Below are 57,671 nucleotides of genomic sequence, written 5' to 3' on the forward strand. Positions count from 1 at the left end.
GGTATGTTGTTGGGATGGGAGCACTCTTTGCTGAGATCTAGGAAAGAGCGCTGAAGCGCAACTACGTACCTTGGCCCAAGCACGAGCCAATCTTCGATCAATAATTTTGGTAGTTTCAGATTTCTTTTCCCGACAATAAAACCACCCAACTAAGAGGGCGGGCCAGGGGGCACCGCCCCTACAAACTGCTTTCGGAGTCAACAGTCAACAGTCAACAGCCAACTGTCAACTTATTGCCAATTCCCTACTAGCACGAAAGGCGCCCAGAAATAAGGATTTTGATACTCTTCGTTTTGCAGCAGGGTTAATTGAGCGTTGCGGAGGGCTTCAGCTTTGCTGGCTTTAGAACCACCAAGCTGGCGGTAAAACTCAGTCATAAAAATAGCGGTAGATTCGTCGTTTACTTGCCAAAGGGTGGCGACTGTGCTGCGAGCACCCGATCGAATTGCGGCGCCAGCTAAACCCAATGCGGCCCGGTTATCGCCGGAAGCAGTTTCGCAAGCACTCAACACCAAAAGCTCGATCGGCTGTTGTTTCTCCCCAGTGCGCGATCGCAAAAGTCGATCGAACTCCTTAACATTTACTTTTTGATCCCAAGTCACAATAAAAGTATCCGCCGCATTCGAGCTAAACTGACCGTGAGTTGCTAAATGGACGATCGGGTAAGACAAAGCTTTAATGCGATCGTGCAACTGCGTGCTGACAAAATCTTGATTCAGCAGCGCACTCGCCGGCATCTGGGCTGAAATTTGTTCGAGTTCCTCTTTCACCCCCGGCAAAGCCGAGAAGCCTTGACGCGATTCCGACAAGCCACCAGTTAGCACTTTTAACTTTACTTGGCTGAGCGGTTTCGGTGCCAGCAATTGCAGTCCCGGCGCCAAAGCAATACTGTATTTTTCTACCAAAAACTTTTCGCCATCGTGCAGCACTGCGATCGGCAGATTTCGCAAGTAACCATCGAGCACAAATACCAGCGTTTTAATCCCGCTGGCAGTCAAATCGGCTTCTGCGGGGCGGATTAACCAGTCGTAAACCTGTTGAATAGGTGGGAACCTGTCGCGCACAAAAGCAGAAGGCCTGATGGTATTTTTGGCTAGTTTGAAGGCTGTTTCTAACTCGGATTGAGACTTCTTAGTCGTATAGCGGCGCAGAGGCTTGCCGGGAATTGACAAAATTACCTCCAAACGATCGCTCAAAATAATTGGGTAAATCACCGCCGCCGTCGGATCGATTTCCTCGATCGACTTTGGTTTAGCATCAGCACAAGCATCCCGAAAAAAGTTATCCAATTCCGCCAACTGCAAAGATTCCACCGTTTGGCGAGCCTGTTTTAACTTATCTTGAGTGGGGGATTCATCTTGCAACAGCAGCCCGACTAATTCCCGATAAACTGGTTCGGCACTTTCCCGAAACGAAAATTGCACTTCGGGATTAACTGTTACCAAATCGCCGCGCAGAGAAGACAATACATTTACAGCTTGAGTATATTGAACGATCGCCCCTTCTGTATTCCCCTGAGCTTTCCGAATCCGTCCGAGTTGCCACAATAATTGATAGGCAATATCGGGAGATTGAAACGCCGGTGCTAAACTCAAAGCTTCAAGAGTCAAAGTTTCAGCTATAGAATGCTGTTGTTTGAGTTCGTAAACCTTGCCCCTAGCTCCTAAAATATAAGCTTGTATTCGTTTGTCGCCCAAACGGTTTGCCGATTCCCCAGCCAAGGAAAGCATTTGAGCGATATCGCTCAAACCTGGAGTACCGATTGGTAATTTATCCAATTTAATCAAGGTCTGTGCTAGATTAATTTGAGCGTAAAGCCCAGCACGATTGGAAGGGAATTGAGCGACTTGAGGTTCAAGAGAACGCCACAAAATCTGTGCTTCCGAGGCATTTTGGCTATCTGCAAACAGACTCAATTGATTCAACCTCGCCTGCATCCCGATAGTTGATTTCCCCGGCATCGCCTCTGCCGCTAGAGCATAATATTCTAAGGCGGAGCGTTCCAAATCAGTCCGCTTTTCCATACTCAAACCCGGTTTATTGCTTTTAGCCCGGGCTGTGTTTCCCAAATTCAAATAAATTGCAGCCTCTTCTTGTGGGACACCTATTTTTCGGGCTGCTTCCATTCCCGCTGACAGCAAATCCTCCGAGCGTTCCAGTTGTCCCAAAACCCGCAGCACCCTGGCTAAAGCATTAATTGCCCGAATATTTTCTAAGGAAACAGATTGATTTTTCAAACTTACTAAGCCTGCGGGCAAAACTTCACAGGTTTTGTTTTCCAGGTTCAAAGAACCTAACAATATTTTGCAAGCTCTGGGGTAAAGTCCGAGAGTTTCCCAAGCTCGACTTTGATTGATTTGAACTTGCAAAAGTTGATTTTTGCTATCAATTTGCTCAAAAAATTTAGCAGCTTGCGTCCAAATGTCGATCGCATCTTGAGTCTGCCCCCGTTCGAGTTTAATCTGTCCTTGAATGTTGAGAGTTTCCGCCCAAATCCGCTGCTGTTCGGGAGTTTTGGGTTGCGCCCGCACCACCGACAAACTCGAATTCACAGCTTGTTCTGCTTGTTCCCAAAGCGCTAATTGCCCGTAGGTTGCAGCTAAATTGCTCAAAGCCGCAGCGCGATCGAGATTTTGACCTTTTGCCTCAAATTGCGTCGCCGCTTGCTGTAACAGCGGCACAGCTTCGGAAAAACGTTCTGAAGCATACAGAGTTCGAGCTTGTCGGACAAGCTGCACCGCTGGTGGTGACCGCATCTGAGCAACTGCGGGAGGAATCGCCACCGCTAGCAGACAGGATATCAGACATAAGAGAATTGCTTGTCGGAGCGATCGGGTAAATTTCATATTCAAGCACTTGTAGGAAGACGGGGAGAGAGTGGGAGAGGGTGAAATAGGGCATTAAAATACAATAGGCTTGGGTTATAATTGTCATTGCGAGGAACGAAGCAATCCCAGAATCTATTTTTCACATTGCTTTTTCCCCCTGTACCGTCCTAAGTAAACTGTATTGGGTGATAATTGTCATTGCGAGGAACGAAGCAATCGCAGAAGGGAGCATCTCAGTTTTGTAAGAAGCATTTTTTATTTTAGTGCTGTCCCCGCTCGCGTGCTTATACACCAATACGGTTTACTTAATGCTTTTTTGTCATTGCGAACGTCCACGCGCGGCAATCGCAGCGTCTATTTTTCACCTCGTTTTTCCAACGGACTGTCTTAAGTAAACCGTATTGGCTTATACACGCACGCGAGCGGGGACGCACGCGAGCGGGGACGCACGCGAGCGGGGACGCACGCGAGCGGGGACGCTCGCACTATAGCAAAACTGAGATGCTCCCATCGCAGAATTTATTTTTCACATGGCTTTTGCTCTCTTGGCGGTCTGCTCTCAATTGTATTGCATTAAAATAGACAATTTAAATTCAGTACACCACTTACCAATCACCAATTAATCGGGTGCATCTGGTTTTTGAAGCCTGAAGAAGCATGACTGCATATAAGTTATTAGTTATAATCTTATATTCACTGCGGTCATGCTATAGCCCATACAAACATATTTGCTTGCATTGAGATGCACCCAATTAATCCGCGTTTATCCGCCGTAAAAAACATCTTGTCAGCGCGACGGACAAAGAGAATTCGATCGAGGATTGCGAGACTCAGCAGCATTACCTGGATTGTATCCAACCAGCGTCACCTCCCCTTTCTCATTCACCACCCAACCGCGCGCCGGAACTACTTCCCGAGCTTTTTTTTCCCTTTCTTCCTTCGGACTTCTATCCGTTACATCCGTTACATCCCGTACAGCGCTCGTTGCCGAACTTCCTTCTGCTTCCACCCACGGAAACGGCGTTTGTGCGCTACCAAGAAAGTCATTAGGACTCGGTGGCACTCCTCCTTTCCCCGTGACAGTAAACTCGTTATCGGCTCCTTCAACGCAGGGATTAGCAGCAATTAACGCAGCCGGATTCACCACATTTTGTGGCAACTCTACTAAACCTTGAGCGGGATTTACCCCAGAAGCAGTAAATGTTACCGCCCCTTGCAAAGCCGGGCCAGCACTTTGAGAAATCGCGGTGATGTCGCTACTTTGAAGCAGAGATGTGGGACTGACTTGCAAAGCTGCAAATTGCGCGTCACTGAGATTCAACCTGCTTCTGACTTGTTCCCGGCCAACTGCTGCAAAGCCCAAGACATTCGGGACATTAACATTGACGCGGCCGCCACCTGCGGTGCGGGCGTTGGCGGTGATGTCGCTGTTTTCTTGGGGGAGGGCGAGCAAAGTATTGCTATTAATATTGATATTGCCACCTTCAGAAGTACCCGCATCGGTGGTAATTCGACTTCCGCGGCGCAATTGGATGTCTCGTGCTTGCAGGTTAATATTTGCTCCGACACCGGATGCACTTCTACCATCAATGCTACCTTTGTTGTCAAGGCCGATCGCATTTGCGACAATATTGATATTACCAGCGCGCCCGGTTCCCAAAGCTTGCACCGTCACATTGCCTTCATTCCGGACAATCAATCGATCGACATTCAGGTTCACCGAACCTGCATTTGCCGTAGCATTGGGATTATCACCCGTCGCCTTGCCAACAGAAGCATCAATAGAACTGTTAAAACGAGGATTACCTAAACTACCATTTACTTCGACGCGATCGGCATTAATCGTAATATCCCCCACGTTTCCTTTACCCGAAGAATTAGAAGAAATGAAGCCCCCATCCCGCAGAATCAGGTTTCGCGTGTCAATGCGGATATCCCCGGCCCGGCTAGAACTAATTGTTCCAGAGGAAAAAGCACTAGCAACTTGATTCCCATTGCTCAAAACTTCAGAAATACCTGCAATTTCTACTGATTCGCTAGCCCTAACAGTTAAGTTTCCTCCTGGCCCCCCATTCGTAGAGAAGATAACTCCGCCAACCGAAACACCGCTCCCCAAGGTGAACGCGGAGCCCCCAGAAAGACTCAGCCGTTTTGTATCGATAGTGATATCTCCCGCCTTTCCGGTAGAGCCGATGGTAAGCGTGCTGATGCCGCTTGCGACAGCAGTTTGAGAAATGGTGTTCGACAATTGTACCGATTCAGCAGCTTTAATTGTTATATTTCCCGATCGGGCAGCATTGTAGCTAGTGCTGGCGAGAATAGCACCATCCCGCAGGATCAATCTTTGGACATCAACGGTGATATTTCCTGCCGCACCGGTACTCCCTTTCGTTGTTGCGTTGTTGCTCCCAGAACCCTGAATCTCAAAAGTATTCGCACGGATGCTTAAATTTCCACCATTTCCAGCACCAAAAGCTATGCCGCCAAATATTGCACCATCCCGCATCAGCAGGCGTCCAGTATCGATTTTAATGTCTCCGGCTGCTCCAGCGCCAGCAGTAGCATTAAGCAACACAAAGTTCGCAGCTAATGGGTCGATTAGTCCCGATGCCAGATATTTAATTACAATCTGTTGAAAGCCCTCAATTCCCAGCCCGCTGATTTCTATTGCATCAGCAGCACGCAAATTGATATTACCTCCAGCACCATCTCCAAAAGTGAAAGTAGACAATTGCGTCCCGTTTTGCACTTGCAACTTTTGGGTGTTTATATCAATACCTTTTCCATCAATATTCCCGAAGGTGAGCGCATATATTCGTGCAGCATTGATGCCGATATTTCCACCTTTTAGTTCTACTCTACCGCCACCTATTCCACTCGTGTTAATCAGCGTACTATTGGATATTTGAATATTGCCAAAGTTTTGAATGTTGCCATAATTTAAACTTAAACTCCCCTGCTGTGGACTCGATGTCAGTGCCAAATCTACTAAACCGGGACTGGCTACGCTACCGAGTGCAATTTGTCCGCCACTAGCAGTTAAATTGCCACCTGGGATTTGGATGTCGCCACCAATCAGTGCTAAAGTCTGACCCTTGTCTACTGCTAAGCCAACTCGATCTGTAATCGGAATCGCTACGGGAGATGTTGCTGGGAGATTGACTGTTCCTGTAGCTGTGGATTGATTGACAATTGTACCGGGATTGTCTCTAAATCTCAGACCAACTCAATACTCTCAGCAGTTGATGCGACAAATGAACCGCGCAAATCTAACCGAGCGTTGGGGCCGAAAATAAGTCCTCTGGGATTGATTAAAAATAAGTTGGCATTGCCTTGGACTCCGAGGGTTCCTAAAATATTTGAGGGTTGCCCGCCCGTGACGCGGGTGAAGATGTTAGCAATTCCGCTGGGATTTTCAAAATAAGCTCCCTCTCCACTTTTGATGTTAAATTCTCGAAAACTGTGAAATAAATTCACGCCGCGAGTGGCGCCACCAGTGATTCGCTCTGATGGTAAGTTGTTGATATTATCGGGTACAAGGCGCGAACTTTCTGCTCCCAAGCTGCTGTCGGGGACGATTTGGGCGATCGCACTTTCAGTAAACAGACACAGGTAAAAAAATGCAAATAATATCAGGTTCCGTCGATTGACCGCAACAAGTAAAGTTCGTAGTGCGGACTTTAGTCCGCTCTTATTCTGCGGACTAAAGTCCGCACTACGAACCGTTTTTCTTTTCGTAATCGACCGATCGCGATCTAAAAGGTAAATCACTCTTAAAATATAGTATTTGTCTCGGTCTTTGAGTTCATTAATTTGGCAAATCTGCCATAAGTAGAGATATTGGAAAATCATAATCAACCTTTTGTTAGCTAACATTCGGTCATAAAATTTCTAGCATTTGCCCTGTTTGTAGTTATCGAGGCTGACAAACAGAATCAGGACGCCTCGTGCGCTGTGGAAATTGACCGGCAACTTCCGCAGCCACCAGCGTAACTTCCCCTTTCTCATTCATCACCCAGCCTTGAGCAGGAACAACTTCCCGATCGGGAATTTCACCTTCTTCCCTTCTTCCCTTCTTCCTTCTTCCTTCTTCCTTCTTCCTTCTTCCTTCCTCTTCTATTTCTATCCACGGAAACGGTGTTTCTGTGCTACCCAGAGAGTCATTGGGGCTAGGAGGCACTCCCCCCCGACCAGTAACAGTAAACTCGTTATCGGCTCCTTCAATGCAGGGATTTGCCGCAATTAATGCAGCCGGATTCACCACATTTTGTGGCAATTCTACCAAACCTTGAGCGGGATTCACCCCAGAAGAACTAAAAGTAACAGTACCTTGCAAAGCCGGGCCTGCACTTTGAGAAATCGCGGCGATGTCGCTACTCTCAAGCAGAGAAGTAGGACTGACTTGCAAAGCTGCAAATTGCGCGTCACTGAGATTCAACCTGCTTCTGACTTGTTCCCGGCCGACTGCTGCAAAGCCCAAGACATTCGGGACATTAACATTGACGCGGCCGCCACCTGCGGTGCGGGCGTTGGCGGTGATGTCGCTATTTTCTTGGGGGAGGGCGACTAGAATCTGGCTGTTGAGATTGATGTTACCGCCGTCGGAATTACCTGCATCGGTAGTAATCCGGCTGCCGCGTCGCAACTCAATGCTTTTTGCTTGCAGGTTAATATTTGCACCCGTACCGGATACAGTTGTGCCGTCAATGCTGCTTTTGGCGTCAAGGGAAATTGCATCTGCGACAACATTGATATTACCAGCCCGTCCGGTTCCCCTAGCCTGCACCGTGACTGTAGCGCCATCCCGAACGATCAATTGACGGGTATTAAGATTCAATTCGCCAGCATTCGCCGTCGGGTTGGGACTATTAATCGGGAACCGGCTGCCGACAGAAGCATCAATTGAACTGACAGATAAACCGTTACTGCTGATGCCACTGACTTCAATGCGATCGGCATTAATAGTAACATCACCTCCATTTCCAGCACCAAAAGATCTCGTAGAAATTAGCCCCCCATCCCGCACCACCAACCTCGGCGTATCGACGCGGATATTCCCGCCCCGACTAGAACTCAAAGTTGCAGAACTCAGCGCACTATCAGTGCGATTCCCGCTAGTCAAAACAGGAGAAATTCCTGTAATTTCCACTGACTCGCTGGCCCTAACTGTTAAGTTTCCCGCCGCTCCGCCGTTCCTGGAAAACAGAAAGCCCACTAATATACCTGTTCCTAATGTAAAAGCAGAACCGTCAGCAAGACTCAAGCGCTTGGTATCAACCGTAATATCCCCTGCTCTGCCGCTAGAACCGATACTGAGAGTGCTGATTCCAGTTGATATAGCAGTTCTGCTACTGGAGTTGGACAGTTCTACCGATTCAGCAGCTTTTACGGTGATATTTCCCGACGGCCCGTTACTGTAACTCGTACTGCCGAGAAGGGAACCATCGCGCATAATTAACCGCCCAACATCAAGGTTGATGCTTCCTCCGGCACCGCTACTATCTTTAGCTGTGGCGTTGTTGATTCCAGAACTCGCGATTTCAAAAGTGTTGGCGCGGATATTCAGATTGCCGCCATTTCCAGCACCTAAAGTAATGCCGCTACCTACTACCCCATCGCGCATCAGCAGCCGTCCGGTATCGATGTTGACGCTTCCCCCATTTCCGGCGCCAGCAGTACCGTTAAAAAACATAAACTTAGGGTCAAAAGGGTCAACTGTTCCCGATAGGAGATATTTAATTACAATTTGTTGAAAGCTCTCAATTCCCTGCCCGCTCATTTCTACCGAATCAGCACCGCGCAAATTGATATTACCTCCAGCACCATCTCCTAAAGTGAAAGTAGACAATTGCGTGCCATTTTTTACTTGCATTTTTTGGGCGTTTATATCAATACCTTTTCCGCCAGCATTTCCGAAGGTGAACGCATATATTTGTGCAGCGTTGATACCGATATTTCCACCTGTTATTTCTACTCTACCGCCACCTGTTCCACTCGTGTTAATCAGCGTACCATTGGATATTTGAATATTGCCAAAGTTTTGAATGTTGCCATAATTTAAAGTAAGATTACCAGGCCCGGATACACCAGGGGTTAGTGCCAAATCTACTAAACCAGGACTGGCTACGCTACCGAGCAAAATTTGTCCGCCACTAGCAGTTAAATTGCCACCTGGGATTTGGATGTCGCCGCCAATCAGTGCTAAAGTTTGACCCTTGTCTACTGCTAAGCCAACTCTCTCGGTAATTGGAATCGCTACGGGAGATGTTGCTGGGAGATTGACTGTTCCTGTAGCTGTGGATTGATTGACAATTGTACCGGGATTGTCTCTAAATCTCAGACCAACTTAAATACAATACTGTCAGCCGTTGAAGCGACAAATGAACCGCGCAAATCTAATCTTGCATTGGGGCCGAAGACAATTCCTTTCGGGTTGATTAAAAATAAGTTGGCATTGCCTTGGACTCCGAGGGTTCCTAAAATATTTGAGGGTTGCCCGCCCGTGACGCGGGTGAAGATGTTAGAAACTGCGCTGGGATTTTCAAAATAAAGTCCCCGCCCTTCACCGATGTTGAAGGAGCGGAAACTGTGAAAGAGATTAGAGCCGCGAGTTGCGCCTCCTGAAATGCGATCTGAGGGTAAGTTGTTGATTGTATCCGGTACAAGGCGCGAACTTTCGGCACCTAAAGTGCTGTCGGGGATGATTTGGGCGATCGCACTTGCGGGAAATAGCAACAGGAAGGCAAACAGTAGGGAGTAATGTAAGCGAGGCATAAAAAAATTATTTTTAGGATAAAGTCGATCTGTGTAAGCTCATCTCGTTTCTCTAAAGGTTTTGCATTTGGCTGCTAATCACAATTTGCTCTACAGTGATTTCTAGTTCGGGAAAAGTTTTAGAGATAATGCGCTCATTACCTGTAAAACTTTGAACTAAATAGCGGTCATTTTCCAAAGAGTAAACAAAAACTGTGGGAATTTTGGGATTACCTAAATAAGCCCTAGAAGCGATAGCTAAATAGTCCACAATCCAATATTCACAAATACCGAGCCGTTGATACTCATCCAACTTATCAACATAGTCGTCTTCCCAGTTAGTTGAAGTTACTTCTACTGCTAATTGTATAGGTTCGGTAAGGGCTCCGTAGCCGCGGACATTGCTATTCCATACTGATGCCTTGACCACGCCGACATCAGGATTTCTGCCTTGCTCTTGCCCCCTCGCTGTTACAGTTCTGAAAACTATATCTTTGTCAACGATATAGTCAAGTTCCAAGCGCCTGATTTCATCGTTAAAGCCAAATACTAGAAATCGTGCTACATTTTTATGAGCTCTGGTTGCTTCCACTTTGACAATCTCTCCATTTACAAGTTCGTAGATGCCCGATCCGTCGGGGTACTTTTCGATAAACTCTACAAATGTTAGTTTAGTTTTTGTCTGAACCATAAGACAAGCCCTCTTGTGTTAACTAGGTTAGGATTTATATCGTTTCCGGTTCCATTATAATTATATATTTGGATCGTATCAGTGCGATCGCGATCCAAGTAGCGATCGAGACCGCCACTTAATAAAATTTGACTGTCAGCGCTAAAATGTGAGAAATTTATCAAAGGTTTTGAATGTAAGATCGTTGACCGTTGCACGATCGTGATTTAACCACAGAGAACGCAGAGAACACAGAGGGAGATAAGAGAGATGAAAAATTCTGATGCTACGGGATTTGATATAACTCAGAGGAGAAAGAGTCATGAGTTTGAATGAGTTACCGGGAACAGAGCTAATTCTACCTGGTCATGGAGAACGCAATCGTTCATACTAGATGGTAGACACCTTCAATCTTAGGAGCCGTCTATGTTGCTAGAAGAAGTCAAAGAGCAGGTCTTCAAACTGCCACCGAGCGATCGCCTTGCGTTAGTGAGCGCCATCATTGAGTCCTTGCAATATCCGCCAGTTACCAGGGGCGATCGTTCTGGTGCGATTCAGCGGATGCGAGGCTTGCTAAAGACAGACCAACCCGCACCGACAGATGAGGACGTGGCTGCAATGTTGGAAGCGCGACGAGTGGATTTGCTACTATTGGGATATTGAATTTGAAGATGCTTATGACACTGACAATCGTAGCTGAACGGGCTCCTTTAAATGCAAATGAAGATGGTGTGATTCTCGTCGGCAAAACTCGCGTTACATTAGATACTGTAATCGGTGTTTTTCAGCAGGGCGCGACCGCAGAAGAAACTGTTTATCGCTATCCGTCTCTGAATCTAGCTGACGTTTATGCCACGATCGCCTTCTATCTCAAGCACGAATCGGAAGTAGAAGCGTACTTGCAACAGCGACGGCAGCAATCGCAAGAGATTCGCACTATGAATCAAGCAAAATTCGACCCACAAGGCTTGCGCGATCGCCTGCTTGCCCGCAAAACAGCGCAAGAACCATGTTAAAATTTCTTGCTGATGAAAACTTCGACAATACGATCGTTCGAGGGTTATTTCGCCGTAACCTAAAGCTCGACATCGTTCGCGTACAAGATGTTGGGCTGTCAGGGAAAGATGATCCAACCGTCTTAGAGTGGGCAGCGCAGGAAGGGCGTATTCTGCTGACTCACGATGTCGCTACGATTACTCGCTATGCCTACGATCGAGTGAGGCAAAGTCAGCCGATGCCAGGGGTGATCGAAATTAGCACGGATGCTCCGATCGGACGAGTGATTGAGGACATTCTTGTCCTTGTAGAGTGCAGTCAGGAGGGAGAGTTGGAAGGTCAAGTTCAGTACCTCCCGTGGTGAAAGGATTAACTAGGGAAACTCAAATGGCAATTAACACTTCTTTAGAGAAACGGCTTGCAGTAGTGGAAGCAGCGATCGCCCAGTTGCAGAACCAAATTGTAGCTTCTCAACCGACGAATTGGTTGCAGCAAATTATAGGGTCTTTCAAAGATGAACCTGCCTTTGAGGAGCTACTTGCCTATGGACGAGCGATTCGCCAAGGGGATGAGTCTCTCCTCAAAGCTCAAGATGAGCTATGAAATATTTACTGGATACAGATCATCTGAGTATTCTTCAACGTCAACTGGCAAAGATGGATGCTTCGATTATATCCAGTATTGCACCCCAACTGCCATACAATTAGCTCTCTAATTTTTGTGAGTTGGCTAAAAGAGGATATTTACTAGGCTTGCCTTTTCAAAAATCTGTGCTAGATTAGTAGATAGGTTCTGTTGAACCTAATTAATCGTTCTGTTGAACAAAGGAAAAGTGAATTATGAAAGATAAGCAGCAAGTTCAATTCTCTGCCAAATCTGCCTGTCGCGTGTTTCAAGATAGCGACGATAAGCGGCAGCTTTGGTCTTTAACATTAGCAGTTAAAGATTTACCACAAGGTTTTCCTTTCGGACCAAATGCTAGGAATGCTGACCTGACTGCAAAGCCTGCAAAGGCTATGCTAGAAACCTTAAGGTTAGAACCGCAGCAGTTTATCTATAACAACAACGGAATTATGCTGGTTGTTGACTCCCTTCAAGCGAAACGAGTTGAGGGCGGAGACTTTAAAGTCCGAATCATATACAATGAGCCGAACGAAGAAACAGAAGACTTTCTGGGGCACGGTGTTCTTAATGGAGGACACACCTACAAGGCTCTGATGCACGCTCTATATGGGAAGCACAAGCGAGGAGAAAATTATCCAACTATTCACGAAGCTCATGTTCAAGTCACGGTAGCAGTTGGGGTTGATGAAGAGAATGTTGCAAGTATTAGTCGTGCCAGAAATCTATCCAAGGCAGTGCCAGATTATGCACTAAAGAATCTTGAAGGGGACTGGCAGGCAATTGAAAAGCATTTACCTCCAGAATATCGCAAAAATGTGATTTTCAAGCCAAATGAATTTGAGGATAACCCAGATAATGCTCCAAAATACACTGTCGTGGATCTTGTTCAACGACTTGCTTTGCTGAATAATGAGCTGTTTGATTTCAGAAAAGAGAGTCATCCCATAACTGCCTATACGGGCAAGGGTTCTCTTGTAAGTAAATGGAGTAACAAAAATTACGAACATATTCTCCCTTTGTTACCTGAGATTTTGTGGTTGGAGGAAAAAGTTATGGAGACTCATCAAGCTCTGAATGGGCACAGTAGCAATGGCAAAAAGATTGTCATCTCTAAAGTCAGTGGATGCAGTAATCAACCATCTACTTTGATTACAGGGCGAACCTTTAACCTTACTGTTGCACCACCGTTTGTGATGCCTGTTTTAGCAGCTTTCCGTCTTTTGATTAAAGATGGTCAGTGGATCAGTCCTGTGGAAGAATTGTGGGAGAAATATGGAATGATGCTTGTCGATCGCCTTTGGGATACATATAAAGCCGAAGCACGGTCAAGCGCGGCTTCTTTCGGTCGTTCCAAAAGTACTTGGAATACTCTCACAAATATAATTGCCATGAAATTTGTCCAAATCTAATTGAGTCTTCAGTAGAGGGCTAACAAGTCGAAGAGGCAGATGGTCAGAAGATTTTGGTAAACCCACCAAAATCTTCTTCTGTTGCTGAAGTGTTGGGCGAAGCGAAGATTAGGTTTCGATCGCACTCAACGCAACCTACAATATTAAAACGGAAAATAATTGATCCGAAAGTAGAAGCCTTTTTCCTGGAAAGTTCGATCGCCCCCTCCGACATTAATCAAAGGAAAACCATAATCTAATCGCACATTCAGCCGATCGCCCATTTGCCACACCAATCCAACACCCGCACCCAAAAGTTTGTCAGAGTCAGCATTCGCTTTTTCTCCGGAATTGTTCCAGCCTACCCCAAAATCCACAAACGGAGCGACTTGCAACAATCCTTTGACTTTCGGCACGCGCCAAACTGGGATACGCACCTCCGCAGATGCGATCGCACCGCTATCAGTTAACAACAAATCCTGCCGGTATCCGCGCACGCTTTGCACGCCGCCGATCCCGATTTGTTCGAGGGAAAGCAGCGGGCGATCGGCGAACTGAATGTCGGAACGCACTATTAGCAAGGTTTCCGGCGCTAGCAGCCTCACGTACTGCGCTTGTCCGCGCCACGCCAGGAAGCGACTGTCAGGGCCGCTATCGTTCGCAGTAGCACCCAAAAAATTGGTACCGATGGAAAACTGCGATCGCGCTGCGAGCACTTGTCGGGAATTCCGCTGCACGTATTCTTGAAAAAACCGCACCGCCGAAACCCGCGTTTCGCCGCGCTCGTTTGCTCCCGCTGACAGCGCAAATCTTTCTCCCAACAGGAATGTATCGCTTTCTTGGCGCGAAAAAGTTACTCCCACAGCCAAAGTGCGATCGGGCTTTTCGACGATCGGCTGGCGGTAAGTTAACTCGTAAGTTCGCGATTTCCCCTCAATTTCCGCAGCATCAAACGGTTCCTCGATCACGTTAGTGCTCGCAGCACTCGCAGCAAACCGAATCGTGCCGTTGCGCGCGTTGACGGGGACTGTGTAGCTGCCGTTGAATTCGTTGCTGCCGTCGGTGTTAGCGTAGGATAGCTCTAATCCGTCGCCCAAACCGAGCAAATTCGCTTGATTGATGCGCGCGCCGCGCCGAAAACTGCCCACGCTGGGCGATCGATTGTTGTCTAGAAAAACTTCGCCGCTGAAGCTGTCTGCTTCTTTAATCCGCACTTCTAAACGGCTGTTTTCCGGGCGGCTTCCAGCTTGCAATTCTGCCGAAATATTGGCAATTAAGGGGTCGAGTTGCAGCATTTGCAACGCTTCCAGCAGCCGATCGCGATTCAATGGCCGCCTGGTGACACGTTCCAAGCGCGATCGCACGTAATTGGCATTTAAACGCCTGTTTCCACTAATCTGAATTTCATCTAATCCGCCTTCGACAATCCGAATTTTCACCACACCTCCTTCTCTGGGAAATGTTTGGTTGGCGGGAATTACAGCGCCGGAATTGATGTATCCTGCTGCTACGTATTTTTGAGTCACTGCCCCTTCTGCTGCGATCAGTTCGGCAAAGGTGATGTCGCGCCCCGCAAACTGTTGCGTAACTGCTGCGAGTTCGCGATCGCTAAAAGCTGTGTTTCCCTCAAATTCAAACCGCAAAACCCGAATTGTACCCGGAATCCCCGGTCTGGAATCGCCGGGAACTGGTGTTGGGGGAGTTGGTTGGAGGGGAGACGGCGGCGGCGGTTGCGGGGCTATTGGTGCAGGCAATTCCGGCTCTCTGGGTTGAATTGGGTTGGGCAGTTGGCTCAGTTGCGAATCTCGATCGATACCTATATTTTCTTTTAGCTTTTGATCTCGGTTAGAAAGCTGAGTTTCTCGATCGTTCGTGGCGAATGTGCGATCGACAGAATTGGCAGCTTCTGGCTGTAAATCGGGAGTTTCCGCAGGTAGAATTGGTGCCAAAGTCGATCGATCGGACTCAGTGGCCGGCAAGTCTTCCCGGGTGTCAAGATTCGTGTCGTTGGTTCGTAAAGGTCGATCGGCTCCGCTGCGGACTGTTGCCAAATCCTCAACATTTGAAGTCAAAATTTCAACGTTGCTCGCGGATGTTTTCGTCGGTTTTCCCAACCAAACTAAGCCAAAGATTCCAGCAATTAAAAATAATTTTTGCGATCTACAGTTCATATGATATAATTATTATTTCGCTAGATTGGGTGAAAATATTTTAAGGAACCAGCGCACCCTAAACTAACAATTAATCTTAACCGAAAAAAAGGCAACACCGGGCACTGCCAAGAATTTCCCAACGGCTAAAAACCAAAAGGTCGATCGACCTTTTGGTTCCTCCGCCAAAACTTACGCAGCAACCGGATGCAGATCCGCAAAAATATCTTTGACAGTTGACAGTTGACAGTTGACAGTTGACAGTTGACAGCATACAGGTTGACAGTTGACTTGACGAAAGGAGGGAGACCTCTACCGGAAAGGAAGAGGAGTCGAGCAATCAATCGTCTTTTTTTAATTTCTCCCTACAAGGCTTGGGGATTTAAACCAATTTTTCCTGGTAAGGAATGAGAATTAAATAACTTAGGAGCGCGAATTAAATAACTTAGAATTTTAATTATTGTGGGATGGGCGTCCCGCCCGTCCTTTAAAGACGGGCGGGACGCCCATCCCACAAACTACAGGTTTGTAGTGAGGACTTTAGTCCGCAAGAAGAAGGACTGAAGTTCTCACTACAAACCTGTGTGCGTCAAGGTTCGTAGTGAGGACTTTAGTCCGCAAGAAGAAGGACTAAAGTCCTCACTACAAACCTAATTATGCAGGGCGGCTCGCACTAGCAGCACCCATGGGAGCTCCGTCAGTCAATCCCACCAACTTAGCGCTCAACTCCCACATCCGCTCACCTTTCTCATCATCGCGCGCCTGCGGAGAAACCTTCTGCACAAAAGACTTACCATCTTTTTTCTGACGATTTCCCCAACTCCAATAAGCCCCAGATTGCTTGTATTCTGGATCTGCAACCACCATTGCCAGCCTTTCGCCCGCCAACTCCTGCGACACATAACCGCCGGTGATATTCTTCTGAAACAGCGGGAAAAGTTTCTGAAATAAAGGATAGTGATTGCGGAAAAGTGGCGTATCCGCCACGCATCCCGGATACAGCGAAGTGAAATTAATCCCCGTCGATTCGTGAAAGCGGCGGTGCAATTCCCGCATCGTCAGCACGTTGCAAACTTTGCTATCTTTGTAAGCCTTGACAGGTTCAAACTGCTTCCCATCTACCATCGAAACCGGATCTTGGAAACCCGCTTCAAAACCCTCAAACTTGCCCAAATCAGGACGCGGCGGAATCTTTCCACCCAACTCGTCTGGATTGTGAGTCACAGTTCCCAAAATCACGATTCTCGCATCTTGATAATAGGAAGGTTTCATGCTATCCATCATCAGATTGCACAGCAGGAAATGACCGAGGTGATTGGTAGTCATCGTCAACTCGTAACCTTCAGGGCTCCGCAGCGGTTCCTTAATCAAAGGCAGATAGATAGCTGCGTTGCACACCAAAGCGTCTAGAGGCCTGCCGCTTGATTTGAATTCCCGAGCAAATCGGCGCACGCTTTCCAAATCGCCCAAGTCAATGTGCATAATCGTGAAACTACCTTGAGGTATGCCCAACTCTTGAGCGGCGTCTCCGGCTTTTCGCACGTCGCGACAGGCCATGACTACGTGCCATCCTTTGTCTGCAAGGGCTTTGGCGCCGTACAAGCCGACGCCGGAGGATGCGCCGGTGATGATAACCGTTGACTTGTGATTTTGTGCCATTTTCTTAAAAATGCTTGGCTATTGATTATTTTGGGGCATCTCAAAAGCTGAGCTAGCAGCTCGGATGTTTTCAGATGCCCTCAGGTTAATAGGATAGGCCCAAACGTTGTGAATCTCAACTTTCTAGGTTGCCGATCGACACTCCTAGCCCATTTTCGGAGATTCGGGAGATAAGTTCGTAGTGCCGACTTCAGTCGGGAGATAAGTTCGTAGTGCCGACTTCAGTCGGGAGATAAGTTCGTAGTGCCGACTTCAGTCGGAATCGGAGTGCATTTTGCGGACTTAAGTCCGCACTACGAACCGTTTTTGCGGACTTAAGTCCGCACTGCGAACATGATATATATGAGGGAATAACTTGAACGCATTGAAAGGTAAAGGTAGTCGGAAATGGTCTTGTTAAAAGTATTAGGTATGAGCTATTATTGAGAAATAAGTTATCAAGATATGCTCAATTTATGGCTGATGTTTTCATAGCTATTTGCTCAGTAAATCAGCGATCGCCCCAACCAATAGATTTGGCTCCACAGGCTTGGAAATGTGCCTCTGAAAGCCTGCTGCCAGAGCTTGTTGGTGGTTGATTTCTCCAGCATAGGCAGTCAATGCGATCGCCGGGATCAGCCCCCCCCGCTCCGGTGATAGAGAACGCACATATCCGATCAAACTGTAGCCATCGACTTCTGGCATTCCAATATCGCTCACCAAAACATCCGGCACAAACGACTCTAGGGCTACCATAAATTCAGCCGCAGATGCAACTGTCATCACCTCCGCTCCAGCCATAACCAGGAATGCGCCGATTACTTCCCGGCTGTCTGCCTCGTCATCAATTGCCAACACTCGGATGCCTCTGAGATCCTGTTCTGCTTCTAATAACTTGTCCGGATTTTCCCCTGTTTTGACGTTCAGCAGCGGCAGGCTGACTCTAAAAGTGGCTCCTTTTCCTTCCCCAAAACTGTCAGCTTTGATTGTTCCGCCGTGGGCTTCTACCAGTTGATAAACGATCGCCAGTCCCAACCCTAGCCCCCCGTGTTTGCGAGTAACAGAAGCATCTTCTTGACGGAAAGACTCAAAGATGTAGGGCAAAAAGTCTCGATTGATGCCTTTACCCGTATCTGTTACCACAATCTGCGCTTGGTTGTCTGCTGACTCTAGTCGAACGTCTATCCGTCCACCATTGGGAGTGAACTTGACAGCGTTGGAAAGCAAATTCCAGACAATTTGCTGGAGGCGAACCGCATCCCCAGACACTTGCCCGATATTGGATAGCACGTGATGAATCAGAATTGACTTGGCGGTGGCGGCAGTCTGCACTGTTTCGATCGCAGATTCAATGGTAGACAACAAATTGACAGCAGTCACATTCAAACTCAGTTTGCCGCGCAGCACGCGAGCCATATCGAGCAAGTCGTCAATTAATTGAGCCTGTGCCAGGGCATTCCGTTCGATCGTCGCTAACGCTGCTACAGTTTTGGTTTCATTCAGCCTGCCAGTTTGCAGCAACTTCGTCCAGCCTAAGATCCGGTTGAGGGGCGATCGCAACTCGTGAGAAAGCACCGCCAGAAACTCGTCTTTGATGCGGTTAACTCTTTCCGATTCGGCCAGGGCAGCTTGTTTTAATTGCAGAATGCGATCGCGTTCGATTTCCGCTTGTTTGCGATCGGTGATATCCCGCGAAGTCGATAAGATTTGTACAACTTGGCCTGCCACATCCCGGATCGGTGCTAACACGACATCCCACCATTTTGGCGTGCCTTTGGCGGTGGCACAAAAGCCCTGAAATCTAGCCACTTCTCCTGCCTTCGCCGCCGCGATCGCAGCTTCCACCTCTTCCCGAGCTTCATCTTGCCAAAAACAGAGCCATTCCGCGTTCAAATAGGGGGTGAGATCGTCGATCTCCAACAGGCACATCCCTCCTGTATTTATGTATAAAAGTCGTGCATCCAGATCCAGCACTTTGATGCAGTCGCTGCTGCTGTCTAACACCCGTTTTCTAAACTCTTCACTGTGACGCAGTGCTTCCTCGGTGTGCTTGCGATCGGTGATATCCAAATCTACGCCCGACATCCGCATCGCTTGCCCGATCGCATTATAAAACACTTTCCCCAGGCTCAGCGCCCACCTGATTCTGCCGTTGGGATAGATCACGGTTATCCTCCACAATCAAAACAGTGCGCTCAACTTGACTCATAATTGGTCTTCCTCCGGAGACTGAACAGGGAGCATCGTGATTTCAAACCAGTAGCTCAACAACGTCTGAATACTTCGCTTCAACAGCTTAAAATCCATAGGTTTGATGATATAGCTGTTCGCTCCTTGTTCGTAGCAGGCTGCGATGTCTTTGGGATTGTTAGATGTGGTGAAAACAACCACCGGAATCTTTTTCAAATTACGATCCTGTTTTATTTTATATAGTACCTCTCGCCCATCCGTTCCCGGTAAGTTGAGGTCTAGCACAATCAGTCCCGGACGCGGAGCAGTGTTAGGATTGGTGTAGGGTTCGGTGCGGTAGAGAAACGCCAGGGCCCGATCGCCATTAGTGCAGCGATAGACGGGGATTTGCGAAAAAGATGGGTGTAGGTAACGTTGGAACGCTTCAAAGTCTTCGTCGCTGTCTTCAACGATCAGCAAGGGAGGGAGTTGCATAGCACGCATCGCTGAATATCCGGTCATGGTTTGACCGCTGCTGACAATGTGAAGTAAAACGTGCTGCCCTCACCGGGCGTCGATTCTACCCAAATTTTTCCCCCGTGTCGATCGACAATTTTTTGGACGATCGTCAAACCTGCCCCTGTACCGCCACCATATTCGTCTTGTGCGTGGAGTCGCTTGAATATCTGAAAAACTCGCTCCAAATGCTTTTGGGGGATGCCAATGCCGTTATCTCGCACATAAAAGGTATATAAACTCGGGTCTTTACTGCTCGCGGATTCTGATTCGATCAAACCAATTTCCACCCATTTCTCGGTTTTATTATTATATTTAATCGCGTTACTAATCAGGTTGGTGAATAACTCGCTGATTTGAGTGCGATCGCAGGCAATTGTCGGCAACGATTTAGTGCGAAACTCGATCGCTTGCGGAGGCCCGCCGATCTTTAAAATGTCGATCGACTGTCGCACTAAATCGTTGAGATTTGTGGGTTGGCGCGAAAGTTCGGTGCGTCCCAGCCGAGAATAGTGTAGCAGAGAGTTAATCAGATCTTCCATGCGTTGGGTTAGGCGCACCAGCGTTTGCAATTTAGCGATGCCATCCTCGTGCAACACCTCCCCGTAATCTTCTATCAAGAAATTGGAATAGTTATGAATGCCGCGCAGCGGTTCTTTGAGATCGTGGGATGCGACGTAAGCGAAGGCATCTAGTTCAGTGTTACTGCGTTCCAATTCTAGATTAATCTTTGCCATTTCATCTGCCTGACTGAGGATAATCCCGACGATCAGGCTGCACAGTTCGGTGGCGACTTCGATCTCGCAGGACTTCCAAGGTAACGAGCAGCCCTGCACCGTTTGTTGCCAGAGTTCAAAGGATTTGCGAGGAGACAACCGCATCTCGCGATCGATTGTGACTTCGACAGGTTTGTTCGGGTTGCCGCCCCAGTTGACTGTTTGAATCACTTCTGGACGGAACCAGAGTATATAATTTTTGTTGACTTTGGAAATTTCTAATGCTAACAGTCCACTCGCAACGCTCTTAAATGACTCTGCGGTTGGATAAATTTCAGATAGCGATCGGGTTTGAAACAGGTTGTGTTGAATTTGGCTTTTAATCCATTCCCGCAGGGCAGGAATTTCAGCTTCTGGCGGCGTTTCACCAATACAAATAACTTGTTCTCCCGCGCAAACCGCCACTCCCGTCGCACCCACCAGATCTAGCAGGTTCGAGTTGAGTTGAACTAATCCATCCCAGAAGCTTTTTGACTGAGATAGCGATTCTACAAACTTGCTTTGGAGCGACTTCAATGTCATTTTGTAGTCTAAGTCTTCACGATCTTGTTTGTTTGCAAGTTCGATCGACATTACCTGCCCCACAAACTCGCACATGGTTCGCACGCTATAGGGCACATAGTTCGGCGTCGAATGATGGCAAGCAATCAGCCCCCATAGTTTTTGGTCTTGGATCAGTGAAATAGACATGGAGGCTGATACACCCATATTCTTGAGGTATTCCAAGTGTACGGGAGACACGCTCCGCAGCACCGATAAACTCAAATCCGTCGGGCGCGAGTCTAAGGGATTGTGCGCTGGCACTAACGCCACAGGCTCATAGGAGGAGTCTGGAATTAACCGCAGCCAGTTGAGGGTATAAAGCTGTCTCGCTTGCTGGGGAATGTCGCTGGGCGGATAGTGCAAGCCCAGATAAGGCGTTAGCGTTTCTACCCGATCTTCTGCAATCACCCGTCCGGATCCTGCGGCATCAAATTGATATACCATAACGCGATCGAATCCAGTGATTTTTCGCACTTCTTTAACTACAACCTCGCACATTTCCAGCAAGGTTGGAGCCTTTTGAATTTTAGTAATCGTTCCTTTTAATCGCTGGTAAAAATGGAAGAAGTCTGTTTTTTGTCTTTTCTTTTTTGGTTCCAATTCTAAAAAAATTATGGTATTGCAGCGATGAACAATGCCATCAAAATGAAGTAATTTTGTTTGAGCTTTTAGAGAAATATCTAACGGATTCACATACTCAAAGTCTTCGCTTAAGCACTGCCGAATTGCATTAATCTGCTGAGGAGCGAGTAAGTTTAATAGCGGTTTGCCCAACAGATCTTGGGGCTGTTGACCTAGCAAAGCCAACGCGTTATTGCTGACCTGGACAATCTTCAAGTCAGGCTCCTGCAAAACCAACAGCACCCCGTGGGGCTGAATCAGCCCTGGAATTTGAATCGGTTCGCGATCGCAGTTGGTTAAATCGACAGTTTGGCTTAAATCAACAACCTGGTTTATCATAAATAGTCCGCGAAACTCCGGCTAAAAAAAATATTTGTGTTCAGGAAAGCACTTATCTAGTAGCTGTAGGGTGCGTCGCCCTTCAAACTTATAAATCAATACAGTTCACTTAACACTTTTTATACCCCGGAGATCCCCCTAAATCCCCCTTAAGAAGGGGGACTTTGAGAGCATTCTTGTCCCCCCCTTGGTTCGGGGGGTTAGGGGGGATCTCTCTTAAGTGAACCGTATTGACTTATAAATAAAAATCGATCGTCTCACATCGACGCACCTGGTTTCTGCCATGATTATTGTTAACAAACCTAACAATTATGTTGTGCCAATGGTTTTTATAAATAGTATAAAGCACTTCTCTAGGGAGCATCTCAGTTTTGCAAGAAGCATTTTTTATAGTAGTGCGAGCGGGGACGCTCGACTGTAAATGCCAAACTGAGATGCTCCCCTTCTCTAGAAGCTGGCAAAGAGCTGTTGAGAGACTCCCCGCACGTTTACACGCGGGAGTCTCTCGAATCCTTATTTATCCGATCTTAACTTGATTGAGCGCTGGTGGAAAGTTAAACAGTCGAATGCGCCAGCAACTAAAGCAGTTTAATTGTGTACCAGAAAGAATTGGTTTAAAGCCTCTCCTTAAAAGGGATAAATTAAAATCAGACGATTCATTACTTTAATCCTCTTCCTTCTTTTGTTAAGTGCTTTCAATTGTCAACTGTCAACTGTCAACTGAATTCATGCGACCCTTGCATATCTTATACCATTTAGAAAAAGTCGTGCGACCCAATAATTGTTGGGCGGATTGAAACGGAGGGTTGTTTCCACGAGTCCTATGTGTCAGGTGCGTCGCCACTCCCCAAGTCGATAGAATTTAGGGATTAAGAATAGCGACGCACCCTACGAATATTGTTGCATCGAGTCCTAACCGACGAAAGCGGTTGCGAGACTTGGTATCGCCCCAACCGAGCGCCTCAACTAAGAAATAGCTGCTCATTGCCGATAGCTAGCAAAGTCAATATAACTTGTTATTCTACTTTCAGGCGATCGCACTATCGGACTTGCGATCGCCCGCACGATCAAAATGGCGTCGCCACCTGTAAGCTGAGCCTTGAACCCAAATGCGGATGCTCAAAGGAGAGTTCCCGCGCGTGCAAGTGCAGCCGATTCGCAGGGGCGCGACATCCGTAAAGTCGATCGCCCAAAATCGGTATTCCCAACCCTCGAACATCCGCTGCATGAACCCTCAATTGATGCGTGCGCCCCGTCAGCGGCCAAAACTCGACGCGAGTACAATTTCCCTCCTTCGCCATTACCTGAAACCTAGTAATGCTGGGTTTTCCGCACTCCAAATTAACTTGCTGAACCAGGGAATTTTTCGGGTCTTTTTTTACCGGGAGTGCGATCGTCCCCGCCTCTATGTTGACAGTCCCCGAAAGCACTGCTTCATAAACTTTGTGAACCCGCCGTTTCTCAAATTGCAGGCTTAGTTGACTGCTGGTTTCTTTGTCCCGCGCCAGCAACAAAATCCCAGATGTTGCTAAATCTAACCGATGCACCGCCGTCAGTTCTAACCCATCCGGCAACAAGTTTTGCAAGCGACTCAAAACGCTATCTTGATTTTCCAGATAACGACCTGGAACTGACAGCAAGTCTGGGGGTTTGTTGACTGCAATTAACCATTTGTCTTCATAAACAATTGGCAGCATTTCCTGGGGATTGGTGACTGGCAAGATGCTCGTTCCAGCAAATTTTTTGAGATTTGTGGGATGGGCATCTTGCGCGCCCCAAGAGCGATCGGTAACGGGCAAGATGCCCGTTCCACCATGATTGTTTTGATGAGTTGTGGGGAGTAGGGGTTGGGCATCTGGCGCGCCCCTAGGGGTTGGGCATCTGGCGCGCCCCAAGAGCGATCGGTAACGGGCAAGATGCCCGTTCCACCATGATTGTTTTGATGAGTTGTGGGGTGGGCTTCTAGCCCGCCCCTAAAAGTCTGGCTTGTCGGGCGGGCTTCGATGCCACCATTAAAAGACTGATTTACACTTTTTTTTAATGGAGCTTTTGAGAGACTTTTGCTATTAGCTGGCTCTGAAAAAGCTGGGTAAGCTTTCGCCCCCGAAACAATTGGATTCTGTGGCAATCCTGACAGCAAAAAACCCATCAACGGCTGACACCGATCGCTACAAGCACCATAAAACTCTCCCGGAACTTTGTCACCCGATGGCGGCCCCCACCAAAATTCAGCCATTGCTAGCGGTTTCAGATTGTTTGCTGCCGCGCAGTGCAGCAATTTTGGCGCGCAGCAGTCGCCGGTGCCAGTCGGAATAGAATTAGTTGGCATCAATTCCTGGATCGATCGCGATTTTCCCAAAAAATTCACCAGAGTGTAAGCTGCGTGCATCTCGGCCTGAAGTTGGCGGGAAAGTTCTTTTCGCCCTTGTTTGAGCACCCGCATCCGCTCATTGGCAGCTTCAACGATCTTTTTTAGAGGCTGCAATATTGCATCCCGCTGCCGTTTTAATTGCCTGCATTCAATTCCCTCCAAACGGCTTTCTTGATTTAGTTTTTCCAGGGCTATTAAGAGTGTGTCTCCTGCGAGAGTTTGACTGCTTAGCTGACGTTGTTCGTCTCGCTGCTGCTTGCAATTGCGGTGCCGCGCATTCAAAACTTGCAATTGCAATTCAAATTCGCTCAATAAGGCTGCATATTCCTGTCGCTGCGGGAGTTGATTCAGTGCAATCAGTTCCTGTTTCATTGCTTCCAATTGGGCTAGCGTGCGCGCTTCTGTCAAAGCAACTCGCGATCGCCCCGGAATCGGTGGCACCCACCCGTCAACAACGCTAGAACCGTTCAGCAACCCAGAAAATGCTTTGAGAATTCGCTGTTCCCCCCAAGGCATTTCCACCAGCAAGATGCCGTACATCTTCCCCTCGCGATCGTAGGAATCGTCAGCAGCAAGGTACTGCATCAAACCCCTGGCGATTTCTTCAGACATTCGAGTACGTGGCAATCTCAGCAGATCCGCACTTTTAGGGCAATGCCCTTCGTACCAATAACTGGGGCTAGAGTCGATCGACCCTCCCTCTTCGTCGATCGACCTTTCCGTGAAATCTAAAAGCGGGTGTAGAGTTAGCATATTAAATTTGATTTAAAATCTCGATCGCGACATATTGGTTTGTATCCTAACCCTAGGCTGGGAAATACAGTTATACCATTTTTTTAAAGTTATGACAGACTTTGGCAAACAGGGAAAGTCTCTTATAAATCAATACGGTTTACTTAAGATAGTATACCGGGAAAAACGATGTGAAAAACAGACCCTGCGATTGCTCTGAGGCGCGAGCGCTGGGGACAAACAAACCTTGCCAACCCTGTGAAGATTGCCTTTGGCTTGCCCTATGTAAGATATCTGCTTATCCAAACCAAGTTCGCTCCAGATTTGGTTTACATAGCGAACGTTATCCCCCTGGTAGTCAGTGCTAGAACCATTATCTTGTTTTCCAGTCAACGCATGACCAAGCTCGTGAAGTAGGGCACCAAGTAGCGAGTACGGTACTGCTTTGCCAGTATCGTTTATGTAACTCACATCGCTAATATACGAAGGATCTATTATAACAATGCCCCTGCCAATAGCAGCTTGAAAAGTGTCCCGCCGGAATCGTATCTCTATTGTGTTCCCGGCATTAATCCAATTGTCGAACATAGTCTTAGCTGTGGACGAACGGTCGTATGCTGTCTGCAAAAGGGTAAGGATTTGTGCCTCTTCGGCGACAGTAGTAAAACCTGTGAACGTCGTCTTTTGAGAAAAAGTCCAAGCCATAATTTTTTTCCTTAACGAAGAAGGTCGTTAATCCGGTATCGATCGGGGGTGAATAGGTCTTTGAGATCGAGAAGGCTTTCGTAGCGGATCTCAGTCGTTTCTGACGCGAAAAATTGGTCAATCAGAGCCTTGGTAAGATCGGTATATCCGATCGCTGCCTTCCCAACAGCTAATTCAAAAGCACGGGCTACTGACATGTAAAACGGAATCAAGGTGGTTTGCCACGTATTGCGAAACAGCCAAAAGATTTCCGGGGGCAAGCGCTTTGAAATACTGGCTAGGGCGGCAGGCTGGGCTTCTGGAGACGGTGCAAGCAGCACAGAGTCCTTGTAATCTTGTATAAATTGCCTGAAGATGCCGTTATCAATCGGAAGCAGAGGATTGGTGGGTGGGGCGCGTATGCCCGACATCAGTGCCTGATCGAACAGAAACTGTCGTTCGTTCCATAGGAACACGGCACGCACAACGAGCCTGGGCGATCGGCTGAACGTGAGTTTTACCCAAGGACTATCCAAATGCCTGGCATCATTAGATTCTGTACGCTCTAAATTGAACGGTGCTAAGGGCGCAGTCTTGACGAGCCGACGGTAAACGAAAAAAAGCTTGACTTCTGGAGAACTTTTCAAATCTCCGTGGCACTGCGATATTTCGTCAATCTTGGCAGAGATATGTTTGGAAATGGTCGTTACATAGTTCTTGAAATGTGACTCCTGCAAAGTGTCAACGGAGGAGGTGCCAGAAATCTGTCTCCCGCCCGTTTCGTCGATAATCTGAATTGAAGTTTGCACTTTTGGGCAGCTTTGCTGAGAGTACGTGCTTTCGATCGCGAGTACGTTGATTAGTAACGAGACAATAAATATTAGGGCGATCGTCTTGTGAGATCGAATTCTTAAATTGAGTGGCATAATGAAACCCTTCCCTCAACTGTCTTGTCCAAATCAACGTCTGACACCAATTGATTTTGATGTTTGCCAAACCAACTCCTTTTAGCTCTTTGGAAAAAAAAGTGTTGCAATGAAATGAATTGATTGATTTTTATTGCCTAATATTTAGCAGCTACTATTTATTGCCATCCTGAGCAACTCGATATAAAGAACAACATACCTCTTAATTAAACGATGTATGGCCGTTACAATAAAAGTTAACACACTGCCTTTTTGAGGACAGACTCTATTAACTCAGATCTCGCACCGCAGAGATTTGAAGGATTCTGGGAAAATTAATATCGTTTACGAATACAAGTTTCCGACACTCGTAGTGGAGAGATCAAAATTTTAGACTCTGGTTCAAGCTCCCAGATTCATCTGTGGAGTCAATCGAACATCGAAAATCGACTGACCGTATTTTACAGCGGTATACGCAAAGTGGGAGCGGTGCATAATTTTATACATTACAGTTAAGTAAATATAATTTGTGGTAATAGACCTGATATGCTAAATTTGTCTCAAAATAGCAGCGAGTTAAGAAAAGCATAAGTTAATATATAAGACCGCAATCTTGTCAACCCACTAAATTTTATATGTAAGGCGTATGCCAGATATCTCGACTTCTACCACAGAAAACTCCTCAAATCCCGAGTCCGGCCTCCTGCCCCCGATTTTAAGAATTTTTGCAGCATTTCCAGATTATGATCGGGGCAACAGACACTACGCATCGGGAAGGTACGAAGCGGCAATCATTTGCTACGGAAAAGCGGTGCAAATTAAGCCGGATTGGGCCCGCGCGTGGCTGAATCTGGGCAAAGCTTACAAGCAACTGCACTCCTGGGCTGAAACGGTGGCCTGTTGCGATCGAGCGATCGCCATTAATCCCGAAGAATATTGGGCCTGGATGCTGCGCGGGACAGCACTGTTAAGTTTGCAAAATCACCCCGAGGCGATCGCGACTTTTGACAAAGCAATTGAAATCAATCCCGAAAAGCACGAAGCTTGGTATCAGCAGGGCAGAGTTTTAGAAGAATTGCAGGAGTGGGACAAAGCAGCAACCTGTTACAAAAAAGCAACCCAACTTCATCCAAATTTGCCCGCGATGTGGTGCAGGCAAGGCAGCGTGTTGCTGCAAGCCTCGCGCTACGCTGAGGCTGTGGCGGCCTACGAGCGCGCTCTCAAACTCGTCCCGACTAATTGGGAAGCTTGGCTGAACCGAGGTTTGGCTCTGATGAAGGCGGAACGCTACGCTGAAGCTGTAACTTCTTACGATCGCGCCATTCAACTGCAACCACAAAACACTTTGGCTTGGTTCAATCGGGGCATTGCTTCGGCAAAATTGCACAAATACGGAGAAGCAGTCACAGCTTACGATCGCGTCTTGCTACTCCAACCCAATGACTCCGAAGCTTGGCTGTACAAAGGAATGGCCCTGAAACACCAGTGGCGCGATGGGGCAATAGCTTGTTTCGATCGGGCTATTCAAATGAATCCCGCTTATCCCGAAGCATGGATCGGGCGCGGTCAAACACTGTCAGAATCAAGAGATTATGAAGGTGCGATCGATGCTTTCGATCGAGCGATTCAAATTAATCCGAATTTCCCCGAAGCTTGGCTGGGCAGAGGTATGGCCCTAGCAGAATTGGAACGCTACAAAGATGCGATTATCGCTTACAGCAATGCCCTCCAAATTGAAGGAAATTTTCTAGAAGCTTGGAATTTGCGAGGCGAAGCCCTAGAAAAATTGGAGCAATACGAAGAAGCGATCGCCTGTTTTGACAAAGTAATCTCTCTGAGTTCAGAAACAGACATTACATCAAAAGTAGGATTGCAGCAAGGCGCAGCGCTAGAAAAATTGCAGCGTTACGAAGAAGCCGTCGCAGCTTACAACCGCGTCATTCAAAACGTGCCAGACAATTTTGAAGCTTGGTTGAAACGTGGCAACGCCCTGTCAAATTTGGAACAGTACGAACAAAGTCTAGCATCATACGATCGAGCAATTACTATCTGGCCCGACAGCTATCAAGGCTGGGTGCAGCGAGGCCTGGTGCTGGGGAAAATGCAGCGCTATTCCGAATCACTTGTCGCTTTCGATCGAGTGATTCAACTCAAGCCCCACAACTGGGAAGCTTGGGCGCAGCGCGGCGATGTTTTGCAAAAATTGCAGCGGACTCAAGATGCAATTAGTTCTTACGGAGTCGCCCTAGAAATCAAACCAGATTACTACGAAGCTCTAGTCAGCCGAGAAGAATTGAGACTCAAAGATGCAATGTCAGGAAAATGGTAAAACAGTTGACAGTTGACAGTTGACTGTTGACTGTTGACAGTTCACCGAAAGACGAGCGAGAAGCCCCTGGCTGTCTTACATAGTCCGGAACGCGACTGCGACTTTAGTCGCCTACATTTTCCTCTTTAATTAATATCCTTTGATAGCAGGTGAGAAGGTATAATATAAAAAGGAGGTAACAAAAATGTTTGGATGCCAACAAAATTTAATTATCCCGGATAAAAACCTAAAAGCAATTCTCTAATTCCTGTGCAGTGAGTCATCAAAACTGACTAATTGCGGTATTTATTATGCTCGTCAAATGTATTTCAAAACAGGTAAAATACCGGGGAGAGCAGATTTGCATAAAGTGCTAGGTACGGAGAACCGAAATTTGCACTATAAAGCATTCTATTCGGATACCGCACAGCAGATTTTAACTACTGTTGCCGAATCTTTCAAATCCTATATTGGACTATTAAAAGGCATAAAAGAAGGGACAGTAACTCAAAGACCGAGACTACCTAATTATCGACAGGGTGGTCTAGCTTTAGTAACGTATACAGCTCGCTCTGTGAAGCTTAAAGACGGGTTATTAAGATTTCCACTCGGCACCAAAGTTAAAGCTTGGTTCGGACTGGATGCTTTCTATCTACAAGAGCCCACAAACTTAGACCACAAAGCGATCAGAGAATATCGAATCCTGCCTAGAAACGGCTGCTTTTACTTGGAATTAATCTACAAGACTGAGCAGGTTCAAGCAGATGTAGATCCATCTAAAGCTTTGATGATCGACCACGGAATGAACAATTGGCTAACCTGTGTAAGCAATACTGGGACTAGCTTTATCGTAGATGGGTTGCACCTGAAGTCGCTCAATCAAGGATATAATAAGCGCGTTGCGTTTTTGATGTCCGGGAAAGCGAATGGTTATTGGTCAAAACGACTGGAGAGATTGACATAAAATCGCAATCGCACAATGCGAGATGCTGTTAACAAAGCTGCTCGGAAGGTAATTGCTCATTGTTTAGCTAACAATCTAGGTACTGTGATATTCGGTTGGAATGTGGGGATGAGAAATGGTCTCAATCTGGGTTCTCAAACTAACCAAAAGTTTGTTCAAATTCCAACTTGTAGACTCAAGGATAGAATCGCTCAATTATGCGAAAAATACGGGATTCGGTTTGTAGTGACTGAAGAATCATATACTTCTAAAGCTTCATTTGTCGATCGGGACGTGCTACCTAAATTCTGCGAAAAACTTTCGTGGGTGGCAGTCAAGCGGTAAACGAGTTAAGCGCGGATTGTATCGCACCCTTGAAGGTTTGTTAATCAATGCCGACTGCAACGGTGCAGCTAATATCGGTAGAAAAGTAGCGGCAACTTTGGGGCTTTGTCTCAAAGAAGTCAGTAGAGGTGCTTTGTTAACGCCTTTGAAAGTCCCTTTGTGGTCTTAATCAAGAATCCCCCCGATTCATCGGTGGGGAGTATCAATACGCTTATTTCAGTGGCGATATTCCAGCGCTGCGGGCCGCCGATGAGGCGCTCAAAGCTGGGGGATTTGCTTTTGCTTTGATTACCGCTGAGGGAATGCTGCAAAACAAACCGCCGCTGATCCCTTATCCGAGTCACTGGGTGGCGCTGTTGGGAAATGTCGCAATTGATGAGGGAAGCGATCGAAAGGGCGATCGATCTCGCGTTAGTTTTGATGTTTATACTTGGGGTAGAAAAATGCGCGTAGATATTCCTAAGAACTCTTTTGAGAATTATTTTTGGGTCGCCATTACAGGGCGCTAAATTTAATGCGATCGGAGACGGGATATCAGAGATTAGAAATTCAGTCAACACATGAATCCGAGGCTAAAAAGATTGATCTCTGGTGTTACAGGCAGGATATCTATGCAACCCGAAAAGTGCCCGATCTCAATATAACGATCGAGAGCAATATTTTCAATAAAACCCCATCCACCTGCTAACAGCAACGAAAAAAATCAGCCCTCAGCTCGATCGCACAGCAAAAAACCAAGGTGATGAGGCTAACAGTGCAATATGTCAGTTATCAAGAATACTTTCCGCGGGAGATTGCCCGACGGCACCCTAATTTGAAAATTAGGACAGGCAATTGCTGATTCTGCTGGCTTCATGTTATAGTAGTTTTTCAAGAATTAAATTCGGTTGCGTAGTTTGTTGGTGTTTATTTACAAGCCTCTCTCCGAATCTAAGTCTCTGCACCCTAATAGATTCTGGAGATTTTATGTCGATTTACGTGGGTAATCTTTCTTATGAGGTCACATCAGACGACCTCAACGAAGTATTTGCCGAGTACGGAACTGTAAGCCGCGTCCAAGTGCCAGTGGACCGGGAAACAGGCAGAATGAGGGGTTTTGCTTTTGTCGAAATGGCCAGCGAAGCAGAAGAAGCAGCAGCTATTGCAGCCCTCGACGGTGCTGAGTGGATGGGTCGTGACTTGAAAGTCAACAAAGCCAAACCTCGCGAAAACAACAACAAACGCTCCTCGGGTGGCGGTGGCTGGGGCGACAACAATCGCTCTTCACGACGATACTAAGCTTTGAGACTGAAAATTTGAATTTTGGTAGTTGACAGCAAGTGCGAATGCTGCTTTTTTTTCGGGCTGTTGGACTCGCTAAATACAACTGCCAAACCTTTAACTCAGTTTAGCCCCCTCCTTCGAGTGAGGGGGCTTTGTTGTTGGCGAAAAATTCCACGAGGTACGCCCGCCGCGCAGCGGACAGCCTAACTCGCAATTCTGTATCGCGATCAACTGCTTTTTTCAAGAAGCTTTCGGGATTTATGGGCGCAACTCCTGTAAACTATCAAAACTAGAATTAACTCCAAAGAAAAGTTACAATAACGCAAAAGTGATATTGCTCAAAAAAACAAATAATCTTTACTGAAAATTAGCAGATCAAACCAGCCAGACCCGCAAATCAATAGATTTTGCCTGAATAAAGATGCCCAAGATCTACAGCACGGCGGAACTCATTAACATCCTCGCAGAAGAGCGCCAAGCCTGCTTGCACGGGCGACGCCTCAATTTGACTGAAACTCCTGCTACAGGAAACCCCGTGATCGATCGCTTTCTCAAATCTGAGGGCGTTCAAAAGTTCACTGCTTATCAAAATTTTAAGGCAGCCGTGCATGAATACCAGCGGGAACATCAAGTTTCTGGGATTGTCTGGCGGGAAATGACGGTTAAAGGCAATAGTCTGCGCTACCCGGGAGTGGATGACGAATTAATCGCTCTACCGATCGATTTGATGACGCTGAAGGCTGCTAAGACTGCGATGTTGGAATTCTGGGAGCGGGTAACTGCGGGGATGGATTTGTATTTGAGTATTAATAGTGGGAAGGATTTTCGAGCGATCGAGCCGATCGACGTAGAAGCTCTAGCCCAGCGTACAGAATGGGCGAGTCTCTCGAAGTGGGAAAAGTTGGATTTTCTCGAAATTTTGTTGCAGTTGGGCTGGGGGAAGCCCGAGGAAGCCTATTACAAGCGGGGATGGCCGACATCCGGCAGCGAGTACATTCACGCCGTAAAACCCGGACAGCGGCCGATTTGTTAATTAGTCAGTAGTCATTAGTCAGTAGTCAGCAGTCAGTAGTCAGCAGTCATTATATCAAATCCGGCAGCATCGTAATTATAAGAGTGCGAGCGTCTCGCTCGCGATCTATGCCGCGAGCGAGACGCTCGCACTGATATCATCCAAATATATTATTCCGATGCAGCCGGAAATGATATTAGTCATTAGTCAGCAGTCATTAGTCATTATTAGTCAGTAGTCAGTAGTTACTGATTATTGGGAGATATTCAAAAATAACAAATAACAATTGCCAACTGCCAACTGTCAACTGCCAACTGCCAACTGTCAACTGTCAACTGTCAACTGACAAAGCATCAAGCCAAACCACTGATTTGGGTCTGTCCAAACTTGCACCGGCTTTAAACCGCGCTGCGAAAGATCTGCCTTTACAGTATTGAGATTAAACTTGCGCGAAATTTCGCTGCGGATAGTTTCTCCGGCGGCAAATTCAACCGTTAAATCGAGCGCGCGCAAGTTGACTGTTTGCGCTTTCTTACTTTTCAAGTGCATTTCAATTTGACATTGTTCTTGATTGTAAAAAGCCCAATGCTCGAACTGCGCTAAATCAAAATTTCCCTGATACTTCCGATTTAAATGTCGCAGCATATTCAAGTTAAAGGCTGCGGTCACTCCTTGACTGTCATCGTAGGCCGGCTCTAAAATATCCTTAGATTTGTCTAAGTCAATTCCCAGCAAAAAATACTCTCCCGGCTGCAATGCACCGACAACTTGCGAGAAGAATACATCGCATTCTTGATGGTTGAGATTGCCGAGGGTGCTGCCTAGAAAGCAAATCATTCGGGTTGGCAATGGCGACGGGGCAATTTTAGCTAAGGCTAATTCGTAAGTGCTGACAAGTCCGTGAATTTGGAGCGATGGATAATCTGCTAACAGTTGACAAGCGCTGCTTTCTAGGATAGTGGGGCTGATGTCGATCGGCAAATAGTGCAGCGGATATTCCAATTTGCTGTAAGCATCGAGGAGAATCCGGGTTTTGGTGGAACTGCCGCTGCCAAGTTCGACGATTTCGCACGGGCCCGTCAAATGCGCGATCGCCCCTGCACACTCTTGCAAAATTGCCGTCTCAGTGCGCGTTAAGTAGTATTCCGGCAACTGACAAATCAACTCGAAGAGGTTCGAGCCGCGATCGTCGTAGAAATACTTGGGAGGCAGGGTTTTGGGGTTTTGAGTCAACCCGGTAATTGCATCGCTGCCAGCATTGATTTCTGCGGGTGTCGGTGCCACAGCGCTCACCAGCCGCTCTAAGTGCAGCCGGTTTTCTTTGGTTGACGCTGGGTTTGTCTTGTCGGAAAGTCTTGGAGATTTCATAGAGTAAAATTAAGATGCACAAATTGATATAGCACACAGTTGCGTTGCTGAAGATCGCACTCAAGCTAGATTTTTGAGGCCGCTCTCCGTTCTGTATGTTCTCACCCGATGGCGAGTCGCGTCCACAAATTAAAATTCAACAAATATCAACCTAAATTATTAAATCATTTACAAACCTTTTTAACCTAGTATTTTTAAGTGGAAAAAAGTTTTGGTGTTTGACAAACAAATATTGTCTAAAATTAACTGGAAATAAATTTTATTTTTTAAATTTAAATCTTACAGGTTCGTAGTGAGGACTTTAGTCCGCATAAAATTAGAGGACTCGCATTCCTCACTACAAACCTATGTGATTGTAGTTGTGGCGCAGCGAAAACCCGCGATAATTTGCCGCACGCCCGGATAGTACCAATTCCGAAAAGTCGATCGCAGTGCCTGAGGAAAAGTTGCCCAACTCCCGCCTTTCAAAACCCGATGTTCTCCATCAAAATAGAGTTCAGAGTATCCCCGATAAGGATAACTTTCAAATCCTGGATAGGCGTCAAAGGTTGAAGCTGTCCACTCCCAGACATTGCCCAACATATCACAACAGCCTGCTGGACTTGCTCCCGTTGGAAAAGCATCAACGGGGGAAGTATTGGCAAGATGATTGCCGTGATTGCACAGGCTGGCATTTGGCCGTGTTTCTCCCCAAGGATAGGTAAGTTTTGTCTGATTTGTGGGATCCCAACTTGCTGCTTTTTCCCATTCGGCTTCCGATGGTAAGCGCTTCCCGACGAAGTTGCAGTAAGCTTCGGCTTCGTACCAACTGACGCCGCAAACTGGATGGTTGTTGAAAGCAGGGTTTTCTGACCAGTAAAGCGGGCGATCGACTAAATGAACTTTTTGCCATTCCCAGCCCTCAGCAGACCACCAATCGCGGTTCTGATAGCCGCCGGATGTCATAAAATCTCGGTATTGACCGCAAGTGACCGGATAGCGATCGATCGCGTATGCTTCTAGATCGCACAGATGGCGCGATCGCTCGTTATCCAAAGTTTCAGCAGCATCGCTTCCCATATAAAATTCCCCGCCGGGAATCTCAATCTCTGGGGAATCGGTAATGGGTAATGGGTAATTGGTAATGGGTAATTGGGAATTGGTAATCGGGAATTGGGAATTGGGAATTAATCTTCCTTCTTCCTCCTTACTTCTATCCGTTAAATCCGTTACATCTTGTACACTGCTCGTTGCCGAACTTCCCTCTTCCTTCTTCCCTCTTCCTTCTTCCCTCTTCCTTCTTCCTTCTTCCTTCCTTAGCATTTGCAGCACGAAAGCAACTGTTTCGCAGTGCTGACTTTCGTGCTGAATAATAAACCGCCAGAGACGTTCCTGTTGTGCGATCGGCGCAACGTCCAAATAATCTAACACCTTTTTTCGCACCGCATCCAGATACAATTCAACTTCTGGTAGCGCAGGCAAAAAAACTCGTTGTTTTTTCGGCAAAATATCCGCAGCAAACAGTTGGTGATACTCAGGAAAAACTGGCTTGAACCCACCACATTTCTGCAACAGCCACAAATCCTCAGTATAAGCAATGTGACCTAAATGCCAACCAACCGGACTAAAATCTGGATGGGCTTGACGGCAGAAAGTATTGTAATCGATGTCTGCAAATAGTTGAAAAGTGCCGCGGCGACACTGCTGCAAATCCTGATAAATTGCCTCTTTACAAGATTGGATTGATTTCGATCTCACCGTCTACTCCCGTACTGATCGTGCTCTGGACTGGACACTCGTGCCAATTGCCACCAAATAAAGGCTCAGAAGCAATGATGACAGAATTGGGGAAATTTAAATCGTCCCGCAGCCAATACAGGGAAGGAGGGACTTTTGGGAAAGCAAAACGAGATGCAACGAGCTGCTGTCCGTCGCTGATAATAATATTTGCTGAAAATTCAACTTGGTGAGCGTTTGCTAGTTCAGCCAAAGTTTTCAGGCAGTTTTGCAAAGCAGCTTTTAGGCTCAGATTGCTGGCTGTTAATTCATTGACAAATAAGCCGAAGATGTGCTCTGAATCTGTAGTACCGTTAATTGATTGATAAAGGGTATCGTTGAGCCGATCGCGAATTGGTCTGTAAAGACTTTTGCGAAAATTCTGCACAAAGCCGTTGTGTACGAACAACAGGCGATCGTGTTGAAACGGCTGACAGTTGCTCAAATCTAGAGCTTGTCCTGAAGTTGCACTGCGAACATAGGCGATCGCACAGCCGGATTCAACATATCGGCTGATACTCGGCAGATTGATGTCGTTCCAAATTGGCTGTACATTTTTATAAGTAAACGGATCGGTATCGAGGTGCGGGTGATACCAACCGATACCAAAACCGTCAGCATTGAGCAAGCCCGAAGTCATTTCGCGGGGCTGGTAACTCTGCACAATTAGCGAATGTTCCGGCTTGTACAGAATAGAATCGAGTAAAATCGGCTCGCCGAGGTAGCCAAGCAAACGGCACATAAAATTTTGTAAACAAACAGATTAGCATTGTAAATCATTTGCCGACAATTTTCCGGCAAGCGTTTTTTGCAGCATGAGCTTGCCCATCTTTAACAGGCTCGATCGCCCTTTTTTTGCAGTCTGCTGCCAGCATCTCCGTACAAACGGTACAGTAAAGATAGAACCCCAGCAGCACAAGGAGACTCTTGAATGTTCCTCGACGAACTCATCCCAGTGGTCAAAGAATTGATCCAACAGCCGATCGCCTTTGCGGGCGGATTTTTTTCTGGCCTGCTTCGACTCAACCTTCACGAAGATCCCGTTAGAAGCTGGATCGATGAGCAAGCCGGTTCAACTTCCTACACTCCTCCCGCAGCCGAAGCCACCAACGCTAAAAGCACGGGGCCTCAGTCGATCTCGATCGACTAAGCAAAAGGACTAACTATTGCAGTCAGTAGAAAGGGTTTGTCGGTGCGGCAAACCCTTTTAGTTCAAAGGCGATCCTTCAACAGTTGACAGTTGACAGTTGACAGTTGACAGAAGGAGAGCGACCTCTACCCTTAAGTCCGAGTATTGGAGTAATGAATAGTCTGATTTTAATTTCTCCCGATCGGGCGGGCGGGCTTTCAACCAATTCTTTCTGGTCAGTTTTAAGCGAGATGGCATTTGAGAGTCAAATCAATCGGTTATTATGTATAGCACAACAAGTTTAGTTCGATCGACATGACTATCTATATTGGAAATTTGTCCTACCGCGCCACCGAAGAAGACCTGAAATCAGTATTTGCAGAGTACGGCACAGTCAAGCGAGTTGTCTTACCTACCGACAGGGAAACCGGTCGGATGCGCGGCTTTGCATTTGTCGAGATGATGGAAGATGCCCAAGAAGACGCTGCAATTACCGAATTAGACGGTGCAGAGTGGATGGGGCGTCCCTTGCGAGTAAACAAAGCTAAACCGAAAGAAGAGGGAAATCGAGGCCCAGGCATGAATAGGAACAGCGGATATTAGGAATGAAAATTAAATAACTTCCACAAGTTTGTGGGATGGGCGTCCCGCCCGTCCAGAAAGAACGGGCTCTTCTGCCCCATCCCACTTTCAAGAGTGTAAGTTATTAAATTTTCGTTCTTTAAAAAGAGTAAATTCGCCCTTTTTCATCAATATAAACTGACCGATCTTGCCTAGTGCGGCCGTCTGATGTGGTGATGCGAACCGTCACAATGTTTTGCTTGGCATCAACGTTATAGTCGTATTTCAAAGTTGTGGTTCCTCCTTTGACATTAATCGGAATATTGGCAATGTCTCCGGTGCGGTTGCTGATGCGAACCAGGATGTTTTTGCTAGCTCCAACTGGCAAGGATGACAAGCCGACACCTGATTGACCGTATTCTAGGTTTAATCCGGTTTCATTTAACAGTCTCAGGGTAATGTTGCGAGTATAGTCAACCTGTGCTTGAGGTTGCCAAAATCCTGGTTTTGTACCGCCGTCAGTTGCAGGTTGAGATAATGCTGGATGGGGATGCAGACAGCCGAGGGCAGCAAGTATTGCTGCGGTTGCAATAATTTTTGATTTCACAAAAAAGCTCGGTAAGTGGGAAGCTCAGCGTATGAAAGACCTGAGAGGAAAACAACACGGGCGGTTTCAACCGCCTTGAATCTTTCTCTATCCATTTATGCATTACCGCCTTGGAGTTGCTTGATTTGGTGTACTTTTGTAATGTACTTAAGGGCAGGACAGTTACCGCCTCAAACCTTGCAACTCGCGATCGCATAATTTTTGCTCTTGTCGAGCCTCCCTTTCGGGGTAATGTTAGCTTGTCGGTCAATGTTATAAGAGCTTGTTAGGCTGAAAGCACTGCCTCAGTGACCCTAAGACTGTTTAACCTTCAGCGACAGAGCAGGGGACTAGCTTCGTATCCACAGGGTGTCGTGACTCAAATAACGTAGTCAGTTAAGACTTAGGCTGGTCAGCATAGCTTACTCGATCGCTCTTGCAAGCTCAGTCCCTTTAGGGCTGGGTTACTGACTGTTTCTACCTCCGGTTAAAGTGTCGGTGATATTTCTATGCTAGCTTGAAAATCTGATGTTTTTAATTGAGGATTTAGGTTTCCAAATGCGGTATCACTGAACCACTCAAGGATGGAAGGCAATATATCTATGCAGAAACCGGGTTTTTGTAATCATGGTTAAATATTGTTGCTGTTTGCATCGCAATAATAATTTTTGTGCTGGGCTGGCGGGATGCTGGTTAATTTTTAACGATCGCGCGCGCGGCATCTAGCAACAGGCGCTGTTCGGCGCGGGCGATCGCCCTGTAAGTCTGTTCTACAGTATCGACATTCACCGAAATAGACGAAATCCCCCACCGCACCAAGGATTCAACTATCTCGGGATACAAAGCTGGAGCATCGCCGCAGATAGAACAAGGAATCCCCGCAGCCCTGGCTTGTCGGATTAATTGCTCGATCGCCCTCATTACTGCTCGATCGCGTCCGTTGAAACCACCTGCTACCTGTTGGGAGTTGCGGTGAATGCCTAACAGAAACTGAGTTAAATCGTTGGTGCCGATGGAAATTCCTTGAACTCCTGCTTTTACGTAATCTGGCAATAAAAATAATACCGAAGGAACTTCCGCCATAATCCATATTTGAAACTGGTCGGGTCGATTTTTCCAAATAGTTTCTAAGCGCTGGCGGCAGTAGACAAATTCGTCTACGGAGCGCATGAAAGGCAAAATTAAATTGACATTTGTATGACCAGACTCGCAGACTTTTTGAAGTACGGACAACTCCCAATCAAATAACTCCGGTTCAAAGGTATCGCTGAAACTGCCATGAGATCCTGAGTCGCGCAAGTCGAGAGAGCGATAAAATATTGGTCGCGGTGCTACCGCTGCGGCAAATAAACTGAGACAATCTGCCATGCGATCGACAAATTCCGATTGGCGACCATCTTGCAGCCAAATTTTGGGGTTTTGACAGTCCAAAGCTTCCAATGCCATCAATTCCGATCGCAATAATCCGATGCCGTCGATGGGCAGATTTCTGAGGCGATCGATCGAACTTGTTTGGCTGACATTAACCAGCAGTTGAGTTGCCGTTGGCGCGCCCCAAACTGATTCGGGAGATTCTGCCCGTCGAGGTAAGGATGCGGGATTGGACGATCGCTCTGATATTGAAAATTGGTGGTTGGCTATTGACATTTTTGCTGCTGTACTGTATGTATCCGCATTGTTTGGCGTTTCCTGAAGCGGGTTGCTGTCTGCTGTGTCGATCGCCGGATGTGGAGCGAGGGCAAAAACTTCTCCGCTATCGCCATCTACCAATACCGAATCCCCCGAGGCGATCGCGCGAGTCGCCCCGACAACTCCCACAACCGCAGGAATTCCCAATTCTCTCGCTAAAATGGCGCCGTGGCCTGTCATCCCTCCTTGTTCGGCAACTATCCCAGCAGCAACTTTCAACCAAGGCAGCCAATTCGGATCGATTGTGCGGGCTACCAAAATGCCTCCGGCTAAGAAGTCCGCGTTTTCTGGGTGGGAATTAGTCATAACTTGGGCAATTGCTTCGGCTTTTCCTGAGGCGGCGCCCAAACCTTTGAGGATAGCAGGAGTTCGGGTTTTGGCGATCGCTTTTTCCCGGGAGGGCGCCACTTTTTCCCGTTTAAAAAGACGCATTTGAGTAAAATAAAACTGCGGATCGCTACTGTTTGTTGTCTGGTTTAGCGTCCACTCCAAGATTACATTACAGTCAAATTCGGCGATTACTTTTTTGCTCAATTCAATGAGTTTTTGCAATTGCGATTCCTCTAAAACGTATTCAGTTTGCGATTTCTCTCCCAGCGCCAAAAGTTCCACGCAACTGCCAGCAAAATCGGGAATTAACAATGCAGAATTGGTAATGTTTCGGCTTTCCCAATTTCCGCTCTGCGGTTTTTTTTTCGGCTTTCCCTCCCCGGTTTTGAGATTGTATGCTAATGTTTTGTAACCGAGCCGCTGGAAGTTAACCGTCCCTGTTTCGGGCTGGACTTGATAGTAATCGGGGATGGTTTCTCCCCGAGCGAGGGACAGTCCCAAACCGCTGGTGGCTTGAATTTCCCAGGCTGCACCCGCGTTAATTTTCACCTCGCCCGCAGCGATGGCTGGGGCGAGGGGCTGCACCAAAACTACGGGATTGATTTGCTGTATCTTCATGCCGCACCGCTGCCAGTAAAATAGACTTCTGGCTCTGAACAATTCTGCCCAAGCGCGTTTGAGTCCGGCTTCAATGGCTTCTGGTTCGGCACTTACTGCGTGAGATTCCAGGATTCCGGTTGTTTTCGGGTTCCAGGAAGTCAGGGAAGGGCGAAAAATTAAGGCTTGGGAGTTGAGCTGACAAACAGCAGACTCTAGGGTGGAGAGTAGTGCATCTGGCAGTTTGGCGGTGAGGATTTGGTGGCGGATGCTGCGAGCGATCGATTGCAGTTGTCTGGGTTCATCGACATTCAAGTGTAGCGAAGAGTGGGGCCAGTCAGCCAACAGCGGTTCTAGCCAGTCGATCGACTCTAAAAACTGCGAAAATGTTGTAGTCGGCACGACAAAACCCGGTACAGCGGGATGATTTTGGGCGAGTAAACAGCTTAAGTAAAATGCTTTTTCTCCCACTGCATCTCGGTCTGAAGGTTGAATTTTGTCTAGCCAGTAGAGATTTGTCACGCTGGGAGCCTGTCCTTGGAAACTGATTTAATTTTGATAGTTTTTCCCATTAATCACATACCACAATTTTACGATGAACGAGCGAAATTGGACGGGATTAGTCAAATCTTTTCTCAATCTATTTCTTAAGTCTAACTGTCCTCTTTGTCAGCGATCGGCTACCGAGGAGTTTTGTGGGTACTGCTACAAGCAACTTCAGCAATGTCAGCTACCCGATCCCGGTCGATTTTGGGCCTCCCAACAGCGTGTTTTTGTGTGGGGGGAGTACGGCGGGACTCTCAAACGGGCGATCGCAGCTTTAAAATATGAAGGAAATCCACAATTAGCAAAACCTCTCGGTGGCTGGCTGGCAGAATCTTGGCTGAGTTTTCCCGAATTAGCTATTGACAATTTAACAGTTGTACCGATTCCCATGCACAAATCAAAGGTCAAGGAACGGGGTTTCAATCAGGCGGAACTTTTGGCGGAAAGTTTTTGCGAGCTGACTGGTTTGCCTTTGCAGCGGCACGGTTTGGAGCGGGTGAAAAATACTCAGGCTTTATTCGCTCTGACAGCACAGCAGCGGCAAGCGGAAATGAAAGATGCTTTAATTTTGGGGAAAGATTTTCGGCGCCGTCTCCCGCGCAATCCAGTTTTGTTGGTTGATGATATTTACACTAGCGGTACTACTGTCAAGTCGGCAATTAAAACATTGAAAGAGTCGGGAATTGCGGTTTATGGAACTGTGGCACTTGCCAGTCCCCCTCGGCGCGATCGCTAAGCTGTTTTACTTTCAATTTTAAATATAGCCTTTCCAGCTTCCATAGGAGGTACTCATGGCCTCCGCGGTCTCTGCGGGCATACCTCACCACGCTTGAGAACCGCTATAATCTTATGCTGAAATGCTGTAGTGATTGACTGAGTTAACCTTTTATTATACCCTAATCAAGGGTAAAACAGCTTACTCCCTTCGGAAGAGCAAAGTTGCGCTGCTGCATTTCTTACCAGGTGAGGCACACTGAATCATTTGACTGTCAAGCTTTTTAGCTTTCACCACCTACCTTGCCAAACCGATAGCCACTGTATTTCCTTGTACCCAGATAACTAAACGTGAAAAAAAACAATGCTTAGTCCCGGATCTCAGCCCCCGAACCCACTCAATGATTGCCCTGAAAAAACTGTACTTTTCAAGGATAAAGTAATAGTAAAACTATTTAATTTGTTTTTTGAAATAGAGTTTTTCATCAAAGTTGCTATTGCTTGTACCCTGCTCCAGCAGTTAATTTATTGGCTCTCGAACAAAATCCATCTCGACTTTACCGCCGAGGTTTTACTGTACTGGTTGGTTGGGTCGGTTTCATTCTACAGCATCGGTATTGTTATTGAAAAAGTTCTTAAAACCAACGAGACTTGGCGGCAAAGATTCAATGTCAGAGTCAAGAAAGTGAAAGAACAACCGTTCCCTGCATTTACTGCTAAAGGAATCCTGATCGGAGAAATTAAAAGTTTAACAGCAGCAGCAATTATCCTGTACCTAGCTCCCGAAGTTCATCGAGGAAATAGCTGGCTCTTAAATTTTGAATGGTTCTTGATGAGAATAATTGCGGCGGATTTCTGCTTTTACGTTATCCATTGGCTCTTTCATCAAAAGTTCTTGCAGGAAATACATCTCAAACATCACGAATTCCAGGATTCATCCAGTTTTGTAGCCGGTCATAAAAGCCTGCTTGAATATGCTATCGTTACCGTTGCAGACGTTTTGCCGGTTTTTGTATTCGGATACGATATTACTCAATTGTGTGCCTGGACTATTATTGGAAATGCTTACAACCTAGAAGGTCACAGTTCTCTGTCAATATTTTTCATTTCCTCGGATTTTCACGATCTCCACCACTCTCGGTTTAAGGGAAACTACGGCATTCAAGGATTTTGGGACAGGGTATTCAATACGCTAAACCATCCCACAAAAAAGCCCGGAATTATGTTCCCGGTGGCTTCTCTGGAAAAGAGCCTCCTCAAGCCGTCCTATAAGGGCATTGATGGTGGGAATTGAACCTCGACTCGTTCTGGTAGGGCGATCGCCGATCCAAAGCTTTCCTTAAGCTTTGATCGGTTCGGGATCTCGAAGACAAAGAGATGATTGCGCTAGCGATCGGGAAGTTTTTGAAGAATTCTGATACATCAACTACCTCATGATTGAGAACCCACACCTTCAAATATACTTCTAATACGTACTGCCGTTCGCAATTGATAGCGCGATTGAAACGGGATTGGCAGAATTTGATATAGCGGTTCTCAAGCATGGTGAGATATGCACTATGCCCACGGAGGCCACGCAGGCCACGCAGGCCATGAGTACCTCCTATGGGAACTCGAAATATAGGTCAATACCGTTTACTTAAGACCGCCCTGGGGGTAAATCGCTATGAAAAATATATACTGCGATTGCTTCGTTCCTCGCAATGACCATCTTAAGTCAACCGTATTGGGCTATAGGTTTGTAGTGGATGCACTTGCAACCTCAGAAACCGGGTTTCTATGAATATTTCTCGTCACTAAATCCAAAAACTCGTAGAAACCCGGTTTCTCGCCCCCCGCGAGTCGCCTCTGAAAGTGTCCGAAGTGTTGATTGATGATGATTTGCTAGCAAGATTTTTTTGGGGAAACGAACCGCGAAGACGCGAAGTCCGCGAAGGAAGAGAAAGAAGAGAGAGTTTAGGCGCCAAGCGGAAATTGCTGGCTGATGTTCCAGCGGCTGCCGTCGTGAAGCAGTAAGGTTAAGGCAGCGGCGGTAAACTGAAAGTGGAGTTCGCGCGCTGCGAATTCCAGCCAAGCCGTTTGAAAATTCTCCTCAGTTAAATCGCGAAACGCTACAGTCATGTGCGGTACAAATGAGCGAGTCTGAGAAATGCGATCGACAATTCCTAAATTTGCCGCGACATAACTCATCAAATCTGTTTGCATCTCCAGCAATTGGGGCGATTTGACAACATCCGCATAAATGACGCGGGGTGCGAAAGCGGCAAAACCGGATAGCGTAACGGGAATTGGGAGCCGATTTGCAGTAAAGGCCCTGAGACTTTCCTCTAATTGCGCCACATCCGCCGCAGGCCGTTCAAAGGGAGGTTGCAGTGTGATGTGGGGTGGCGAATTCAAAGCACCACGGCTGTTGTAGCGATCGGCAAAATACAGTTTAATCTCGGTAATCTGCTCTTGAATATCGTCTGGCGCCACTAAAGCTATAAAAAATCTTTGTTTTGACAGGTGCATGGGATAGCATCGAATTAAGGAAGGAATGGCCGAGTACGGGCGATCGAGTATTTCCTCAATGCCCCGCACCAAAACACCCATTCCCAATCTACAATCCAAAATCCCAAATCTAAAATCTAAAATTTAAAATGCCTTGGTTTGTCAAAATTGAGCAAGGAATTGTCGAAAAGCCTGTGTTTGACCAGCACGTGCCAGCTCACAGAGCTTATGTCCGAGATTTGATTTCTAAAGGACACCGAGCGAAAACTGGCTACTGGGCGAGGCGGGGCGGCGGTATGTTGATGTTTGAGGCGGCTTCGATGGATGAGGCAAAGGCGATCGTCGCTGAAGACCCGCTGGTGAAGAACGGTTGCGTTATTTATGAAATTTATCACTGGTGTGTGGTTGAAGAATAAATAACTGTGTTATACTCGTAAATGAACTGGATCCACGCGATTCCAACGCCCAAATCTTGTCAGGACCGGAAGGTAGCAGCAACACGGGATGCTTGTAATAGGCGTGGTCTCCGGTTCACCCAGTTTTATGAGGTGTAGTTCCTATGCCTGGTTTCGGAGATATTTTACAAAAAGCAGTTTACCTTGGTGTCGGGCTAGCTTCCTACGCTGGTGAAAAAGCTGGCAGCAAGTTAACTGAATTACGCACTGAAGCCCAAAAGCTGGCAGATGAATTGGTGAAGCGCGGTGAGATGTCAACAGAAGAAGCTCGTCGCTTTGTTGATGATATGGTGCAACAAGCTCAGCAGCAGCAACCACCTGTAGAAGCTGCTGGGGACAAAAAACCCGCTGAACCTCGGCGGATTGAAATTGTTTCTGAGGAAGAAGAAGTTTCTACAAAAGAAACTAAAGAAACCGGCGGCGTAGACAAGCTCCGCGAACAGGTACAGAATTTACAAGACGAATTGCGGCGGCTCAAGCGCGATTAAGCGAAAAAAGCTCGCGCAGCAAAGCATGAAGGGAACTCAGGATAATAATCTTGAGTTCCCTTTTTGAATATCTTCTCTGTCAGATGTGGGTGGATATACCGCAATAGGTAATAGAATTGAGAGTAGGTGCGATCGCTTCCCTGGAGGCAGGCTCCACTTATCTGTTAAAGATTTTGCCATAGTAAGCCGTCAAATTTATGGAAGATTGGTCTAAAGATTTTTTTGAAGTCATGGAAAATGCTGTTTCTGAAGTAGAGCATTTTTTCACCGACATCGGCGAAGAGTTTGTCGAAATGCTGGACGTTTTGGCAAAAATTTCGGAAGAGTTTACAGAACAAGTACAAAATAACCTGATTGTTGAAGTTGATGGTTATTTAAATGAATTTGATGGTTATTTAAATGAATTTCTCGAACCAATAATCGAAATTTGCCGGGACTTTGAGCCTGATTTTGATGAGATAGATTCATCGTTTGTGACTTATGTAGACCCTTCGCCAACGCAGCATCCGGTTTGTCGCGGTTGTATGAACTATCACGGTCAAGTTTACGGCGGAAATTTGTTGGTTTGTGCGATGCACCCTACTGGTGTGGAATCGGATAGTTGTCCTGATTGGGAAACTGACGGCGATGTTAATTTTTAAGAGTTTTTGAGGGTTTAATCGCTTATGCTAACGTCAATTCAGTCTCCGTCCAAGATTTCTCTGGAAGAGTTTTTGGTGCTTCCAGAAACGAAGCCGGCTAGCGAGTATGTTGACGGTCAAATTTATCAAAAAGCTATGCCGCAAGGAAAACACAGCACACTGCAAACCCGTTTTGGGAATAGAATTAATCAGGTGGGAGAACCGCAAAAGTTAGCTTTTGCTTTTCCTGAACTGCGCTGCACTTTTGATGGACGTTCTATTGTTCCAGATATAGCAGTATTCGAGTGGTCTCGGATTCCTCTGAATGCTAATGGAAAAATTGAAAATATCTTTCAAATTGCACCGGATTGGATAATTGAGATTTTATCGCCGGATCAAAGTTCCAGTCGCGTAATTAACAAAATTTTGTTTTGTCTCAAAAATCAGACTAAACTGGGGTGGCTGATTGACCCGGAAGAACAATTAGTAATTGTTTTTCAACCGCAGCAGGAACCTGAAATTAAAGAGAATGAAGATGTTTTACCTGTACTCCATGTGCTGTCGGATTTGCAACTGTCCGCGGCAAATTTGTTCGATCTGTTAAGTTTTAATTAGAAATGAGTTACAGTTGAATCAGGATAAAGTTGCATCTAACGGCATTTAAAGGTGAATCACTTAACAGCCAATAATTCGGAATTTGGGTTCCCGAGGATGCCGCCATCGCTGCAATTGCGACAGTATCAGCAACAGGCGGTGGATAATTGGTTTGCAAATCAGGGACGCGGTACGCTGAAGATGGCGACGGGTAGCGGCAAGACGATTACTGCGCTGGCGATCGCCACTGAATTATACAATAAAATTAACCTTCAAGTCCTGCTCGTAATTTGCCCGTACTGCCATCTGGTGAATCAGTGGGCGCGCGAATCGGAGAAATTTGGTTTAAAACCTATTTTAGCTTTTGATAGCGCCCGCAGTTGGCAAAAAAAGCTGGCTGCTGGTTTGTATGAAGTGCGATCCTCTTCGAGGGCTTCGCTAACGGGCGATCGCGCATTTCTCACAATTATCACAACTAACGCTACATTAATGTTGGATAGTTTGCGATCGCAAATCCAGTATTTCCCCGAAAAAGCCCTAATTATTGGAGACGAAGTACACAACCTAGGCGCGCCTCGTTTAGGAGAAAGTTTACCGCGCAACATTGGGCTCCGCCTCGCCCTTTCTGCCACCCCAGAAAGACACTTCGACGAACAGGGAACTGAAGCTATCTTAGATTATTTCGGCCCTGTTTTGCAGCCCGAACTCACCTTAGCCGACGCCATCCGCCAAAAAGCATTAGTACATTATTTATACTATCCGATTTTAGTCGAATTGACCGAATCCGAAACCCGCAAATATTCCTACTTAACTAAAAAAATTGGTTGGGCGCTGTCGGGGGAGGAAAAAGTAGAAGAAAACGATGCTTTAACAACCTTATTAATGCAGCGGGCTAGGTTGATTGGGGCGGCGGCTAATAAATTAACAGCGTTGCGAGAACTAATGATGCACCGTCTCGACACATCGCATACATTATTTTACTGCGGCGACGGTGCGATCGAAGCAGGTGCGCGCCGCAGCAATCACCGCCAACTCACAGAAACCACAAAATTATTGGGTTCAGAATTAGGCTATCGAGTTAACACTTATACCGCGGCGACTCCCTTAGCAGAAAGAGAAAGATTGCGCCAACAATTTGAGAGTGGAGAATTGCAAGGTTTAGTCGCGATTCGCTGTTTAGATGAAGGCGTTGATATTCCAGCAATTCGCCATGCTGTAATTTTAGCAAGTAGCAGCAATCCGCGCCAGTTTGTTCAGCGCCGAGGACGAATCTTGCGGCCGCATCCGGGGAAAGAAAGGGCAACTTTATTTGATATGATAGTTTTGCCTCCAGATTTGGGTCGAGAAAGTTTAGAAGTCGAGCGTAACTTGCTGCGAAAAGAGTTAAAGCGCTTCCTGGAATTTGCCGATTTAGCTGACAATGCTGGGGAAGCTAGGGTCAAATTGGTGCAAATTCAAAAACGTTACGGATTGTTGGATATTTGACATTTATTCAGGTTCGGTTTATCTTAAAAAGATATAATTATTCGATCGCGGTTTGAGTTGCTAATTTGATTCGCGGACGCACCCAGACTCCAGAGACCCGGTTTCTTCGTAGATTTTCCGTGAGGGGAGAGCAAAACTCGTAGAAACCGGGTTTCTCGCCATGCAGAACCCCTATATTTTTTAATATTTGCAATAAAATAAGTAAATCCACCTAATTCAACGTCAAATACAGATAACTCAAAAGCAAACTCTATAAGCATTCTTCCTTCTTTCTTCTTCCTTCTTCCTTCTTCCTTCTTCCTTCTTCCTTCTTCCTTCTTCCTTCTTCCTTCTTCCTTCTTCCTTCTTCCTTCTTCCTTCTTCCTTCTTCTAAATCTGGTTATGGCTTTTAGATATGGAGATAGTGCGATCGCACCCGTACCGATCGCTATTTTAGCAGAAAAGCGTTCCAGCTATCATACTGACAAAGACTTGAGCGACGTACAGCAACCAATTACCAGCGCGCCGCCGGAAGTCAGACAAATTATCGAGCGCGTATTGGAACTGGAAAAAGATAAACTATATATGAGAGTTCCCCGCTATATTAGCGATGACATTTTGAAAATAATTAAGGAAGCGGTTCTATGAAATTAATGTCAATTGTTCTGTGCAATTTTCGGCAATTTTACGGCCAAACTCCCGAAATTAAGCTAGCTTGGGGCGAACAAAACATCACAGTAATTCATGGCAATAACGGCGCCGGAAAAACAGCTTTAATGAACGGCTTTACTTGGGTGCTGTATGAAAAATTCAGCGCAGCTTTTGCGGTGGGAGAACAATTAGTCAATAAACGCGCCCTTGCGGAAGCCAAATCTGGCAAAAAAGTAGATTGTTGGGTAGAGATTATTTTTGAACATGACACAAGTCGCTATAAAGTAAGACGTGCTTGCCGCGTTTATAAAGGTGAAAATAATGTAGAACATGGCAAGAACGAATTATTCTTGCAAATATCAAAAGATGACGGGCGCTGGATGCCGTCGGCGCAGCATCCAGACGATATTATCGGGCGGATTTTGCCGGAAAGTCTGCATCAATATTTCTTTTTTGATGGAGAACGAATCGAGCAAATTGTCCGTCACGACAAGAAAGAAGAAATTGCTGAAGCTACAAAGGAATTGCTGGGAGTAGAGGTATTGAGTCGATCTATCCGACATTTGGGAGAAGCCAAAAAGTCTCTAGAAAATGATTTAAAAACGATTGGCGGTTCCGAAATCAAGAAACTTTTAAAAGAAAAGCAAAAGCTTCAAGAAGAAAAAGATAAACTTTTACAAAAGCAAGTAGAAGTTGAGAAAGAATTGACCAACCAAGGTGAATTAAAAAAAGTAGTAAATGCTAGTTTGCTGGAACTCAGTGGTTCTGCTGAGTTGCAAAAATTGCGGAATGAATTAGAAATGCAGCAAACTTTGCTTAAACAACAAAATGCCACCCATTTAGATGCTATAAAAAGAGAAATTTCTGTGCGCGGTTATACGATATTTATGTCGGATGTGGCGGCTGAATTTGAAACGCTCATCGCTGATTTGCGGGAAAAAGGCGAGTTGCTTTCGGGGATTCAACGGCCATTTTTGGAACAGTTATTAGTACAGCAGCGGTGTATCTGCGGTGCCCAATTGGTGGAGGGTTCAGAAGCTTGCAAAAATGTCACGGGTTGGATGAATAAAGCCGGTGCTGGGGATGTGGAAGAAACTACGATCCGAATTAGCGATCGCATAAATGAGATCGATCGCCAAATAGCTGATTTTTGGGACGAAATCGATCGCCAACAAAGCAACATCAGTCGCGGTAGATCCGAACTTTCTCGCGTGGAAAGCCAGTTAGACGACATTCATACCAAGCTAAAAAACTTCCCTGACGGCGATGTCAGCCGCTTGCAAAAGCGCTTGGATGAGATTGAGGCAAAAATTGGCGATTTGCACCGGGAAACAGGCTCTAACCAGCAGCAGATTGAGAGTTTGACTGCCCAGATAGTCGCTTTGGACAAGCAAATCGACAAGCAGCAACTGAATGAGGAAAAGCAAGTGTTGGCCCAGCGCCGGATTGCTGCGTCTCAGGATGCGATCGATCGCCTGACAGAAGTGCGATCGCGTTTAGAAAAACAGTTTTGTTCTCATTTAGAAAAGCGAGTGCAAGATATTTTTAGTCAAATTTCTTTTACTCCTTACATCCCCAAATTGAGCGATAAATACGAACTAACCCTAGTAGAAAATACCTCAGGCAAAGAATCTCTAGTCGCCGCTTCGACGGGAGAAAATCAAATCCTCAGTTTGTCATTTATCGGTGGGATTATTGAGGGCGTGCGCGAGTGGAGTCAAAAAAATACTTTGATGGGCCCGGATAGCAGTACCTTTCCCATTGTCATGGATTCTCCCTTTGGCAGTTTAGACGAGATTTATCGCAAACAAATTGCGAATAAACTGCCAAAGCTAGCGAATCAACTCATAGTTTTGGTAACGAAAACTCAGTGGCGCGGAGAAGTAGCCCAAGAGATGGAAAGTGCGATCGGTAAGGAATACGTACTGGAGTACAATTCTCCTAAAGCTGATTGCCAAGAAGATTCAATCTACCTAGGCGGGATGCGCTATGCTTTAGTTAAGCGCAGTCCCGATGAATTTGAATATACAAAAATTGTAGAGGTGGATTATGGCTTTTAGTTCGGCAATTACGCAGGTTTTGGAAACAGATATTTGGGTGAAAGCGACATGGGAAGAGTTTCTAGCCTTCGCTGAGGATTCAGCTTGGGAAAAAGGCAAGTTTTATTACGATCGAGAACAAATGAGGGTAGAAATGTCACCAGTAGGGCCATTGCACGCGCGTCATAATTCAATTATCCCGTATGTAGTTATTCTGTTTGCTGCATTGAGAAATATCCGAGTAGTTCAATTTGCTAATGCCAGTTTCCGCAAAACAGGTATTCGTGAGTTTCAACCCGATCTAGCTTACTACATCGGTTCGGATTTGAGGGTTCCTCCTAATGACAGTAATTCACCTGTTAATTTGAATGAATACGATCCGCCTAATTTGGTAATAGAAATTGGCGCATCTTCTTTTAGTGATGATTTGGGTAACAAGCGGTTGCTTTATGAAGACGCAGGAATTAGCGAATATTGGGTTGAACGTGCAAACACGCGGGAGGTTTTTGCCTTTGCAATTAATGGCGGAGGTAGTGGCAGAATTCAACAGTCGCGGGTTTTACCTGGGCTAGAAATCGCGTTAGTTGAGGAAGCTTTGAATCAAAGTCAAACTCAAGATGATGGAGAAATTAATCGCTGGTTAATTCAAAATTTTAGTCAAGGTTGAAGGAAGTTTGATATGGAAAAAAAGTATTATAAGTTGGTGCGCGATCGCATTCCTGACATTATTCGCGAAAGCGGGAATGAATGCGAAACTGCTGTTTTGTCAGATGAAGAATATCGTCAAGCTTTGCGGCAGAAATTGATTGAGGAAGCTGCGGAAGCTGCGGCGGCTGACGGGGAGAATTTGATAAGGGAATTGGCTGATTTGTATGAGGTGATAGATGCGCTGATGGCGAGTTATGGTATTTCGGGCGATCGCATTTTAAACGCACAAGCCAAGCGCCGGGAAAACAGGGGCGGTTTTGCACAAAAAATTATGCTGTTACGAACATTCTAAACAGTTGACAGTTGACAGTTGACAGTTGACAGTTGACAGTTGACAATTGATAGTTGACAGTTACCAATTACAATTACCAAATGGCTGCTAACAGAATTAGAATTGCTAAAGACAAAGCCGAATTAGTTAAATCCTTAACTTTATCCGACAACAAAACCGGGCCTTTCCAGACTTACGCCGATGTCATCGCCTTCGCCGCCTCCTTGGGAAATAAGCGGAAAAAACGATCGCCCTTAGGGGAAATTTCCAAACGCGAACCCGGTTCAATCGATGTTGATATTTTTGTATCCAGGGGCTACGATATGGCAATCAAGCTAATTGCGATCGCCGAAACCAAAAATCCGCAAATTCTCTCCCATCTCGACGAAAAATCAGAGGCAGAACGCTTGCAAATTTTTGAAGAATATGCTAATGGCGGCCTGGAAATTTTGCGAGAAGAATTTCGGGGTGCAGCCGATTATACCGATCGCCTTTTATTGTTCTTAATTTCTGAAAGGGACAATAAACATCGGTCAAATGAAGAATTCGATTTAAGCAAGTTCTTATTCTGAATTAACTATAAATTATGATTCATAAATACTTAAAAAAAGCTGTAAATTTTTTCGCTTACAGCTACTCAGCATTCATTCTCTGCTATTTGATTCTACGACTGATATTTTGGGATCGGCTGTGGATTGTGGCTTTTATTGGCACTTTCACTCCGTTAATTTTATTGCCAATTTTATTTTTACCCGTACTAGCATTTTCAATTATCAAAAACCGCTGGTTCTCTATTATTTCATCAATTGCCTGCATTCTACTCCTAAGCTGGCTGCACCTCAAATACTTTTCCCCCGAATCAACAACAAGCATCGCCAATTCCCAGCCCAGCCTGAAAATATTATCGCATAACGTCGGTTGGCACGCAACTCAGCCACAAACTTTAGTTAAACTGATAAACCAACAACAACCGAACTTAATATTTTTACAAGAAACCGTTCGCAAACATAGCGCAGCTTTCACTTCGTTAAAAACAGAATATCCCTATCAAATAGACACTCCACCTGTAGCAATTCTCAGTAAATATCCAATTGTATCCAGCGAAATCTTGCACTTAGCCAACCATCCAGAAACGCAGCAGCGGGCAATAATTAAATTTGCAGGGGAAGAGATAGTCATTTACAATATGCAAGCAACCGGGCCGTGGGTTAAAATGTATCAAATATTGCCATCTATCAAAATCCCAGTTTACAAATACAAACAACGTTTTCCCGAAATTCAAGATTTAGTAGAGCGAATTGGGCAAGAAACTTTGCCAGTAATTGTCGCCGGCGATTTTAACATGACAGACGAATCTCAAGACTATGACAGCGTGCAGAAAGTTTTGCAAGATGCTTTCCTCAAATCAGGGTTTGGGTTTGGTTTTACCTGGCCTCACGGTTTCTTTGCGAAAAGAATTAACTTGAACTTAACTTATCCGGTTTGTCGCATTGATTATATTTGGCATTCAAAGCATTGGGGCGCTCAATCGAGTTCCGTTTTACCAGCAACGGAGTCCGATCATTTACCTGTAGCAGCAGAATTAATTTTGTTAAAGTAAGCAAGATTGTGACAAATGTTTTATACTATTAAAATCGAGAGGCACACCCAATGCAAATTACCCTCACCATCCCGATCGCCTAGAACAGCAGCTTCTTGAGAAAGCTAGCCAACTCAACTTACCGATCGAAACTCTGATTTTGCAATCCCTAGGTCAACTGTTTGAAGAAGATGAAGAGGATCTATCTAAAGAAGATATCCTCAACAGCCTCCTGATTGCGATCGCAGGAAGTAGAAGAGGGCAAAGTTCATCCGATCGCAGAACTTTAGGATGGTATTGATGTCTGAACTATCATTATTCAGGTTCTATTGTCAGATCAATTGAGCAACTAGCACATACTTTTAAAAGTATCAATTTAACAAGATTTTACTTTTGAAGCTAATCAATACCAGTCTGCAATCGCGAGTCCCGAAATTCTAGAAAATTCCTTGACATTGTGGGTAACGAGAGTCCCTTGAAGGGCTACGGCTGTCCCTGCAATCAAAACATCGATGGGGCCGATGGGAGTACCTTGTTGCTCCAACTGGGCGCGAATTATAGCAGCCGCAACAGCAGCATCGCGATCGAAAGCAATAACGCTAACTCGGCTCAAAAATTGCTGAAGTTGTTGAGTGCGTTTGGCTGGCGAATTGGATTTAGCAATGCCGACTTGCAACTCAAAAATAACGATCGCAGAAATGACTATTTCCTGAGGAGAAACATTAGCAATGTTTTGAGCAACTTGTCCCTGACCTTTGAAATAGTAGATCAAGGTGTTTGTATCCAAAACGTACATTTACAAACTCTGCCGCAAAATGTCTTGTCCAGATTCAGCACGAATATCCTCGATGGATGGAAAATCTTTTCCCCAAGTTCCAGCCAGGGAAAAAACAAATTCAGCCCAAGGAATTGGAGAGTCTACGGTGTCTGTTTGTTGATTCGCACTCAAATGCTTAGCACAGACGAATTCAGCAAAAGTGAGGATTTCACTAGCTTGGTCTTTGGGAAGGATTTTGGCGATCGCATAAATCTGTTCAGCGATGGTCATAATCTGGTTCTAGGTAAGGTGCAGATTCAATTATACAAAATCTATTTGCTTCCTGCTTTATCAGTATTCCCTGCTGTGGACTTTTTGGCCAATAAAAATTAGGTAAGTACCTGCGGCAATCCCACCTCTTTTGGATGCACAAACCTGCTATTAAAACTAACAGCTTTATCCTCAAAAGTCCTCGCTTGGGCCACCGCTTGCCGCAAATGAGCCCGATCCATATCGTCCTCAATTCCCGCAACCAAATATACAATTAACTTCGTGGCTAAATCCCTTCCAGAAACTAGCATTCGCTTTTTATTCGGATCGTACAAAATCCCGTACCACGCAGACTCAGGATTCTCCATATAGCTAAATCCTTCATCCACATCATACCTGCGGAGTTTGTCGAAAACAGATGTTAGCGACAATTTCTTTCTAAATACTAGAATTCCCAAAGCATTAGCTAAGGCAATTTGACCGACTGGACGAAACAAAATATTGCCCTCGCCACCAGGCTTCTCAAAACTAAATCGGCGCAATTCTGCTGTTTCTTCGCTGCTTTCAATTCTTTGATAGCTGGGCAAAGTTGCTAAATGATCGAACAATTTATGAAACTCTTCTATTCCCTCTTTCAGTTCCTCATCTTCCGGACGCATGGGAATTAAACCTTTTCTTTCCGGCTTCCAATGGGGGAATTTATGTTCTAAATACCGCCCGGCCATATCTTGCAGCGCTTGCAATGTTGTTAACACTGTTGATTTTGCTGCGACTGTGGCGCTGTCCCAATTAACGCGGGGATTTCTATCATCTTGCTCTTTTAATAAGGGATGGGTGACGGCAATTTTGCGGGCGCAGATGGCAAATCCATTATCTTCGTTCAATAATGCTAGCTGTCCCTGACTCAGAGTTACCGCCATCAGGTTAACGTGCACAAAGATCGATCGCACGCGCCGTTGTGCTTGTTGCCGCGTTTCCCCCGCCACCGCCGCCGGGATAAACTCAATCCCGATTTTTTCGTGCGCTAATTTATACACTGTTTCGGGGTCAATTTGATACTCTTGGGCTAAATCTTCGAGAGTAATTGCATCGCCCACAGGTTTTTTATTTTTGTTGTATCTTTGCAGAATTCCGGTTTTAATTAAACTCATTAAACCTTGAACTCCCATCAGCCGGTGCTGTCCGTCTAAAGCAAAAATTGAGACTTTTTGAGATACATCCAATAGCCCTAAATTCCCGTTTTTATCAAAGGATATGAATTCAGCGGCGGATTTAGTCGCAACGCCGTTTTCATCCCATTCTTCCGCGTGAGGATTGTCTACCCACGGGGGACTGACGACTACTAAAACTGCGGGGAATTTGTGGGATTTTCGGGCTGCTAAATATTGAGTGAGGGCGGTTTGGCGCGACCAATCTAAGGGGCGCTGAATAATTTCGTCAATGGTTTCGTCGTCGCGGACGATGTTGTTGGTTTGGAGGTCGAATTTTTGCCGGAAAAGCGGCATTTGCGAGGCGAAACGGACGCGGGAGTCTAACCATTCTAGGGTGACTGAACCGATGTAGGCTTCGCTGCTTCCCATCTGGGTTTTTTGTACGAAAATGCGATCGTCTTTTCCTAAATAATTGTCTAATAACAGTGCGATTTCCTGTCTTTCGCGATTTTCTTTTTCCAAAAATTGTTTAGCGAGGTCAGCCGCTGGATTGGTAGTCATAGGGAGTTTTTATATAATTTACGCTGTGTTTCCAAAAATATCATAGGTTAAAATTTATGTCAACTCTTGTTTTTTAAAAAGCATTGTGAAATACTGGAGTTGTTAAGTTATGAGATTCAAGCCGCATATCATAATTTGTGCAAAATGTCAAGACTTTATCTAAGTCGCAGATGAAGAATTGCGATCGCCCAGGGTTGAGATTTATCTCCGGCTTCACAAAAAAATATGTCTACTCCTTCCTTTGAATACATTTTGCCGGCGATCCGGGGAATTCAAGCGGGCCGCGAATATTACGTATCGATGTGTCCGGTGCGTTTTTTGCCGAAATTGTTCCCCTTTGAATCAGAAGATTTGCCACCGGAATTGCGGGCTATTCGCACTCTGAATAAAACTCGGATTCCTGAAATTGCTGACTATTTGGTCAAGAATTATACAAGTTATACTTGTGGGGCAATTGCCGCTTCTATTGATGCGGATATTACTTTTGAAGCTGTCGGAAATGAAGCGGAAGAACGCAAAATCGGTCGCTTGCGAGTGCCGATGGATGCTAAGTTTACTATTAATGACGGACAGCATCGGCGCGCCGCTTTTGAGATGGCTTTGAGGGAAAATCCGCAGTTGGGATATGAGACTGTGGCGCTGATTTTGTATCTTGATATTGGGTTGGAAAATTCGCAGCAAAAGTTTGCCGATTTGAACAATTTTCAAGTTCCTTTGGAGTCGTCGCTAAGTCTACTTTACAACCACCGGGGCGATTCGGCTGTGGTGCTGAAGGCGGTTGTTAAGCAGGTTGAGGTGTTCCGCTGTTTGACGGAGATGGAGAGGGGGAGTTTGAATGGGCGATCGCCCAAATTGTTTGCGCTAAGTGCGATCGATCGTGCTACGATAGCTTTGCTGTCCAACATCCATCGCAGCAAGCAGGCGAAACCCCCTCGTTACCGCGCCACAAAACAGGAAAAACAGGAAGAACTTACTCAGCAAATACAACAGGCGGTTAGTTACTGGAATGCAGTCAGCAGTTTTATTCCAGATTGGTAATTAGTGCTGCACAAGCAAGTTGCAGCCGGAGAAATTCGCCGGGATTCCGTACACTGTCACAGTGTTGTGCTAGAGAGTTTAGGGGAAGTTGGGGCTGTTTTGCGATCGGTTTTTCCCAATAATTGGGAGGAACATTTGAGCCTTTTGCAGCAGGTTGATTGGTCGATTTCTAATCCTGATTGGGAGGGAGGAATTTTGGTAAAAGGGGGGATTTCTAAGTCGAGGGCGAGTGTTAATTGGATGACTAATTATTTAAAGGTGAAGCTGGGCTTGTAAACCGCAGATTCAGGAAGATAATATTTGTTAAAGCCATCCTAGCTCGGCTTTTGCTGCCTCGACTGCCATTTTTACAGCACTAGCACTTGCTGTTATTTTATAGGATGCTCTTGGATTACTAGAGCTGGAGTTAGATAAAACAACATTTCCCTCCCAAATATGGCTTGGTCTAGACCAATCCAGTTGTGCCAATTCCGATACTTTTTCATGAGCAAAATCTTGGCTGCTATCTGTGTCATAGGTACAGTATAGCAACCTACCTAAAACTTCTAGCCCTACACTTCTACCTAAAATGCAATATTCCTTAAACTGATTAACATCTTCAACACTCAAATCTTCAACGCTGGTTTCAAAAATATGTTTAGTCTGACTACATTCTGAAAAAAAATTGTTAAGACATATAGCCAAAA

53 protein-coding genes, 1 other RNA gene and 1 pseudogene (1 of these 55 only partly in view) are annotated in these 57,671 nt (G+C 46.1%); 30 read left to right on the forward strand and 25 right to left on the reverse strand.

The window, feature by feature from the left end:
• Positions 1–230 precede the first annotated feature (230 nt).
• The 6 genes from JGK36_RS23750 to JGK36_RS23765 form a co-directional block, all read right to left on the reverse strand.
• Positions 231–2,846, reverse strand: a complete 2,616-nt coding sequence (locus JGK36_RS23750; RefSeq protein ID WP_293198205.1) for a CHAT domain-containing protein — start codon at positions 2,844–2,846, stop codon at positions 231–233.
• A gap of 769 nt (positions 2,847–3,615) precedes the next feature.
• A complete protein-coding gene (locus JGK36_RS23755; RefSeq protein WP_363319647.1) occupies positions 3,616–5,811 on the reverse strand; it encodes a filamentous hemagglutinin in 2,196 nt (731 codons plus the stop codon).
• Between the two features lie 233 nt (positions 5,812–6,044).
• Positions 6,045–6,680 (reverse strand): filamentous hemagglutinin N-terminal domain-containing protein, encoded by a 636-nt coding sequence (locus JGK36_RS33970; protein WP_367120253.1) that lies wholly within the window; start codon positions 6,678–6,680, stop codon positions 6,045–6,047.
• A gap of 61 nt (positions 6,681–6,741) precedes the next feature.
• Entirely contained in the window at positions 6,742–8,967 is a 2,226-nt protein-coding gene (locus JGK36_RS23760) for a filamentous hemagglutinin (RefSeq protein WP_366516595.1), read from the reverse strand.
• Between the two features lie 197 nt (positions 8,968–9,164).
• A complete protein-coding gene (locus tag JGK36_RS33975) occupies positions 9,165–9,602 on the reverse strand; it encodes a filamentous hemagglutinin N-terminal domain-containing protein (RefSeq protein WP_367120254.1) in 438 nt (145 codons plus the stop codon).
• Between the two features lie 52 nt (positions 9,603–9,654).
• On the reverse strand, positions 9,655–10,272 hold the full coding sequence (locus JGK36_RS23765) for a Uma2 family endonuclease (RefSeq protein ID WP_293179175.1): 618 nt from the start codon (positions 10,270–10,272) through the stop codon (positions 9,655–9,657).
• A gap of 405 nt (positions 10,273–10,677) precedes the next feature.
• On the opposite strand from JGK36_RS23765, the gene JGK36_RS23770 reads away from it, so the two are divergent.
• The 5 genes from JGK36_RS23770 to JGK36_RS23790 all read left to right on the forward strand — a co-directional run bounded on the left by JGK36_RS23770 (position 10,678) and on the right by JGK36_RS23790 (position 13,280).
• Complete coding sequence (locus JGK36_RS23770) at positions 10,678–10,914, forward strand: hypothetical protein (RefSeq protein WP_293179178.1); 237 nt, start codon at positions 10,678–10,680, stop codon at positions 10,912–10,914.
• 14 nt (positions 10,915–10,928) lie between these two features.
• A complete protein-coding gene (locus JGK36_RS23775) occupies positions 10,929–11,267 on the forward strand; it encodes a DUF433 domain-containing protein (protein ID WP_293179181.1) in 339 nt (112 codons plus the stop codon).
• A complete protein-coding gene (locus tag JGK36_RS23780; RefSeq protein WP_293179184.1) occupies positions 11,261–11,611 on the forward strand; it encodes a DUF5615 family PIN-like protein in 351 nt (116 codons plus the stop codon). The genes JGK36_RS23775 and JGK36_RS23780 overlap by 7 nt, the downstream gene beginning before the upstream one ends.
• Before the next feature lie 23 nt (positions 11,612–11,634).
• Positions 11,635–11,850, forward strand: a complete 216-nt coding sequence (locus JGK36_RS23785; protein WP_293179187.1) for a hypothetical protein — start codon at positions 11,635–11,637, stop codon at positions 11,848–11,850.
• Positions 11,851–12,086: 236 nt separating this feature from the next.
• Positions 12,087–13,280: an AIPR family protein gene (locus tag JGK36_RS23790; RefSeq protein WP_293179190.1), complete on the forward strand. Its 1,194-nt coding sequence runs from the start codon at positions 12,087–12,089 to the stop codon at positions 13,278–13,280.
• 143 nt (positions 13,281–13,423) lie between these two features.
• Here the strand turns inward: JGK36_RS23790 and JGK36_RS23795 are convergent, their stop codons facing one another.
• The 8 genes from JGK36_RS23795 to JGK36_RS23830 all read right to left on the reverse strand — a co-directional run bounded on the left by JGK36_RS23795 (position 13,424) and on the right by JGK36_RS23830 (position 26,724).
• Positions 13,424–15,430 carry a ShlB/FhaC/HecB family hemolysin secretion/activation protein gene (locus JGK36_RS23795; protein WP_293198207.1) on the reverse strand — a complete coding sequence of 669 codons (2,007 nt, stop codon included), beginning with the start codon at positions 15,428–15,430 and terminating at the stop codon, positions 13,424–13,426.
• A gap of 633 nt (positions 15,431–16,063) precedes the next feature.
• A complete protein-coding gene (locus JGK36_RS23800; protein ID WP_293179196.1) occupies positions 16,064–17,068 on the reverse strand; it encodes a protochlorophyllide reductase in 1,005 nt (334 codons plus the stop codon).
• A 474-nt stretch (positions 17,069–17,542) separates the two neighbouring features.
• A complete protein-coding gene (locus JGK36_RS23805) occupies positions 17,543–19,213 on the reverse strand; it encodes an ATP-binding protein (RefSeq protein WP_293193697.1) in 1,671 nt (556 codons plus the stop codon).
• 39 nt (positions 19,214–19,252) lie between these two features.
• Positions 19,253–19,711, reverse strand: a complete 459-nt coding sequence (locus tag JGK36_RS23810; protein WP_293179202.1) for a response regulator — start codon at positions 19,709–19,711, stop codon at positions 19,253–19,255.
• A gap of 23 nt (positions 19,712–19,734) precedes the next feature.
• Entirely contained in the window at positions 19,735–22,011 is a 2,277-nt protein-coding gene (locus tag JGK36_RS23815; RefSeq protein ID WP_293198209.1) for an ATP-binding protein, read from the reverse strand.
• A gap of 1,067 nt (positions 22,012–23,078) precedes the next feature.
• On the reverse strand, positions 23,079–23,708 hold the full coding sequence (locus JGK36_RS23820) for an RluA family pseudouridine synthase (RefSeq protein ID WP_293201141.1): 630 nt from the start codon (positions 23,706–23,708) through the stop codon (positions 23,079–23,081).
• Complete coding sequence (locus JGK36_RS23825) at positions 23,675–25,135, reverse strand: hypothetical protein (protein ID WP_293201143.1); 1,461 nt, start codon at positions 25,133–25,135, stop codon at positions 23,675–23,677. The genes JGK36_RS23820 and JGK36_RS23825 overlap by 34 nt, the downstream gene beginning before the upstream one ends.
• 695 nt (positions 25,136–25,830) lie before the next feature.
• The gene (locus JGK36_RS23830; RefSeq protein WP_293190633.1) at positions 25,831–26,724 is read right to left on the reverse strand and encodes a hypothetical protein; all 894 of its coding nucleotides are present in this window, start codon (positions 26,722–26,724) and stop codon (positions 25,831–25,833) included.
• Positions 26,725–27,349: 625 nt separating this feature from the next.
• Here JGK36_RS23830 and JGK36_RS23835 point away from each other — a divergent pair.
• The 7 genes from JGK36_RS23835 (at position 27,350) to JGK36_RS23865 (ending at position 32,595) form a co-directional block, all read left to right on the forward strand.
• Positions 27,350–29,032 (forward strand): tetratricopeptide repeat protein, encoded by a 1,683-nt coding sequence (locus JGK36_RS23835; protein WP_293179222.1) that lies wholly within the window; start codon positions 27,350–27,352, stop codon positions 29,030–29,032.
• Positions 29,033–29,405: 373 nt separating this feature from the next.
• Entirely contained in the window at positions 29,406–29,975 is a 570-nt protein-coding gene (locus JGK36_RS23840) for a transposase (protein ID WP_293198211.1), read from the forward strand.
• Between the two features lie 15 nt (positions 29,976–29,990).
• Positions 29,991–30,299 carry an IS200/IS605 family accessory protein TnpB-related protein gene (locus tag JGK36_RS23845; protein ID WP_293190637.1) on the forward strand — a complete coding sequence of 103 codons (309 nt, stop codon included), beginning with the start codon at positions 29,991–29,993 and terminating at the stop codon, positions 30,297–30,299.
• Between the two features lie 16 nt (positions 30,300–30,315).
• Entirely contained in the window at positions 30,316–30,468 is a 153-nt protein-coding gene (locus JGK36_RS23850) for a hypothetical protein (RefSeq protein ID WP_293190639.1), read from the forward strand.
• A 115-nt stretch (positions 30,469–30,583) separates the two neighbouring features.
• The gene (locus JGK36_RS23855; protein WP_293179228.1) at positions 30,584–30,808 is read left to right on the forward strand and encodes a hypothetical protein; all 225 of its coding nucleotides are present in this window, start codon (positions 30,584–30,586) and stop codon (positions 30,806–30,808) included.
• Positions 30,809–31,265: 457 nt separating this feature from the next.
• A complete protein-coding gene (locus JGK36_RS23860; RefSeq protein WP_293179231.1) occupies positions 31,266–31,577 on the forward strand; it encodes an RNA-binding protein in 312 nt (103 codons plus the stop codon).
• 406 nt (positions 31,578–31,983) lie between these two features.
• Positions 31,984–32,595, forward strand: coding sequence for a hypothetical protein (locus JGK36_RS23865; RefSeq protein ID WP_293198213.1), 612 nt, complete (start codon positions 31,984–31,986; stop codon positions 32,593–32,595).
• 303 nt (positions 32,596–32,898) lie between these two features.
• On the opposite strand, the gene egtD is transcribed toward JGK36_RS23865, so the two are convergent.
• From egtD to JGK36_RS23885, 4 genes are all read right to left on the reverse strand, one after another.
• The gene (gene egtD / locus JGK36_RS23870; protein ID WP_293179237.1) at positions 32,899–33,942 is read right to left on the reverse strand and encodes an L-histidine N(alpha)-methyltransferase; all 1,044 of its coding nucleotides are present in this window, start codon (positions 33,940–33,942) and stop codon (positions 32,899–32,901) included.
• 345 nt (positions 33,943–34,287) lie between these two features.
• Positions 34,288–35,679 (reverse strand): SUMF1/EgtB/PvdO family nonheme iron enzyme, encoded by a 1,392-nt coding sequence (locus tag JGK36_RS23875; RefSeq protein WP_293198214.1) that lies wholly within the window; start codon positions 35,677–35,679, stop codon positions 34,288–34,290.
• Positions 35,651–36,439 carry an ergothioneine biosynthesis protein EgtC gene (gene egtC, locus JGK36_RS23880; protein ID WP_293179243.1) on the reverse strand — a complete coding sequence of 263 codons (789 nt, stop codon included), beginning with the start codon at positions 36,437–36,439 and terminating at the stop codon, positions 35,651–35,653. The genes JGK36_RS23875 and egtC overlap by 29 nt, the downstream gene beginning before the upstream one ends.
• Before the next feature lie 34 nt (positions 36,440–36,473).
• The gene (locus JGK36_RS23885) at positions 36,474–36,614 is read right to left on the reverse strand and encodes a hypothetical protein (RefSeq protein ID WP_293150157.1); all 141 of its coding nucleotides are present in this window, start codon (positions 36,612–36,614) and stop codon (positions 36,474–36,476) included.
• Between the two features lie 14 nt (positions 36,615–36,628).
• Between JGK36_RS23885 and JGK36_RS23890 the strand changes: the two genes are divergently transcribed.
• Together JGK36_RS23890 and JGK36_RS23895 are read left to right on the forward strand one after the other, a co-directional pair.
• Positions 36,629–36,847 (forward strand): hypothetical protein, encoded by a 219-nt coding sequence (locus JGK36_RS23890; RefSeq protein WP_293150155.1) that lies wholly within the window; start codon positions 36,629–36,631, stop codon positions 36,845–36,847.
• Positions 36,848–37,141: 294 nt separating this feature from the next.
• On the forward strand, positions 37,142–37,429 hold the full coding sequence (locus JGK36_RS23895; protein WP_293179249.1) for an RNA-binding protein: 288 nt from the start codon (positions 37,142–37,144) through the stop codon (positions 37,427–37,429).
• 118 nt (positions 37,430–37,547) lie between these two features.
• Here JGK36_RS23895 and JGK36_RS23900 read toward each other — a convergent pair whose 3' ends face one another.
• The gene (locus JGK36_RS23900) at positions 37,548–37,994 is read right to left on the reverse strand and encodes a hypothetical protein (protein ID WP_293179251.1); all 447 of its coding nucleotides are present in this window, start codon (positions 37,992–37,994) and stop codon (positions 37,548–37,550) included.
• Positions 37,995–38,666: 672 nt separating this feature from the next.
• Positions 38,667–41,111, reverse strand: coding sequence for a putative PEP-binding protein (locus JGK36_RS23905; protein WP_293190645.1), 2,445 nt, complete (start codon positions 41,109–41,111; stop codon positions 38,667–38,669).
• Between the two features lie 73 nt (positions 41,112–41,184).
• Between JGK36_RS23905 and JGK36_RS23910 the strand changes: the two genes are divergently transcribed.
• Together JGK36_RS23910 and JGK36_RS23915 are read left to right on the forward strand one after the other, a co-directional pair.
• Entirely contained in the window at positions 41,185–41,871 is a 687-nt protein-coding gene (locus JGK36_RS23910; RefSeq protein ID WP_293179257.1) for a ComF family protein, read from the forward strand.
• A 342-nt stretch (positions 41,872–42,213) separates the two neighbouring features.
• Complete coding sequence (locus JGK36_RS23915) at positions 42,214–43,143, forward strand: sterol desaturase family protein (protein WP_293198215.1); 930 nt, start codon at positions 42,214–42,216, stop codon at positions 43,141–43,143.
• A gap of 662 nt (positions 43,144–43,805) precedes the next feature.
• Here JGK36_RS23915 and JGK36_RS23920 read toward each other — a convergent pair.
• Entirely contained in the window at positions 43,806–44,441 is a 636-nt protein-coding gene (locus JGK36_RS23920; protein WP_366516598.1) for a 2'-5' RNA ligase family protein, read from the reverse strand.
• 47 nt (positions 44,442–44,488) lie between these two features.
• Here JGK36_RS23920 and JGK36_RS23925 point away from each other — a divergent pair, with 47 nt between their 5' ends.
• The 13 genes from JGK36_RS23925 (at position 44,489) to JGK36_RS23985 (ending at position 53,509) form a co-directional block, all read left to right on the forward strand.
• A complete protein-coding gene (locus tag JGK36_RS23925) occupies positions 44,489–44,755 on the forward strand; it encodes a YciI family protein (protein WP_293179261.1) in 267 nt (88 codons plus the stop codon).
• 23 nt (positions 44,756–44,778) lie between these two features.
• Positions 44,779–44,875, forward strand: an RNA gene (gene ffs, locus JGK36_RS23930) — signal recognition particle sRNA small type.
• A 23-nt stretch (positions 44,876–44,898) separates the two neighbouring features.
• On the forward strand, positions 44,899–45,282 hold the full coding sequence (locus JGK36_RS23935; protein ID WP_293179263.1) for a hypothetical protein: 384 nt from the start codon (positions 44,899–44,901) through the stop codon (positions 45,280–45,282).
• Between the two features lie 197 nt (positions 45,283–45,479).
• Positions 45,480–45,923: a hypothetical protein gene (locus JGK36_RS23940; RefSeq protein WP_293179265.1), complete on the forward strand. Its 444-nt coding sequence runs from the start codon at positions 45,480–45,482 to the stop codon at positions 45,921–45,923.
• 24 nt (positions 45,924–45,947) lie between these two features.
• A complete protein-coding gene (locus JGK36_RS23945; RefSeq protein WP_293179267.1) occupies positions 45,948–46,517 on the forward strand; it encodes a Uma2 family endonuclease in 570 nt (189 codons plus the stop codon).
• A 96-nt stretch (positions 46,518–46,613) separates the two neighbouring features.
• The gene (locus JGK36_RS23950) at positions 46,614–47,981 is read left to right on the forward strand and encodes a DNA phosphorothioation system restriction enzyme (protein ID WP_293190666.1); all 1,368 of its coding nucleotides are present in this window, start codon (positions 46,614–46,616) and stop codon (positions 47,979–47,981) included.
• A gap of 381 nt (positions 47,982–48,362) precedes the next feature.
• Positions 48,363–48,608: a hypothetical protein gene (locus JGK36_RS23955; RefSeq protein ID WP_293179270.1), complete on the forward strand. Its 246-nt coding sequence runs from the start codon at positions 48,363–48,365 to the stop codon at positions 48,606–48,608.
• A complete protein-coding gene (locus JGK36_RS23960) occupies positions 48,605–50,671 on the forward strand; it encodes an AAA family ATPase (RefSeq protein WP_293179273.1) in 2,067 nt (688 codons plus the stop codon). The genes JGK36_RS23955 and JGK36_RS23960 overlap by 4 nt, the downstream gene beginning before the upstream one ends.
• Positions 50,661–51,317 (forward strand): Uma2 family endonuclease, encoded by a 657-nt coding sequence (locus tag JGK36_RS23965; protein ID WP_293179276.1) that lies wholly within the window; start codon positions 50,661–50,663, stop codon positions 51,315–51,317. The genes JGK36_RS23960 and JGK36_RS23965 overlap by 11 nt, the downstream gene beginning before the upstream one ends.
• Positions 51,318–51,329: 12 nt before the next feature.
• Positions 51,330–51,650: a nucleoside triphosphate pyrophosphohydrolase gene (locus JGK36_RS23970; protein ID WP_293198216.1), complete on the forward strand. Its 321-nt coding sequence runs from the start codon at positions 51,330–51,332 to the stop codon at positions 51,648–51,650.
• 80 nt (positions 51,651–51,730) lie between these two features.
• On the forward strand, positions 51,731–52,201 hold the full coding sequence (locus JGK36_RS23975; RefSeq protein ID WP_293179324.1) for a DNA phosphorothioation-associated protein 4: 471 nt from the start codon (positions 51,731–51,733) through the stop codon (positions 52,199–52,201).
• A 14-nt stretch (positions 52,202–52,215) separates the two neighbouring features.
• Positions 52,216–53,229 carry an endonuclease/exonuclease/phosphatase family protein gene (locus JGK36_RS23980; RefSeq protein WP_293198217.1) on the forward strand — a complete coding sequence of 338 codons (1,014 nt, stop codon included), beginning with the start codon at positions 52,216–52,218 and terminating at the stop codon, positions 53,227–53,229.
• A 139-nt stretch (positions 53,230–53,368) separates the two neighbouring features.
• Positions 53,369–53,509, forward strand: a complete 141-nt coding sequence (locus tag JGK36_RS23985; RefSeq protein WP_293179285.1) for a hypothetical protein — start codon at positions 53,369–53,371, stop codon at positions 53,507–53,509.
• 102 nt (positions 53,510–53,611) lie between these two features.
• Here the strand turns inward: JGK36_RS23985 and JGK36_RS23990 are convergent, their stop codons facing one another.
• From JGK36_RS23990 to JGK36_RS24000, 3 genes are all read right to left on the reverse strand, one after another.
• On the reverse strand, positions 53,612–54,004 hold the full coding sequence (locus JGK36_RS23990) for a type II toxin-antitoxin system VapC family toxin (RefSeq protein ID WP_293198218.1): 393 nt from the start codon (positions 54,002–54,004) through the stop codon (positions 53,612–53,614).
• Complete coding sequence (locus tag JGK36_RS23995) at positions 54,005–54,256, reverse strand: DUF2281 domain-containing protein (protein WP_293179291.1); 252 nt, start codon at positions 54,254–54,256, stop codon at positions 54,005–54,007.
• A gap of 98 nt (positions 54,257–54,354) precedes the next feature.
• Positions 54,355–55,947, reverse strand: coding sequence for a DGQHR domain-containing protein (locus JGK36_RS24000; RefSeq protein WP_293198219.1), 1,593 nt, complete (start codon positions 55,945–55,947; stop codon positions 54,355–54,357).
• 225 nt (positions 55,948–56,172) lie between these two features.
• On the opposite strand from JGK36_RS24000, the pseudogene dndB reads away from it, so the two are divergent.
• Positions 56,173–57,261 (forward strand): annotated as a pseudogene (gene dndB, locus JGK36_RS24005) (DNA sulfur modification protein DndB).
• A gap of 27 nt (positions 57,262–57,288) precedes the next feature.
• On the opposite strand, the gene JGK36_RS24010 reads toward dndB, so the two are convergent.
• Positions 57,289–57,671, reverse strand: the 3' end of a protein-coding gene (locus JGK36_RS24010) for a DNA sulfur modification protein DndB (protein WP_293179297.1). Its footprint extends 796 nt past the window's final position; 383 of the gene's 1,179 nt are visible here — the last part of the coding sequence; the start codon falls outside the window, past its right edge; the stop codon is at positions 57,289–57,291.

The sequence above is a fragment of the Microcoleus sp. PH2017_35_SFW_U_B genome (assembly GCF_020737865.1).
Lineage (GTDB): Bacteria > Cyanobacteriota > Cyanobacteriia > Cyanobacteriales > Microcoleaceae > Microcoleus.

Excerpts from the sequence above, each read along its gene's own strand:
- egtC (WP_293179243.1), bottom strand. The coding sequence starts at position 36,439 with ATGTGCCGTTTGCTTGGCTACCTCGGCGAGCCGATTTTACTCGATTCT.
- JGK36_RS23945 (WP_293179267.1), top strand. The coding sequence starts at position 45,948 with ATGCTAACGTCAATTCAGTCTCCGTCCAAGATTTCTCTGGAAGAGTTT.
- JGK36_RS23795 (WP_293198207.1), bottom strand. The coding sequence starts at position 15,430 with ATGAACTGTAGATCGCAAAAATTATTTTTAATTGCTGGAATCTTTGGC.
- JGK36_RS23940 (WP_293179265.1), top strand. The coding sequence starts at position 45,480 with ATGGAAGATTGGTCTAAAGATTTTTTTGAAGTCATGGAAAATGCTGTT.
- JGK36_RS23920 (WP_366516598.1), bottom strand. The coding sequence starts at position 44,441 with ATGGGTGTTTTGGTGCGGGGCATTGAGGAAATACTCGATCGCCCGTAC.
- JGK36_RS23790 (WP_293179190.1), top strand. The coding sequence starts at position 12,087 with ATGAAAGATAAGCAGCAAGTTCAATTCTCTGCCAAATCTGCCTGTCGC.
- JGK36_RS23965 (WP_293179276.1), top strand. The coding sequence starts at position 50,661 with ATGGCTTTTAGTTCGGCAATTACGCAGGTTTTGGAAACAGATATTTGG.
- JGK36_RS23765 (WP_293179175.1), bottom strand. The coding sequence starts at position 10,272 with ATGGTTCAGACAAAAACTAAACTAACATTTGTAGAGTTTATCGAAAAG.
- JGK36_RS23830 (WP_293190633.1), bottom strand. The coding sequence starts at position 26,724 with ATGCCACTCAATTTAAGAATTCGATCTCACAAGACGATCGCCCTAATA.
- JGK36_RS23935 (WP_293179263.1), top strand. The coding sequence starts at position 44,899 with ATGCCTGGTTTCGGAGATATTTTACAAAAAGCAGTTTACCTTGGTGTC.
- JGK36_RS23860 (WP_293179231.1), top strand. The coding sequence starts at position 31,266 with ATGTCGATTTACGTGGGTAATCTTTCTTATGAGGTCACATCAGACGAC.
- JGK36_RS23835 (WP_293179222.1), top strand. The coding sequence starts at position 27,350 with ATGCCAGATATCTCGACTTCTACCACAGAAAACTCCTCAAATCCCGAG.
- JGK36_RS23800 (WP_293179196.1), bottom strand. The coding sequence starts at position 17,068 with ATGGCACAAAATCACAAGTCAACGGTTATCATCACCGGCGCATCCTCC.
- JGK36_RS23960 (WP_293179273.1), top strand. The coding sequence starts at position 48,605 with ATGAAATTAATGTCAATTGTTCTGTGCAATTTTCGGCAATTTTACGGC.
- JGK36_RS23810 (WP_293179202.1), bottom strand. The coding sequence starts at position 19,711 with ATGCAACTCCCTCCCTTGCTGATCGTTGAAGACAGCGACGAAGACTTT.
- JGK36_RS23990 (WP_293198218.1), bottom strand. The coding sequence starts at position 54,004 with ATGTACGTTTTGGATACAAACACCTTGATCTACTATTTCAAAGGTCAG.
- JGK36_RS33975 (WP_367120254.1), bottom strand. The coding sequence starts at position 9,602 with ATGCCTCGCTTACATTACTCCCTACTGTTTGCCTTCCTGTTGCTATTT.
- JGK36_RS23950 (WP_293190666.1), top strand. The coding sequence starts at position 46,614 with ATGCCGCCATCGCTGCAATTGCGACAGTATCAGCAACAGGCGGTGGAT.
- JGK36_RS23750 (WP_293198205.1), bottom strand. The coding sequence starts at position 2,846 with ATGAAATTTACCCGATCGCTCCGACAAGCAATTCTCTTATGTCTGATA.
- JGK36_RS33970 (WP_367120253.1), bottom strand. The coding sequence starts at position 6,680 with ATGATTTTCCAATATCTCTACTTATGGCAGATTTGCCAAATTAATGAA.
- JGK36_RS23970 (WP_293198216.1), top strand. The coding sequence starts at position 51,330 with ATGGAAAAAAAGTATTATAAGTTGGTGCGCGATCGCATTCCTGACATT.
- JGK36_RS23910 (WP_293179257.1), top strand. The coding sequence starts at position 41,185 with ATGAACGAGCGAAATTGGACGGGATTAGTCAAATCTTTTCTCAATCTA.
- JGK36_RS23915 (WP_293198215.1), top strand. The coding sequence starts at position 42,214 with ATGCTTAGTCCCGGATCTCAGCCCCCGAACCCACTCAATGATTGCCCT.
- JGK36_RS23780 (WP_293179184.1), top strand. The coding sequence starts at position 11,261 with ATGTTAAAATTTCTTGCTGATGAAAACTTCGACAATACGATCGTTCGA.
- JGK36_RS23895 (WP_293179249.1), top strand. The coding sequence starts at position 37,142 with ATGACTATCTATATTGGAAATTTGTCCTACCGCGCCACCGAAGAAGAC.
- JGK36_RS23820 (WP_293201141.1), bottom strand. The coding sequence starts at position 23,708 with ATGCTGCCAATTGTTTATGAAGACAAATGGTTAATTGCAGTCAACAAA.
- JGK36_RS23890 (WP_293150155.1), top strand. The coding sequence starts at position 36,629 with ATGTTCCTCGACGAACTCATCCCAGTGGTCAAAGAATTGATCCAACAG.
- JGK36_RS23925 (WP_293179261.1), top strand. The coding sequence starts at position 44,489 with ATGCCTTGGTTTGTCAAAATTGAGCAAGGAATTGTCGAAAAGCCTGTG.
- JGK36_RS23995 (WP_293179291.1), bottom strand. The coding sequence starts at position 54,256 with ATGACCATCGCTGAACAGATTTATGCGATCGCCAAAATCCTTCCCAAA.
- JGK36_RS23980 (WP_293198217.1), top strand. The coding sequence starts at position 52,216 with ATGATTCATAAATACTTAAAAAAAGCTGTAAATTTTTTCGCTTACAGC.
- egtD (WP_293179237.1), bottom strand. The coding sequence starts at position 33,942 with ATGAAATCTCCAAGACTTTCCGACAAGACAAACCCAGCGTCAACCAAA.
- JGK36_RS23865 (WP_293198213.1), top strand. The coding sequence starts at position 31,984 with ATGCCCAAGATCTACAGCACGGCGGAACTCATTAACATCCTCGCAGAA.
- JGK36_RS23770 (WP_293179178.1), top strand. The coding sequence starts at position 10,678 with ATGTTGCTAGAAGAAGTCAAAGAGCAGGTCTTCAAACTGCCACCGAGC.
- JGK36_RS23815 (WP_293198209.1), bottom strand. The coding sequence starts at position 22,011 with ATGATAAACCAGGTTGTTGATTTAAGCCAAACTGTCGATTTAACCAAC.
- JGK36_RS23785 (WP_293179187.1), top strand. The coding sequence starts at position 11,635 with ATGGCAATTAACACTTCTTTAGAGAAACGGCTTGCAGTAGTGGAAGCA.
- JGK36_RS23955 (WP_293179270.1), top strand. The coding sequence starts at position 48,363 with ATGGCTTTTAGATATGGAGATAGTGCGATCGCACCCGTACCGATCGCT.
- JGK36_RS24000 (WP_293198219.1), bottom strand. The coding sequence starts at position 55,947 with ATGACTACCAATCCAGCGGCTGACCTCGCTAAACAATTTTTGGAAAAA.
- JGK36_RS23825 (WP_293201143.1), bottom strand. The coding sequence starts at position 25,135 with ATGCTAACTCTACACCCGCTTTTAGATTTCACGGAAAGGTCGATCGAC.
- JGK36_RS23845 (WP_293190637.1), top strand. The coding sequence starts at position 29,991 with ATGCGAGATGCTGTTAACAAAGCTGCTCGGAAGGTAATTGCTCATTGT.
- JGK36_RS23975 (WP_293179324.1), top strand. The coding sequence starts at position 51,731 with ATGGCTGCTAACAGAATTAGAATTGCTAAAGACAAAGCCGAATTAGTT.
- JGK36_RS23775 (WP_293179181.1), top strand. The coding sequence starts at position 10,929 with ATGACACTGACAATCGTAGCTGAACGGGCTCCTTTAAATGCAAATGAA.